A 57671-nucleotide genomic window follows, 5' to 3' on the forward strand; every position below is an offset into this window, starting at 1 on the left:
GTATTTCGGAGGAAAAATCATCAATATCGGACATAGGTAAGTCCTCCTCCCCATGCCCTCTTTTTTTTATTTTGATATGCCTTAATTTAATAATTATCCCTCGAGCCATGGTCTGTGCTTTTTTTACTATCATTTTTGCGTTATCACGATCCAAAGGCATCACACCGTAGATAACAACGGATAAAAATAGCATAACAAAACCTAGCAAGAAAGCCCCTAAGGTCCCTACCGTACCCACCATCCCCTTAGATAAAGCCTCTCCTAGCCATCCGGGATCAGCCAGTCGGTATGAAGAACCGGCCATATCCATAAAGCAGGTCAGGATAAAAAAAGACACAGTCAAAAAAACTGAACCGAGTATCTGAGATTTTAAGTTCACGATAGCTCTTCCGGTGCTTACACCAAAAAGGAGATAGGAGATAAACATCGTTGGGACGACCACAGCTCCCCCTACAGGGAAAAGTATAGCGTTCCCTAACGATCTACCCCATAACCCAGTCCAAGAAGTGCATATGGCTCCCAAAAGATACAGGGAAAAAATAAAAAAAATCAGACAGCACAATCTAAAGACAAAGGTTCTTTTGTACCGCTTATCCTGTTGTGTCAGACGCCTTTTTCTCCTTCTTATAACAAGGTCAACGTCGTTTTCATTGGTCATATCGCCGTCGAACTCCCTCCTACCGTCATAGCTTCCACCAGAATAGCCGGCTGACCGTCGGTCACAGGCACGTTTTGGCCTCCCTTTCCGCACATTCCAGGTAAAAAACTTAAATCCCTTCCCACTCCGACTATTTTTTTCAATATATCGGGACCGTTGCCGGAGAGAATCGCTCCCCTGACAGGGGAGAGAGACCCCTTTCTGATGAGATAACCTTCTGTCACATGAAATACAAAATCTCCGGATGTAGGGTTTACCTCTCCACCTCCCATCTGTCGTACCAACAAACCGTAGTCTACCGACGATATAAGATCATCTATAGACCCATTTCCAGGTTCGATAAAAGTATTTGACATACGAGGCTGAGGTGGAACTCTGTAAGACGATCTTCTACCGTTTCCCGTTAGAGGTATACCCAGCTTTAAGGCCATTTCCCTATCGGTGAGATATCCCTTTAGTATACCTTTATCGACCAGCACCGTTCTGCCTGATGGAGTTCCCTCATCGTCAAAACCATAGCTGCCATAAAGTCCCTGGATCGATCCGTCGTCTACGATAGTCACTATAGGGGAGGCTACCGTTTTTCCTATCATGTCTCTGTATACCGAGAACTCTCTCTCCACTATATCCGCTTCCATTCCATGTCCGCAGGCCTCGTGTACGACCGTTCCACCGGCCTCCCCTGCCATTATCACAGGCATAGTTGTCGCAGGACACGGAGATGCTTTCAACATCATTTCGGCGGTCTCAGATGCCTGGTCGGCCAGTACCTCTAGGTTTGTTAGGGACAAAAGATCCTCCATAGAACCCCTGCAAGCGGAAACCTTTAGAGCTGTTTGGAACTCCCCTCTTCCTTCTGCCACCACGTTGACGCTGTACATGGAATATTTCCTTGACTCTCTCGATATATTCCCTTTTTCCTGCACGATCATTATTTCTTTCTCCGAAGTAGAGAGGGATATCTCCACCTGTACGATCGAGGATCTTGACCTGAGCCTGCTATCTATAGCCTTCAGTCTATCACCGATACGGGGAACCTGCACCTGAGGGGATACTATGAGGTCTGGCCCTTCCTGTATATCTCTAGAGCTCCAACCGCCTATATTTGATAGATCTCCTATCACTCCGCCTAAGGCTAGACCATTCGTGCCGTTCCTGCTGGAGTAAAAGGTTTTATCGCCGACGATAAGTCGTCCACCGACTCCAGAGGCCGATGAAGAACCAGCTTCCTCTATTTTCCCGTCATCGAGGACTAAATGATGCCCCGACGCGTTTTGAAAGTAAAGATCCCCTAGACTTGCCTTGGATAGTTCTACTTCCGAGATCCATCTCTCCCTGAGATACTCTAAAAAGGCCATATCGCCCTACCTTAGGCCTTTTTTCTGACCGCTTCAGAGGGTATCAGACTGGGACGAACTACCGGATCGACCCCTTCCGGCAACGATAAGGTGCCAGAGAAGTTACCGCTCCTAAGGGCAATCCAACCACATCCAGGAATAACGAGATCCTGATTTACGTGGATAGAAACGGGATGAGATGTATAAGATGGACCATCCAGAGAACTCCAACAGCTCGGACAGGGAGGGGACATAATATCTTCTCTGAAAGGATCGCATAGAGACTTAAATTTATCGGAATTTGTCGCGTGAACGGTGACACCTTCTGGCACAAAGACCTCTACCTTGACCCACCCTCTGTCGCCACAGCTGTCCAATCTAAGCCACCCAAGGCCGCCTAAAGCGATAACCTGACCTGTCTTTAAAGTAAAAACAAAGTTAGAAAAACCCTTTTGGGGAATAAGAGCTACCAAGCATTCAGGACACATCCTAGATAGCCATGGATTAGATTCTTTAAGACCAGGGGCATCGACATAAAGAACACGACCGCTTTTTCCCTTTCCCTCTACTACGCCTAAGGTGGTTCCAGGAAGCCGAGAGACCGTTGGAGTATCGCTGCATATCAGGCCGGAGAGCAGAGTGCTTTTCCCTACGTTTGTGGTACCTAAGAGCAGGATAGCCTCACCGGGAGAAAAGGTGTCCTCTATGCGGTGTCTTAGATCCGCCATAGCTCTCCTATCTTTGGCGGATATAGGGATAATTCTTTTAGGGTCAAGCTTTAGCCTATCGGAAACCCAACGTGATATTTGGTCTGGAGTAACCCATTTTTTTAGCACGTCGCACTTGTTAACTAAAACAAAAACCGGTTTATCCATTTCTACCGCCCAGTTTAAAGCTTCACAGGATATCTCAAATTGACCGATATCGACCACCAGAAAGACCGCAGAACATCTCTTTACCTGGCTCAGTATATCCTCTTTTATTACTTTGTCCTTTATGGATGCCTTTTTTAGCACACCATAATGTCTCATTTGAAAACATCTACGACAGACAAGTTTTCCATCTGGGGTCTTGTTAGAGGGAATATAACCCCCACCATCGGGGTTATCCGTTTGAAACTCAGCTCCACATCCAGGGCAGCGATTTATAGCGTCAACCATAGTAGGTATCCTCCTTCGATTCTCGAGAAAAAAGTTAATTTCCTCTGATCGATTTAATAGCTTTAAGATGTTCTTTATAGCTTTTAGTAAAAACATGTCCACCGGTGCCATCGGCAACGTAGTAGAGATAGGAATGGCTATCAGGAGAGAGAGCGGCTTTCCAGGACGTAAGAGAAGGGATACATATGGGAGCAGGGGGAAGTCCTTTAAACCTGTAGGTATTATATGGACTATCTACTTTTAGGTCATCGTGCATAACCCTTCGGAGGTCCCGCCCTTTGAGTTTCCAGGAATAAACCACCGTTGCATCTATCTGCAAAAGCATTCCCTTATCAAGCCTATTATAAATAACTCCAGCTATTTTAGGTTTTTCGTCATCCTTAAAAGACTCCATTTCAACTAAAGAAGCCACGATAGCCTTTTTAAAAGCGTCTTCGGAGGAAATAAAACTACTACCTAAAGATTTCCACCATTCGTTAGAGGCCTGTACTACTAGATCTTTAGGGTTATTTCTAGGAAGATGGTAGGTCTCAGGCAGCAAAAAAACCGATCTTACGGAACTTTCCTCTGGAAGGATAGATAGCATATCCCTAGGCCATAGATTATCTTCCGCCAAGGCAGTTGTGCTACTATCCTGTGAAAGAGCATTGACAGGGAAATATCGGTTTAGGTCCGTCCCTGGTATGATCGTCACCACAAAACTGTCGGGGTTTTTCCCCATCATCTGACGAACGACTTTCCAGCTGGGCCCCGGAGATAGCCGATATATTCCAGGCTTCAGCTTTCTGTCCAGCCCACTTTGAACCATAAACATTATCAGGTTGTCCCTGTCGACCGCTAGACCTAGGTCAACCATATAATCGGCGACCGATCTTACGCTTTGGCCGGGAAGGACGGTTAATTTTACAGGCTCGCCTTCAGGGTAAAAAGGCATTATAAAAATATCCTTCCATGTGCTTGAGGGAAAATATATCGCTAGTCCTATCACAAGGATAGAAGTCAGGATAAAAAATACTTTTTTCATGATTATCCACCCTTAAAGTATGAGCATAGCGTCTCCAAAGGAGAAAAACCTGTACTCCTCCGAGACCGCCTCTTTGTAAGCGGACATGGTAAATTCGTATCCAGCGAAAGCGGATACAAGCATAAGCAAAGTGCTCTGAGGAAGATGGAAATTGGTTACCATTCCATCGATAACTTGAAACGAATAACCAGGGTAGATGAATAAAGAGGTATCTGTATCACCGTGTTTCAATATACCCTCTCTATACATACTCTCTAAAGTCCTGACGGAGGTTGTCCCTACAGCTATAACTCTCCTGCCTTCTTTTTTGGCTTTATTGATCGCCGCTGCGGTGGCCTCCGGTACTCTACAACGTTCTAGATGCATAGGGTGCTCTCTCAGGTCCTCCTCTTTAACTGGCCTAAAAGTCCCAAGTCCTACGTCCAGAGTTACGTCTACGATCTCTACACCTTTGAGCCTTATACTCTCTATCAGAGAGTCGGTAAAATGAAGCCCTGCGGTAGGAGCAGCTGCAGATGTGGCCTCTTTGGCAAACACTGTCTGATAGGATTCATCTGGGGCAGTAGATGAGTTAATATAGGGCGGCAGAGGGATGGAACCAAGCCTATCCATAAGATCCATTACGTCGGTTCCTGGAGGGAAAGAGAGGGCTCTGAGACCATCGTCCCTGACGCTTTCGACCTTGATCTTCGTTCCGTCGGAGAGCGACACCGATGTACCGGGCTTTAAACGCCTTCCCGGTCTAACCATGGCTTCCCAGGTGTCCGTCGACAGAGGGGACAAGAGCAGTATTTCAACCTCCGAAGCCATACCAGGTTTAAAGCCTATCAACCTCGAGGGCATGACCTTTGTGTTATTTCTAACTAACAGATCCCCAGGGACGAGGTAATCTAGTAGATTACAAAATCGCCTATGTTCGATAGCCCCATCTTTTTTAGATAGAAAAAGCAATCTAGAGCAATCTCTAGGTACTACAGGATTCTGGGCTATAAGTTTTTCAGGAAGACTGTAGTTATAGGTCGAAACCCTGTAAAATTTTTCATCCATAAAAAAGAGCCTCCAGATTTATTTACGAATAGCGATAGATGTTCCAGGGTAATAGTGAGCTAAGATCCTCTCCGCAGACCACCCAGAAGAAGCCAATGCCATAGCTCCCCATTGGGATAGCCCTACCCCATGCCCCCAGCCCTTCCCCTCGAGGATAAATCCGCCACCAGAAGCGGGCTTCCTTTCGGCTATAACCGGCGTTTGAGGCTGTAAAGGTGCCTTTCCCTGGGCCTTTTGAATAAAATATCTTTTTTTAGATGGGTCCATCAACATAGCTATTAATTCATCGGAGGAAAAAGCTCCCTGTTTTGTAAGCATCATCAGGAGCCTCTCTTCCGCCGGTGAAAGGATGTCACTTAAGTTAGGACGATTGGGAGCGGGCTTTAGAGGCTCTGAAGTCGGCAAAGACGCCGACCCTCTAAGCGTAAAGCTCGTGCTTTTCACCAAAGAACCTCCTAGAGCTTCTCTAAATTTATGGGCTCTGATCTTTATTCTTCCGCTGGTCCCAAGTACCTCCATATCGAGAACCCTGCCAGAGCCATCCCTGGAGAGAACGGAGATAGACGTCGCAGTTCCGATATTTTGACCAATACGTGCTAATGCTGTGCCTATCTGACTGCCGGTAAGGGAAGCCGTCCATTTTGAGTGAGGAGAGGATGAAGAGACGGGATCGGAAACGGAGACGAGATAAGGTAGGTCTCCTCCCCAGACGTCTTTAGCCGCGGCGGTAATGCCTCCGCTATCGGAGTGAAACAGGGTTTTCGCTAAACTACCTTTATAGGTCAACACCTTGCCTTTAGTTTCGGAGATAGCCTTATCGATCGCCCTATCGTGGGCGTTGATACCTCTGTAAACCTGACAGTGCTGTGTGGCACAGACGTCAAAGCCGTCCGACCCATGCCGCCCCATTTGATTCAGTGCGTATGTTCTCGATATTATGGCCTGAGCCTTGAGGGACTCTTTCGGCCACCCAGGGTTTACCTCCATCTTTAGCACGCCTCTAAGGTAACTCTCGACATCTATGACATTTACGACAAAAAGCCTGCCTCTTGAAAGAGTTACCTTAAAAAAACCAAGATAGGGCCTCTTGTTATACACGATTGGAGATGAGGATCGAATCTGCAAAGGAGGTGTAAACGCTTTACCGGAGACGATAACCGATTTTCCCGATACTGAGAATTTAAGATTCTTTCCTGATATTCTAGCCCCTTTTTTGTCGGTCATGGTCATAGTAGATGAGGAGGAAAGCTCTCCAAAGGAGAGGTTTACACCGATCCCTACGTTTATCTCCGAGGCCTCCAGACCGGATCCGAGAAAGGCTATTAGAAAGGACATCGCTATAAATTTTAGGATAACAGTCTTCATGTGTTTATGGCCATCGATTACCTGTAACTATAGGTCAAGGTAGAAGACAGCCTTCCTCCCGTCCGTAATCGTTTTGTCGAAACTGAGCTGGTCGCTCCGACTTATTCTTTAGATTATTGTCCGCACGTCCCTTTATCTATAGGGATCGATATCTGTTCGCCATGGTTGTCGCATTTTCGTCCTAGATAAGAGTAGGTTCGAGACGTCGCCTTTCTGCCTCTAGGAGTCCTCTCCAGCAGTCCAAGCTGAAGAAGATAGGGCTCGTATATGTCCTCCACAGTCTGTGGCTCTTCGTTTAAAGCGGCAGCGATAGTGGACAGTCCAACTGGGCCACCGTCAAAAAGGTCAACTATTCCCTCCAGAATTTTACGATCCCCATCGTCGAGTCCCATCTCATCCAGTCCCAGCATATCCATAGCTTCTTGAGCCAGTTTCTCGGTTATCCTTCCGTTGCCAGATACCTCCGCAACGTCTCTGACCCTGCGGAGTATTCTCAAGGCTATTCTAGGAGTGCCTCTGGAACGATCGGCAATTCTAAAGGAAGCCTCCAGGTCTATCTCCACCTTTAACACCGAACAACCTCTGATCACGATGGAGGACAGGTCCTCTCTGCCGTAAAGGGCAAGTTGTTCTACTATGCCAAAACGGTCTCTCAAAGGAGAGGTAAGAAGACCTAGTCTGGTAGTCGCTCCTACAAGGGTAAACCTAGGCAGAGGTAGACAGATATTCCTGGCCAAAGGGCCTTTGCCGACCATTATATGGAGCACAAAGTCCTCCATAGCGGAGTACAGAACCTCTTCGATGCTGCTGTTAAGCCTATGGATCTCGTCTATAAAAAGGACGTCATTGTCCTGTAGATTAGACAGCAACGCCGCAAGATCTCCGGTCTTCTCCAAAGCTGGGCCGGTGGTTATTCTTAAATCTCCCCCCATCTCCCTGGCGATTATCCCCGCTAAAGTGGTTTTGCCCAGGCCAGGAGGACCGTAAAAAAGACAATGATCAAGAGGCTCTGTCCTGTTCTTAGCTGCTTGTATGTAAATTTTAAGTTTGTTTTTTATAGGAGTCTGCCCTGTAAAGTCTTCAAGGGTAGCGGGCCTGAGTGATAGATCGTCATCTCTATTCGATGTATCCACAAGTCTATCTAACTCTTCCACTAAATATCCCTCCTTTAAACCTTACGGTTGAGCCTTTTAAGGGCCAACATAATAAGGTCTTCAACCCCCAGGCCCTCTATAGATCCTCTCTCTCTGGACAAAGAGGAAAGAACCTCAGACCCTTCCTGTCTACTGAACCCCAGAGATTCCAGGGCATCTATAACGGTCGAAGAATTGGGAATCGAGCTTGACGTAGGAAGCTCAACAGGACGAGGAAGATTTAGGGACATCTTCTCCTGAAGCTCAAAACAAATTCTCTCTGCTGTTTTTTTACCTATCCCCGGAGCTTTAGTTAAAGACCCATAGTCGCCTAAAGATATGGCCTGGACTACCTCTTCCGCCGAGATTCCCTGAAGAATTTGGAGAGCCATCTTACCGCCGATTCCCTTGACGGATGTCAATCTCAAAAACACCGCTTTCTCAAGATCATCAGCGAAGCCAAAAAGACTAGCTCCCGCCTCGGAAAACTGAAGATGGGAGAAAAGCCCCAGCTCTTTGCCGATTGAACAATTCGCTGAGGCCTTACGGGTAAGTTGGATCTCAAAACCAAGTCCCCAGACATCTATAATGGCTTTAAAATTATCGATATCTGCCACTACTCCTCTTATTTTCGCCAGCATAAGAGCGTTACCTCCTTTTGGGCATCCCTAATTTAGACGACGTCCTGTCGCCCCATTCGCACTATACGACGGCTCAAAGGGGCTTCGTCGGAGCGATCTCTCCGAGGGTGAGCGTTTTTAGAGGTTCCATTTTGTTAGATAGTCCCAGGGCCCTTGGATATCGCCAAGCCTGCCATAGCGATAGCTAAGGCGTCAGCGGCGTCATCGGGACGAGGAATCTCCTTCAACCCAAGCAGAAGCTGTATCATTCTCTGGACCTGACTTTTTTCAGCCCTGCCGTTTCCACAAACCGTCATCTTAGCCTCTGAGGGTTTGGGCTCTACAACAGGGAGATTATTTTGAGCGGCTATCAGTAGAACTACCCCTCTGGCTTGCCAGACGTTTTCCGCCGTAGTGGTGTTTTTTCCGAAAAAGAGTTTTTCAACGGACATAAAAGCAGGGGAGCAGCTTTCAATCTGCTCCCTCAGTCCGTTATAAAGTAATTCTAGTCTTTTAGGAACAGCCATATTAGGCGGAGTTTCTATACATCCGTAAGAGACGGATATGTAACGGCTTCTCGACTTTTCGATAACGCCATACCCCATCCTTCCTATGCCTGGGTCGATGCCAAGGCATCGTATAGGATCAGTCAATTTCGTCCATTATCTCCTGAGAGATATCAAAGTTAGAGGCTACGCTCTGGACATCATCGTGACTTTCGATCATATCCATCAACTTAAGGATTTTCTTCGCCTTGTCGGGATTTGACACTACGACGGTGGTTTTAGGGACCATCTGACTTTCTGCGTTCTCTATACCGTAACCTCTCGCCTCTAGAGCCTCTTTTACATCGTTAAGGTCGGACGGGTTTGTATAGACCACAAATCCATCGTCTCTTTCAACGTCTTCCGCACCGCACTCGAGGGCAGCCTCCATAAGTTCCTCTTCATCGAGATTATCTCCCGATAGGTTGATAACCCCTCTACGCTCGAACATCCAACTAACGCTGCCGGTTGCGCCTAACGAACCGCCACTACGATCGAGGAGCACCCTTATCTCGGGGGTGGTTCTATTTTTGTTGTCCGTCAGACACTCTATTATAACAGCCACACCGTCAGGACCGTATCCCTCGTAGACCAGCTCCTCATAGACGGCGCCCTCAATCTCACCGGTGCCTCTTTTTATCGCCCTATCTATGTTGTTGGCGGGAACACTGGCGGCCTTAGCTCTATCTAACGCGGCTTTTAATCTCACGTTAGTGGAAGGGTCTCCGCCTCCCTCCTTTGCTGCGATGATAATAGCTTTAACTAGCTTCTGAAAAAGATTTCCCCTTTTCGCATCTTGAGCAGCTTTTCGATGTTTGATATTAGCCCATTTTGAATGTCCAGACATAAAAATCACCTCATATAAAGATTAAAAAAGTTCACAAATAGGAGGTATCTCCCTTTTATGCTTAGTTGAATTGAACCTTGTCTGTATTTCGTTCGTTTTATCCCCATCGGTTTGCCCTATTATGAAGTTATCTATTTGATCGTAAGACAATCCCATTTCGATCTCATCGGTCTGGCCCTCCCAGAGACCAGCGGAAGGAGCTTTTTCTACGATCACCGAAGGTATGTCGAGATATTCTGCTACATCTCGGACCTCCGATTTAGTGAGGTCGCCTAGAGGAAGCAAGTCAACCCCGGAGTCTCCGTGTTTGGTGAAATAACCTACCGTAAGCTCCGCCTTATTGCCTGTACCACAGACCAGATAACCGTGGCTCTGAGCAAAGGCGTAAAGGGTAGTCATCCTGAGCCGAGGTTTTATGTTGGCTACCGCTAAGCTATCAGTCCTTAGTTTTACCGCCTTGACCAGAGAATCGTAGGTCTCCGACAGGTCGACTAGGGCCCAGGGAAGATCAAATTTTTCTATTAGCAGATCGGCGTGGAGGTTATCCTCCTCTATGCTGTGGCAGGGCATCTTTATAGCCAGCATATTCTCACCGAAAACCCTGCGAAGGAGAACAGCCACAACGGCCGAATCGATTCCACCGCTTAAGCCGACCACACCACCGCAGGAGGAAGACTCCAGTGTCTTTTGTCTGATCCAATTCTCTATGAGAAACACTATTTCCTCTGGTGACTTGCGAGATTTAATCATTGCGCTCCCTCCTTACCCTAAAGGCGAGGCTATTGTACCACAAGCTCGAGTCTATCAACGAGCTATGGGAGAGAGGCTAGCCTCTCTCCCATAGGGGATAATTTTTTTATTTTTTTATTTTGACTATTTCCCTAAAGTAGCTACCATAACTGCCTTTATGGTGTGAAGCCTGTTTTCCGCCTCGTCGAAGACAAGGGAACGTGAGGATTCAAAGACGTCCTCCGTAACCTCCTGTCCTTTGTTTGCAGGAAGACAGTGGAGGAAGATGGTCTCGGGATTGCCGGTAGCGTTCATCAGATCTTGATTGACCTGATAGGGCATAAGGAGGTTCTTTCTCTCCTCCACTTTATCCTCTTCGCCCATAGAGACCCACACGTCGGTGTAGATAGCGTCGGCGTCTTTCACTGCTTTCTTTGGATCGCTCTCAAGGACTATCTGGGAACCGGTCTCTGAAGCGATAGCCCTGACCTCATCCATAAGAGATTCTTCGGGGAAGAGGTTCTCAGGAGCACATATGGTGCAGTGCATCCCCATCTTGGCAGAGCCGATCATCAAGGAATTCGCCATGTTGTTTCTGCCGTCGCCGATGTAGACCAATTTGAGCCCTCTAAGCTTGCCAAAAGCCTCCTGGATAGTAAGGAAGTCGGCGAGTATCTGGGTTGGATGATAGTCGTCGGTCAGTCCATTCCACACCGGGACACCGCTGTGTTTAGCCAGATCTTCGACTAACTTCTGGCTAAATCCCCTAAACTGGATTCCGTCAAACATTCTACCTAAAACCCTGGCAGTGTCCTGTACGTCCTCCTTTTTACCCAGGTGGATATCGTTTTTACCGAGGAACTCCGGGTGAGCTCCCTCGTCGATGCAGGCGACTGTAAACGCACATCTGGTCCTGGTGGAGGCTTTTTCAAAGATGAGGGCGACGTTTTTACCTTCAAGAAGGTCTCCCTTTACTCCAGCCCTTTTTTTCCTCTTAAGATCCATGGAAAGATCGAGAAGATAAGCTATTTCTCTGCTGGTGAAGTCCTTCAGTGTCAGAAAACTACGTCCTCTAAGGTTGATTGCCATTACAAGAACACTCCCTTCGATATTTTTGTGTCTGATCGCTGGATAAAAACGGTGCAAACATAGGAAAGCCTAAACACAGCCCTTTATCCTCCTATGATTTTAGACGATATGGCTCAAGAAGTAAACTCATTCCTTTTACAAGTTCAGATAAAGGTCGCCTATCGACAACCTCGCCCTTTTTAAAGAAGATTGCCTCCGAGTAGGAGCCTGCCACACCTACATCAGCGTGACGGGCCTCCTGAGGTCCGTTGACCTCGCACCCCATTATGGCCACCTTGAATCCATCGGGAAGTCCCTCAAGAAGGGGCCTTATTTCAGGTAGAACCGCCACTACGTCGAGCTTTTTTCTACCGCAGGTAGGACAGGATATTATCTCTGCCCCTCTTTGACGCAGCCCCAGGGATTTTAGTATCTCGAAACCAGCGGCTACCTCGATTTCCGGGTTATCGCTGAGGCTCACCCTTATGGTGTCCCCTATCCCCATGGAGAGAAGTATCCCCAAGCCTACGGAGCTTTTTGATACACCTGCGATGCCAGATCCAGATTCGGTGATTCCAATATGAAAGGGATAGATTTTTCCGTATTTATCGAATAAAATTTTATTCGCAGCGACGGTCTCCCTTACGTCGGTGGACTTTGCGGATAAAAGAATATCCTGGAAGCCTCTGTCCTCAAGGGCCCTCAGCTGTTCTTCTACAGCTAGTGCCAACGCAGCTGGACGGTCTCCACCAGCCTCCTTGAGTTGCCGTGGACTTACAGAACCGCTGTTAGCGCCTATCCTTATGACGACCCCCTCGTCTTTGGACATAGCTATCAATCGATCTAGTTTTTCAGGCGATCCCATGTTACCGGGATTGATCCTTATAGCTCGACATCCGGCGGCAATAGCTGCTTCAGCAAGGGATGGGTCGAAGTGGATATCCGCCATTACGGAAACAGGGCTATCTTTAACTAACCTGCTAAAGTTTTCCTGGTCCGAAGCGGAGGGGAAAGCAACTCGAACTAACTCACAGCCCGATCTCGCAAGATCGTCAAGTTGCTTCATACCCTCCTCCAGTCTGCAAAGAGGTACCTTGAGCATGCTTTCGACCCGAACAGGAGAGTTTCCTCCTATGGAAACAGAGCCTACCAATAAAGATCTATTTCTCACGCTACACCCCCCTGTCTAAAAATCACAGCAACTTCATAACGTCTTGCCAGGTTATGAAAAGGATTAACCCTATCAAAAGGACAAATCCAGCGAAATGGATATACCCCTCTATGGCCTGCGACAATCTTTTACCTGTAACTATCTCTCCCAGGATAAAGATAATTCTACCTCCGTCGAGAGCAGGGAAGGGGAATAAGTTTATAATTCCCAGATTAAGACTTATTATAGCGAGAAAGGATATAAAGGGCCAGAGACCTTGTTTAGCGGCATCCCCTGCCATGGAGGCTATCCCGATCGGGCCAGAGACGTCAACCTCGGTTTTCCCAAAAATCCATTCACCTATTCCTTTTATCATAGCAGTAGACATGTGAAACGTATAACTCATAGATTGGTTTATGGCTTTTAGAGGTGAGTATCTTATCCTGCCAGGCTGGATGCCTAAAAGGGGAAATCCTGTTACAGGATCATCGGTGATCTCAACGTTCATATTGATTTCCCGACCTTCTCTCAGGATAATCAAGGCAAGAGGATCGTCTAGAGGGCTATTCCTTATGGCCTGAGCCATAGAGGACCAGTCGGAGACCGACTCCCCGTTAACGGAGATAATTACATCTCCCGGCCGAATTCCAGCTAAATCGGAGGGATATCCCGCCATTATCGATCCTACCGTAGGGGTCTCCATGTTTAAAACTCCCTGTCCCCCAAGTAGTAAGGCGGTCAGCAGAAACGCTAAAAAGACGTTTGAAGCTGGCCCTGCGATAAGGACCGAAAGCCTGGCCCAAGGTGATTTTTCGTTAAATCCCATTCCTGGACAGGAGACTTCCTGAGATTCCTCTTCCTCCATGCCCGCTAGCCTGACAAATCCCCCGATAGGAAAGAGCCTCACAGACCAGATATTTCTTTTGCCCTTTTTACTGAAAATCACAGGCCCCATACCGAAGGCAAATTCATGAACCTGTATTCCCATAGCTATCGCGGTACGGTAGTGGCCGTATTCATGGATGACCACACATACGGCAATTATGAGCACAAACGATAATATCGATACCATAATCTACCCCCTATTAGAACATAAGGAATCGGCGATATCCCTTGACCACTGTAGGATATCCAGTTCTTCCTCGAGACTATGGGCGGAATTTCCGCTAAAAGAGTCGATTACCTCTGAAATTATCCTAGGGATATCCATAAAGCCGATCCTTCCCTTCAAGAAAGCGCTTACTGCGATTTCATCGGCTCCGACAAGCACGGTAGGATAGCTCCCTCCCTCTTTAGCTACCTCCAGGGCGGTGTAATATCCAGGATAACGGTCTTTTTCCGGCACATCAAATGAGAAGACCGCACCGTTCATGTCTATATTATCCAAAGACAGAGAAGCCAAGGGCAGCCTATCGGGATAGGATAAAGCGGTCATAGCGGACATCCTCATATCCGGTGGAGCTATAAGCATCTTTATATTGCCGTCTATAAAACGGACAAAGCCATGGGCGGAGGATCCTGGATGGATATAGGCGGATACCTTTTGGTGGGGAAGGGAGAATAATCTCATCGCCTCAATTATCTCTATTCCTTTGTTTATCATCGTCGCACTATCAACGCTTATTTTCTGTCCCATGCTCCACACGGGATGACTTACGGCCATCTCAGGGGTTACAGAGGGAAGTCGATCCAGAGCCGTTAGCCTAAAGGGGCCTCCTGAGGCGGTTAGAGCGATGTGGTCTATATAGTCTACGTTTTCCCCAATCAGACATTGCCATACAGCGTTATGCTCGCTGTCCAGGGGACGTATCTGTCCAGGTTTACTGTAGGGCAACACCCAGCTTCCTGAGACCACTATGCTCTCTTTATTGGCTAGGGAGACCGTTTTGCCCGCTTTCAGTGCTGCAAGTAGAGCGGGAATAGCCTCGGTGCCCGAGGATACGAAGGCAACGTGGTCCACCTCCTCGGAACATACCATGTCTATTAATCCCTCGTCCCCGTGAAGCCCTACGGTTCCCAAAGGGAGACTGATGGATCTGAGTTTAGAGCGATCTCGCAAAACAACTATAGAGGGCAAAAATTCGTTAGCCAGTCTCTCCAATCCCTCGGCGTTATCTCTGGCCGCCATCCCGGTCAAAGCAAAACGATCTCGATAGATACGGCAAACGTCTACAACCGAACGACCGACACTCCCTGTACATCCTACAACCGCTACCCTTATAGGCGAGGTCATCTCCAAAGCACCTCAAATATAAAGTAAATTATTGTGAGGCTAACTAGGACGCTGTCAAAGCGATCAAGCATACCACCATGGCCGGGCAGGATATTTCCGCTATCCTTTACCCCAACTTCTCTCTTAAAGATGGATTCAGCTAAATCGCCAAGCTGCCCAGCGACGCCACAAACTAACCCTATAACCAGAATGGGAAAAGGGGGAAATTCCCTTACATAGGCGACAACAGCGGCGGCTAAGAAACTGCCAGCTACCCCACTGTAAAAGCCTTCCCAGGTTTTTTTGGGGCTAACTTGATCACAAAGACGATGTTTACCCCAGCGACTTCCGACCAGGTAAGCGAATACATCGCAACTCCAAGTACAGAAGAACACCGAAAGAAGGACTATCTTCCCTATCGGACTGTTTCTGAGGTATATAGAAAAACACCAAGGTAAAATAATGTATACCAACCCTGCGACCACCCCAGCACCGTTTTCGATGGCTGTGCTAAATCCCACGGACTGCCTTCTTATCAACTCGACGAAAAGTGTCACAAAAAAAACAAGGGCAAGACCTGCGAGAATGTTTTTCTCCTGAGCCCCAAGGAATCCCACAAAGGACATGAAAAACATCCCCGCCAGGAGCCCTATCCCTTTGGAGAGCTTTAGCCTTTTACTGGATATCCTGTAAAACTCCAGCAGCGATACCATTCCAAAGATTGTGGCCAATACGGACCATACGAGGCCTCCATAGTCCACCGCCATAACTATAATTGATACCAGTATAATGCCTGAAACCGATCTCTTTAATAGCTCTCTTCCCTTCTTATCGGAGACTGCCATATCGTCTATCCCTCGTCTCAAAGCTTTCAATCGCCCTATCGAGCATTACTGGACTAAAATCGGGCCACAAGGTATCGGTAAAGTAAAACTCGCTGTAGCTGCTCTGCCACAACCAGAAATTACTTAAGCGAAGCTCTCCACTGGTCCTGATTATCAAATCAGGATCGGGGAGATCAGGTAAATACATCTTGCCCCGAAGGGAAACTTCGTCTACTGGTTTTCCGGGATTTTCCCGTATAAAGTCGTTAACCGAATCCAGTATCTCCTGACGCCCTCCGTAGTTAAAGCAAGCGATAAGATCAAGGGATGAACAGTTTCTGGTCTTAGCCTCCGCATTATCCATCGCTTGGACGACAAAATCCGGAAGGCCCTCCCTTCTCCCGGCAAAACGTACCCGGATATCCTCTCGCATTAGATCTTTCAGCTTTTTCCTAGCGTAGTAACCGAAGAGCTTCATCAATCCGGTTACCTCCATAGACGGCCTAGTCCAGTTTTCGCTTGAAAATGCGTACACCGATAGATGTCTTATTCCTCTATCCTTAGCTGCATAGACCAAGTTTTCCAGGGTTTTAACCCCTGCCCTATGGCCTAAAAGCCTTGGAAGGCCCCTCTTTTTCGCCCAGCGGCCGTTGCCATCCATGATAATAGCGATATGACCTATGACTTGTTTTTCCCTATTCATCTCAGACCCCTTGCCTTCGCTATATCTAAACGTCTCTTGACCTCCTGAATATCCAGCCAGGTAAGTGCCTTAGGACCGTCCTTTTGACGGGATTCGTTTCTAAGGAGATAGCTAGGATGAAACATAGGCATCACATCTATACCTCGCCACACAAACCATCGTCCTCTAAGCTTAGTTATCCCCTCAGTTGAACCTAAGATCCATTTTGACGGGGTGTTACCAAGGCAAACGATAATTTCAGGATTTATCACAGCAATCTGGGCTTCCAGAAATTTTTGGCAAAGTACAATTTCCTCTATGCTGGGAGCTCTGTTGCCAGGAGGACGGCACTTTACGATGTTAGAGATATAAACTTCCTCTCTAGATATCCCCGCAGCCTTCATGATTTTATCCAAAAGTTGTCCTGCTTTACCTACAAAAGGTTTGCCCTGGGCATCTTCTTCTGCTCCTGGACCTTCACCAACGAACATAAGGGCCGCATCTAACGGCCCCTCTCCTAGTACTGAATTGGCTCTATCGACGTGAAGGGCGCATCTTTCGCATTTTGCGACCTCCTCGTTTATCTTAGAAACTAAAAAAGATCTGAGGTTCTCTTTTTTATCCGCTAGATTCAAGTTTTATCACCTTTTCAATCGAGACGTCTACCTTACTGACGTCTAGGCCACACAAAAACTCCACCGTTAATTTGACCCTTTTAGATATCTCTTTAGCTGCGACAAGCAAAGACGCCGGTCCTAGATAGAGGACCAATGTCATTGAAACCTCGACCGTACTGCCCATATCTTTGACCTGTAGATCGGAAAGAGAGCTAACCTGACGGTGGTTGGTGATGGCGTGACGACTTATCTCAATTACCGCTTCTGCCTCTATTTTTATATCACCAAAGAAGCTAAATGGGGGCCTTACTATGGTTTTTTCGTAATTATCCTTTAGACGCAATAGGTTACGAAGGCGACCAACTAGCTTGCCGGTATAGTTTTTTCTTATTTGGGCTTGAGATACCGGTATTACGTGCTGTTTTTTATGTTTTCTTTCGTATTGAGCTTTAGCTATTTCCTCAGGAGAAGCTACCTCGGATATATTGACAAAAGATTCTGGTTCAGATAAGCCAAGGGCACGACAAATTTTCTCCGCCATGCCGATGGAGGTCGCTATTACCATTAGAGAGCAAGGAGAATGGTTTTTTAAAAAATCCACCACCTCTGCCCTATGGTCAGGGAACAAAAACATGGCTCTTCGTATTGCCCTAACCATATTTTTTTCGGTTTTAGCGCTTTTCCCCGCTACGATTCTTCCCCTTGCGATAACCAGACCGTCATCGATGATGTAGTCTATATCTCTCTGTCTTGCCACAAACTGAGCACGAAGACTCTTGCCGGTACCAGCAGGCCCGACGAAGGCGATAACCCTTATACCGTCAAGTAAGACAGACATAGCGACCTCCAGATATTAAACTTAATCTTCCCCTTCAAACCTCTTGACCTGTGCTCCTAGGGAGGAAAGAACTCCCTCTATGCACTCGTATCCTCTATCCACGTGACTCATCGAATGAACGACCGTCTCCCCTTCCGTAGCAAGCCCAGCTAGAACCAGGGCTGCTCCAGCCCTCAGATCGGTGGCAACTACGTCGGCACAGTTGAGCTTTGACGCCCCGCTGATTATGGCTGTGTTGCCCTGAAGCTCTATGTTAGCTCCCATCTTCTTCAGTTCGCTAGCATGAAGGAAACGAGATTCAAATATGCTTTCCTTTATGACGCTAGTACCCTCAGCTAGACAGAGGACGGACATCAACTGTGGCTGGACATCGGTAGGGAATCCAGGATATGGAAGGGTTTTCATGGATATCGCCTTAAGTTTATCCCTGGAAGGGAAGACCGTAACCTTTCCATCTTTCGACTCGATATCCACCGAGGCTTCCTCTAGTTTTGCCAACAGAGAGTCAAAGTGTTGAGGAATTACGTCGTTGACGGTGACGTTGCCGTCGGTAATAACACCGGCCAGAAGATACGTACAGGCGGCAATCCTATCTGGAATTATTCTCACCGAAGCGTCGTTTAACTCGGAACGTCCCTTTATCCTGAGGACCCCCGTACCTTCTCCGTCGATCTCCGCTCCCATAGATCTGAGACAATCGACTAAGTTCACGATCTCCGGCTCTCTTGCCGCGTTTTCAAGCACCGTCTCCCCTTTAGCCAAAACCGCCGCCATAAGGAGGTTTTCCGTCGCTCCTACCGAGGGGAAATCCAGGTATATCCTACATCCAGAGAGGCCTTTGGTAGTAGCGTGAACCGCCCCGTGAACCAAGTCTATAGTAGCGCCCATTTTAACTAGACCCTTTAGGTGGAGATCTATAGGTCTACTGCCGATAGAACAACCACCGGGCAACGGTAAAACCGCCCTTCCCTGCCTGGCGAGAAGAGGACCTAAAACCAAAGAAGAGGCCCTCATCTTCTGTACTAAAGCTCCGGGAGTTTCGGAAGAAAGTTGATCTCCGATCTTTATGGAAATCCTGTTTCCCTGGAAATTCACTGTAGCTCCTAAGACTCTAAGCAAATCGGACATCGTAGATATATCTTTGAGATTCGGAACGTTATCCAACTCAAGGGTGGCGTCTCTCAACAGCAAAGATGCGGCCATAACTGGAAGAGCAGCGTTTTTAGAACCTTGAGCTTTTATCTCTCCCCTGAGGGGCTTTCCTCCGACTACTTTTAGCATTTCATCCATGGTACCACTCCTAGATAAATTGTTTATATAGGTAGAGGGCTAGACAAGCCTTCCAGAGGATTATATCAGCTTCAGGTAGAAAGGGAGATGGAAAAGCCACACCATAAAAGGAATCCTTGAGCAAATATAAGGATGACAAGAACTTTCCCCTCGGAAAACCCTCTGTCCAGTAGCCTGTGGTGGACATGTCCCCTATCAGGGGAAAATGGGGATTTACCGGCTATGAGACGCCTAACAATGGTCGTTAGGGTGTCCGCTACAGGAACACCTCCCAGCAAGATCAATGTTACAGCGATTTTAACGACGTTAGGAGACATACTGGGCTCAACAGACCACATCATCATAGTGGAGACGACAAAACCCAGCAGATAAACCCCTCCATCTCCTAAAAAGGTATGGGCCTTCGGAAAATTCCAGGGCAGTATCCCTAGACATAAGGCGATAAGGGGAAGTATAAGATTTAGACTACCGTCAGCACAACCTACGGCAAAAAGGGCTAGCATAGCCATAGAAAGGGAAAGCCCGTTCATCCCATCTATAAGGTTATAGGCATTGGTACATCCAGCTATCCATAACAGGTAGACCAAAGACAACAGAGGAGATAAATGGAGGGGAATCACGACAAGACTGGCTGCCAGAAGGTGAACGAATAACCTTATTTTAGGTTTCAGAGGGGACATGTCGTCAAGATATCCTACAAAAAACACCATTGAGGCTCCTGTGGCTAGGAACGCAAATTCCCGGCCATCAGGCACAAACAACAGGGACCAAAGAAGATATCCCATCCATACAACCAAGCCAGCTCCCCTAGGAACTGGCTGGCTGTGACCCTTTCGGGGCGATGGCTGATCTAAAATGCCAAATCGCCCCGAAAGCTTGATCGATATAGGCGTCAAGAAATATCCCCACATAAGGAGGAAAGACGCCATTAAAAGTGACTTTAGCTCTAACACCTATTTCCGTCCTTACTTTGTCCCGAAAAGCCGATCTCCGGCGTCTCCTAGACCAGGGACTATATAGCCATGATCGTTAAGATGGCTGTCAAGAGCAGCGCAGTATATATTGACATCTGGATGGTCTCGGTGGATCTTTTCAACCCCTTCAGGGGCAGCGACCAGACAAACCAAGGAGATTCTGACAGCCCCTCTTTTCTTAACCATATCTATAGCAGCAGAGGCGGATCCACCGGTGGCCAGCATAGGATCAAGGACGAATATCTCCCTATCCTCTATGTCTCCAGGTAGCTTACAGTAATACTCCACCGGCTCAAGGGTTTCAGGATCCCTGTAAAGACCTACAAAGCCCACCTTGGCGTTTGGAATGAGGTTTATTATCCCATCCACCATCCCTATACCTGCTCTAAGTATAGGCACTATAGCCAGCTTTTTACCGGCAAGAGCGTAGGATTTGGTCTTTGCTACAGGAGTCTCTATGTCGATCATCTCCAGAGGAAGATCTCTGGTTATCTCGTAAACCATGAGGCTTGAGATCTCCTGGACAAGCTCTCTGAATTCCTTTACTGAGGTTTTTGCGTCCCTTATCATGCTTACTTTGTGCTGAACCAGAGGGTGGTCGAATATGACCACCTCGCCTCGCTTTTGACCGAAGTGCTGGGACAGACCGTGCTCGTAAGCCCTTATTTTCTGGGTCCTCTTGAGATGGCGATCTCCTTCAAACTCCGTTGACATCCAGACCCTGACTATCTCAAGAGCCAGATCAGGATCACCGGATCTCTCGCCGAGAGCCAGAAGGTTAGAGTTATTGTGTTTTCTGCTCATCTCGCCATCGGAGACCGATCTACAGAGGGCACAATAGGCACCGGGGACTTTGTTGGCTGCGATAGACATACCGATACCGCTGCCACATACCAATATTCCACGATCCGCCTCTCCCGATGCGACGGTTTTAGCTACCTGTAGAGCGACGTCAGGGTAATCACAGGATACCTCGGATGTATCGGTCCCAAAGTCAACCACATCTATCGAATCGGCCCTTAAAAAGGCCACAATTTTTTCCTTCAGAGCGAAACCGGCGTGATCTGAACCTATAGCTAATCTCAAAGCCATATCACCTCTCTAGACATGGTTAACTCAAAAGGGTCAACATCACAGAAGCGGCCACAGCGGTACCGATAACCCCTGCGACGTTCGGTCCCATAGCGTGCATGAGGAGGAAGTTCCCTGGATTTTCCTTCTGAGAGACGCTCTGAACGACTCTTGCGGCCATAGGAACAGCGGAGACACCGGCAGCACCGATCATAGGGTTGATCTTCCCGCCACTCATGGTCTTCATAAGCTGTCCGAAGAGAACTCCTCCTACGGTGCTGGCTACGAAGGCGACAAGACCTAAGCCTATGATCTTTATGGTGGCTGGGGTCAGAAAATCCCCGGCGTTCATAGTAGCTCCGACGGAAAGACCTAGGAAGACCGTAGTAATGTTCAGGATCTCGTTCTGCGCCGCCTGGCTCAGCCTTTCGGTGACACCACACTCCCTGATAAGGTTTCCGAACATAAGGATACCTATAAGAGGAACGGACATAGGAAGAAGCAGTCCCGCTGCAACTGTGCAAACTATGGGGAACAGGATCTTCTCCGTCTTGCTTACAGGTCTGAGACCGTCCATTCTGATGGCTCTATCCGCTTTAGTGGTGAACATCTTTATTATAGGTGGCTGGATAAGGGGAACCAGCGACATATAGCTGTAGGCCGCCACAGCCACAGCTCCCAGTATCTGAGGTGCCATCTTCATGGTCAAGTAGATGCTGGTAGGACCGTCAGCACCACCGATAATGGCGATAGACGCCGCCTCTTTGACCGAGAAACCCATCATCATAGCCCCGAAAAGAGCTATAAAAACCCCAAACTGTGCGGCGGCACCGAGGAGAAATGTGATGGGGTTAGCCATAAGAGGGGCGAAGTCGGTGAGAGCACCGATGCCCATGAAGATTATTACCGGGTATATCTCGTGTTCGGTGCCGAAAAAAACGTACCTTAAAAATCCACCCTGATCCATAATCCCCGAAAGAGGGAGGTTGACCAATACACAACCAAAGGCTATCGGCACCAGCAGTAGGGGTTCGAAGTTTTTTACGATGGCCAGATACAGGAAGGTAAAGGCCACCAGGAGCATGACGACATTGCCCCAGGTCAACGCAGCGAATCCGGACTCGCCAAAGACCTTCGCCAGCGACTGAAGATACAGCTCCATGGCCCTCGCCTCTCCGTTAGCCGATCACGGCAAGGACGTCGCCGCTGTTTACCGTCGCGCCCTCTTTCGCTGCCATCTGGGTTATGGTCCCACCGCAGGGGGCTACGATCTCGTTCTCCATTTTCATGGCCTCAAGGATCATTATGACGTCACCAGCGGATACGGACGTACCCTGAGAGGCGATCACCCTGAGAACCTTTCCAGGCATAGGAGCGGTCACCGATTCACCACCACCACCACCAGCGGCGGGGGCAGGGGCAGGAGCAGGAGCGGCCTTAGGGGCGGGGGCAGCAGGCTTCGGTGCAGGGGCGGAAGCAGGAGCGGAAGGCGCTGCCGCTACAGGAGCGGCAACCTGCTCCCCTGCTCCAAGACTCTCAACCTCAACATCATAGGCGGTTCCGTTTACCGTTACTCTGTATTTATCCGACATGATAAAATCCATCCTCCTGTATATTAGCTACGCCCACCGATATTCCACGGTGAGCGGTCCAGACCCTCTAATCCCTCAAAGCGCCCCCAGCTGGTCCAGCTGTCCAAGCTTCCCTCTGTCTGAGGCTTTACGCTTAAAATCCTGAAACCTCCGCCAATTTTAGCGACAAGAGCCCCTGTTATAGCCGCAACTATCTCGTCTGAAACTCCTGAGCTGGACGATATAGGCTGAGTCGCCGGGGTAGCCGGATTTTTTTTAGTCACCGCCGTCGAGGGCTTAGGGGCGGAAGACCCTAATTTAGCCTCGACGACAAACCTGATCCCGTATATTATGGCGGTTAACCCCAGAAGGACCATAAAGACTATGCTGAAAGCGATAAAAGATAGGGAAATCGCTCCCCCTGCTCCCTCAAAAACACCGTTCATATCAAGGCCTCGTTTCCTAGTGAGGCATTACGCCGTGTTTTTTCCGAGGAGGCGATTTACGCTTTGTCCTGTTGGACTGAAGGGCTAAGATAATCTCCTGTCGAGTTTCCTCCGGGAGGATTACTTTATCGACCAATCCTCTGCTGGCGGCCTGGTAGGGGTTGGCGAAGGCCACCTCGTACTCGTCGATTTTCTTCTGCCTCATAGCCTGCTGATCCTCCGCAGCGGCGATCTCTTTGCGGAAGATGATGTTGGCTGCACCCTCTGCACCCATAACGGCTATCTGGGCCTGAGGCCACGCCAAGACGGTGTCTGCACCTAAGGATTTAGCACACATACCCAGGTATGCTCCTCCGTAGGCCTTGCGAAGCACGACGGAGATAAGGGGAACGGTAGCCTCACTGTAGGCGTACAGGAGCTTCGCTCCGTGGCGAATGATTCCGCCCCATTCCTGACTCTTTCCAGGCAGGTAGCCGGGAACGTCGATCAACGTAACTATAGGGATGTTGAAAGCGTCGCAGTGCCGTATAAACCTGCTGGCCTTGTCTGAGTTGTCTATGTCAAGACAACCAGCCATGTTGTTGGCCTGGTTGGCCACGATACCGACGGACTGACCACCGAAAGATGCGTAGCCTATCACTACGTTTCTAGCCCACATAGGCTGAACCTCTACGAACTTGCCGTCGTCGACTATTTTGGAGATAACGTCCCTGACGTCGTAAGCCTTGTTGGGGTTTGTGGGGACGATATTTCTCAGATCCAGCTCCGCCCTGTTGGGGCTGTCGGAGGTCTTTTTTAAAGGAGCGTCACACATGTTATTGCTGGGAAGAAAGCCGAGAACCTCCCTGATCTGGTTGAAGCACTGGGTCTCGTCGTCGGCGAAGAAGTGGGCGTTTCCGGAGCGGCTGTTGTGGGTCATAGCCCCACCGAGCTCCTCACTGGTGACCTCTTCCCCGGTTACGGCCTTTATGACCGCAGGTCCGGTTATATGCATAATTCCGGTCTTGTTCACCATAAAGATGTAGTCCGTAAGAGCAGGGCTATACACAGCTCCACCGGCGGTGGGTCCTACGATAACCGAGATCTGAGGGACAACACCGCTGGCCTGGGTGTTTTTATAAAAAATCTCGCCGTACCCGTTAAGGGAGTCGACGGCCTCCTGAATTCTGGCGCCACCGCTATCGTTTATACCGACCACAGGGGCCCCATTCTGAAGGGCTAGATCCATGACCTTACAGATTTTTTTGGCGTGCATCTCCCCGAGAGAGCCTCCGAGTACGGTGAAGTCCTGGCTGAAAACGTAGACTTTACGTCCCTCGACGGTACCCCATCCAGTAACCACACCGTCTCCGGGGAAAACCGATTTTTCCATCCCGAAGTTGTGGCAACGATGCTCTACGTATTCGTCTATTTCGACAAAAGATCCCTTGTCGAGAAGCAGGTCTATTCTCTCCCTGGCGGTGAGTTTGCCCTTTTCTTTCTGCTTGGCGATAGCCTTCTCTCCGCCGCCCAGACTTACCTGTTTTCTCTTTTCCAGGAGCCCGTTACACAGCTCGTCGATTGACTTGATTGCCATTCCCTTTCCCTCCTAAACTAATTGACCGGACCGAATTTTGGTTAAAGCACCGTTCAAAACATCCTGCGCTACGCTGTAAGGATCGGTCTCCCTGTTATACAGCTCCTCTATGATTCGTCCCTCCCGTCGCTCTTCCCACGCGGACTCGGTGATCTTCGCGATACGGCGACGAACAATCTCCTCCACCTCCCACTGAAGCCTCTTTCTGAGTCGATCAGCCCCCTCCTCAGAGCTTCTCATGTGTTTTAGATGATCCTCTATAATAGACTGAAGCTCATCAAGCCCACTACCGGTGGCTGCGGAAGTCATATGAACAGGCTGAGTCCAGCCTTCTCCGGTATGGAACATCTTTATCATAAGGCGAACCTCTGCGGCAACCTTGTCGGCTCCCTCTCGATCCGCCTTGTTGATGACAAAAAGGTCAGCGATCTCCATTATACCAGCCTTCATTATCTGCATATCGTCGCCCATCCCTGGGACGAGAACCAGACACACAGTATCGGCTATCCTGACTATATCTATCTCCGACTGTCCTACCCCTACGGTCTCTATAATAACCACATCTTTACCGCAGGCGTCTAAGACTAGGGCTCCCTCGTAGGTGGTCTTGCTAAGACCACCTAGAGAGCCTCTGCTGCCCATGCTCCTTATGTAGACACCGGGATCACCGCTATGTTCCTGCATTCTGATTCTATCCGCAAGGATCGCTCCTCCACTGAAAGGACTGGATGGGTCTACAGCTATAACCCCGACGGTCTTGCCCTGTCGGCGGAGGGTCCCGATCATCTTGTTAACCAAGGAGCTCTTTCCCGATCCTGGACTTCCTGTTACCCCTATAATATGAGCTTTGCCTGTATGAGGGTATATAGATCTCATTATCTCTTCGGATCGAGATGTCTCGTTCTCTACCTCCGATATGAGCCTGGCTATGGCTCTGACATCACCGGACAGGGCTTTGTCTATCATAACGGAGTTACTCTGCTTTTCTCTTCTCTGCTACGGCGTTCTCCAGCCAGCTGACGCAGGTGCTAGTAGGAGTACCTGGACCAAAGATCGCCCCTGCTCCCATTTCGACCAGCCCGGGTATCTCTGACTCTGGGATAACCCCTCCGCCAAAGACGATGATATCTCCCGCATCCCTTGAGGCAAGCCCGTCTATTATAGCCTTAAAGTAATGGTGGTGAGCACCGGAAAGGATGCTAATCCCTATTGCGTCCACATCCTCCTGTATTGCGGTGTCCACTATCTGATCCACCGTCTGCCTGAGACCGGTATAGATTACTTCCATACCTGCGTCTCTGAGAGCTCTGGCTATGACCTTAGCCCCTCTATCGTGCCCGTCAAGACCTGGTTTTGCCACTACAACCCTTATTTTACGATCGCTCATGTAACAGTCTCCCCCCAACTGAATAGCGTCCTAAAGGACGATGTTTTCCTTGTACTCGCCGAACTCTTCCCTGAGAACCCCGCAAATCTCTCCCTCGGTGGTGTAGCACCTTACCGCATCCAGTATGGAGGGCATCAAGTTAGCGGTTTCATCCTTAGCGACCTCTCTGATAGAGCTAAGTGCGTTGGTGACGGCGATATTGTCCCTCTTCTCCCTGAGCTCCTTGAGTTTTCTGGCCTGGTTGGTTCCCACCGATTCGTCGACCTTAAGGAGCTGGAGAGAACCAGCCTCCTCCTCCACGGTGAATTTGTTGACCCCTACGACGACTCTGTCGTTATTCTCTATCGACAGCTGATAATCGTAAGCAGCATCCTGGATCTGCTTCTGGACGTAGCCCTTTTCTATCGCGGTCATCATGCCACCCATCTCGTCGATCTTTGAGATGTAGTCCATAGCCTGTGCCTCTATTTCGTTGGTGAGGCTCTCTATTGCGTAGGATCCGGCCATAGGATCGATAGTGTTACATACCCCAGACTCGTGGGCAATTATCTGCTGGGTCTTGAGAGCTATTCTTACGCTCTTCTCGGTAGGAAGGGCCAAGGCCTCGTCCATACTGTTGGTGTGGAGCGATTGGGTTCCTCCTAATACAGCGGCAAGAGCCTGAACCGTCACCCTGGCGATGTTGTTCTCCGGTTGCTGAGCGGTAAGGGTACAGCCTCCGGTCTGGGTGTGGAACCTGAGAGGAAGTGCCTTAGGATCGGTGACACCAAAGCGCTCTTTAAGGATTCTGGCCCAGAGTCTCCTCGCCGCACGGAACTTAGCTATCTCCTCGATAAAATCGTTGTGGGCGTTGAAGAAGAAGGAAAGCCTCTTACCGAAGACGTTAGGATCAAGACCAGCTTTGATAGCAGCCTCAACATAGGCTATACCGTCGGCTAAGGTGAAGGCTACCTCCTGCACAGCCGTGCTACCGGCTTCCCTGATATGGTATCCGGAAATCGAAATAGTATTCCATTTCGGCACATTTTTGCTGCAAAAATCGAAGATATTGGTTATAAGCCTCATCGATGGCTTAGGAGGAAATATGTAGGTTCCTCTAGCGATGTACTCTTTGAGGATATCGTTCTGTATGGTTCCAGAAAGCTGGTCCATAGCGACGCCCTGTTTCTCCGCTACGCCGATATACATAGCCAGCAAAACGGAGGAGGGTGCGTTAATCGTCATAGAGGTGGATACTTTATCGAGAGGAATACCGTCGAAAAGGATCTCCATGTCCGCCATACTGTCTATGGCGACACCGACCTTGCCCACCTCTCCTGCCGCCATGTGATGATCCGAGTCGTAACCGATCTGGGTAGGCAGATCGAAAGCCACCGAAAGCCCCATCGTTCCTTGATCGAGCAACATACGATATCGGCGGTTGGAGTCCTCAGCGGTAGCAAAACCGGCGTACTGACGCATCGTCCAAAAACGACCTCTGTACTGGGTCTCCTGAACGCCTCTGGTGTAGGGGAAAGATCCAGGGACACCTAGATCTTCGTTGTAGTTAACCCCCTCTATGTCCGTAGGCGTATAGAGACGTTTCAGAGGGATCCCTCCACCGGTGGTGAAGTTCTCTCTCCGTTCGGGACGCTTAGGCAGAGATTTCTCCACCGAAGCATCATAACTTTCCTTCAACTTTCTTACCTCTTCCAGAATCGCCTTATCAAACACTGTATTTCCCCCTTAGTGTACGTTATTACCTTAGCATATCGGGCCAGATAGGCAACCAACCTCGATAAGAGATCATACCAAAATCTGCGATGGTTGATAACATGTTTTTGCTGGGATATCCAGACGAAGATATAGTCTCTGGATAAAATATATTGAAAACAAAGCTTTTTGTTTTTAAGCCTTTCAGATCACCATCTGATAGACTTTCAGAATAGTAAACGTTTCCGCCTGTGTTTTCAAGCACCGAAATGAGAAAATCTGAAGGGGTTTTCGTACCCCATACGGACAGACTCACTCCGTTAATTTTACAAAAATTAAATAACCACAAAAAATCATCTTCATTGGCTTGAATCTCACTATCTACTACGATTTGAGAGAATCCAGGGTTTTGTTCCCAGATTTTTCTGACTGATCTTTCTAGTTCTCCAATCTCAGAGACCGAGTCCCAAAGGTCACCGTTAAACTTATACCTGTTTTCCGGTGCGACTATCACAGCGGTTAAATCCCGTCCTTTAGCCTCAAATATACGCCCACCTTTCATGGTGTCCTGCCAGACCGACGATAGCACCCCCCTCTGGGAGTGGATATAGCTGGTAAAGGGAGATGAAAGGCTTACCGATACCTCGACGACCTGCCCGGTATCCTCGTTAATTGTGTCGGTTTTAGGCCCAAAGAGGCCAGTTGCCAGAATGAGACCTTCTTTTTTCCCTGGGACGGCCTCCAGCACGGTAATATCCCTTCCGTCGGAGGAGATCAGGAAGATACGGTCTTGGCTCTTTAAAAGGCATAAAGCCTCAGGAACCGCTATTCTATCCACCTCAAGCCATTCTTTGCTCATGTCCATGGAAAAAACCGATAAAAAACCGTTGTCCGACAGGACCAAAAGATCGCCAGTAGGGCCCCATATTACCGAGCGGGGAGTAGAGACTTCCAAGGATATATAGGGAACTTCCTTTCCCCAGGATAAAAGGTAAACCCTGTCGTTTCGTCTATCGGAAATAGCTAGAGTCCCTCCTCTCGCGGCTATCCCTCTCGGCTCAAATAAGTCACCTTCCTCTGGACTCCAACTGCCCAGTGAGTTTAGATCGGGATAGCTATAAAAATCGATTTTTCTGCCAAGAGGGGATGATACGGCCAGGACAGAGGAGGACAAAAAAGCGACAGAGTCAGAGCCAGATCGAACATCCCCGGACCTTATCGTGACAAACTCCTCCCCTTGATCCTCAAATTCGACAAGGGCTCCATCTTTACCTAAGACGACAAATCGGCTGTAACTGAGAAAGAGGAGATCTGAGGGGCCGCTGAAGGCGATATTTCTCATTCTACCAGGCTCCAGTATTTGAACCTGATCTGCCAAACTATCGGCTAATCCTACTTTAGATCCAAAGCTACTTCCATCGCTTAATCCTATGGTTCCGACAGAGGTTCTGGGAGAAAGCTCAAAAAACAGTTTAAGAGGCTGTTTATATCCAGCGTAATCCGTTGGGTTGTAACGGCTGTCGTTGGAATAAACCTCCTCTATCGCTGATAGGATCTTTTTTGCCGTGTGGTCTCTGGGCCTGACCTCAAGATAGGATCGGAGGTCGGTCATACTTCCGTTGAGATCTCCCTTGTTTTGACGGATCAGGGCTCTGAGAAGATATCCATCGATGTTGTATGGATCTGCACTCAGACTCATATCGGTTAACTCCTCCGCGTCCCAGTACCTCCTGTCCAACAGGGCTTTGTAGGCTTCAAAAAAGAGCTTTTCAGACCCAAGCCTATCGGTTTGAGGAGGCTGAACCAATTCTTGAGAAAAAGCAGGTCTAGATATCAACAGGGAAGCACAAAAAAACAGAACTCCCAGAAACCTCATAGCTCAGAAACCTCCTCCGAGGATCTCTCTTCCTGCGAATGAAGCAAGCCCAAGGGTTATAGCTGCGGCAAAAAGGAAACCGATAAGAATTCTAAGGTACATAATCATTGTATCCCCTCCAGGCAGCACTCCCTCGGAAATCCTTCTTATTACCCTGGCGAAGAACAAAGAAAGACCAAAGCACCCTAACCCCAGCAACGCCTGAAGGTTGACTATAGGTATGTTTTTTAGCAAATTCATAATACCTCCTATTTATCTTAATTAAATATTATAAAATAGCGGAAAGAGGAAATCCTCTTTCCGCTATTTTACGCTACTTTTTATGAGTTCGCACAGGTCTTGTCTCCTATATGACCTTTTTTTCCTGCATAGGCCTATCACCGTGGATCTGCTTCAGTATTTCAACAGCTATCTCTAACGCTCTTTTACCGTCGGATATCCCGACTAACGGCTGCTTTCCTTCCCTAACACATCCCACAAAATGCTGTAATTCCAGTTTGAGGGGCTCACTCTTAGGGAATATAGGGTGCTCTATTATCTCGACTAAGCCCGATCCTGTTTGGTTTACACAGCGGTGGATAGAGACATCCTGGGTCTCATAATTTATGGACAGATATCGCTCCGGTTCCATTATCTCCATCTGTCTTAACCTTCTCTCCGAGACCCTGCTAACCAGTATGTGAGCCATCGCCCCATTTTCAAACGAAAGCTGAGCGGAGGCTATATCCTCGTGGTTTGAGCGTATTTTTTGACCCGTAGCGGAGATGTTAACGATTTTTGATTTCACAAGGGATAGTATTATGTCTATGTCGTGAATCATCAGGTCCATAACTACCCCAACGTCGCTTATCCTCGGTGAGAAGGGACCAAGACGCCGTGACTGTAAGAACATAGGGGTGTTCGATATCTTGGAAACATACTGAATCGCGCTGTTAAACCTCTCTATATGCCCAACCTGTAGGACGAGATCTTTTTTCGCCGCCAGGGATAAAAGCTCTTCAGCCTCGGTAACGGTGGTAGTTACAGGTTTCTCTATAAGGACATTGATACCTCTGGATAAGGCTTTTTTTGCTACTTCAAAATGAGCGGTAGTAGGTACAACTATGCTTATACCATCCGGTCTCGCGCTGTCCAGAAAACTATCTATATCGTCGTAGTAAGGAGCCCCCAAGTGTTGTCCTATGGCAGAGGCCCGTTCTCCGTTGGCATCTACCACTCCAACCAGCTGAGCACCTAGTATTTCGGTATATATTCTAGCGTGATGTTGACCTAGATGCCCAACTCCAACCACACCCATCCTTTTTAATTCCACAGTAGTCACTCCAATCAGACTCGTCTTTTTACGTCCTCTTCCAGGATTATCCCCTAACTGAGGTAAAAGTGGCATCCTCAACACTTTACGACCACTAGAAGTAGGTTAACAATACCATCCTCTCCTTTTGCCATCCTTTCCGGTAGGAAAAAAACTTATCCTCCCGACAGGAGGTGCAGTCAGGGCAGGACACGATATTCTCAGAGGGAATTCCAAGTTCCATCAATTGATGACATATTAGACAAGGGAGGTCGAAAAAGACTACGTTACCGTCAACCGAAAAAAATTTATAACCGATAGTTTTCATGGCTTTTTGAGTCCAGGGATCATCCAGCTTCCTACCGTAGCAACAAGGACCGATACCAGGGCCAATCCAGGCGAAAGAGTTTTTAGTGTCTACATTCAGTTTAACACGAGCGATTTCCAATCCAGAGGCCACTATGTTTTCGATAGTCCCTTTGAAACCTGAATGTAAAGCAAGCCTCCATGGAGTCCCTGCTCCGCTGGAGATGAGGACCGGAAAGCAATCGGCTACCTGAATAGAGGCTACGGTATCGCCTTTTGTTAGCAAAATACCGTCTCCCTCGGGCCTATCGGGCAGGGAGGGACCATCGGTCAATATGACATTACCATGAACTTGAAGAGGGGATATAATCCTATATCGAGGATCTACAACCTTTTCCAGGATATACTTTTGAGGTGACAAAAGGTCGTTTTTCAAAAACAGCCTGCCTTTGACCTCCTCGTCTAAGATCAAGTCCATAGCAGGAAGCCCCGCTATAGACGACTCAACGAAACGGGGAATCATTTTTTTTTAAAAGACCCGAGACCCATGCCACCAAGTAAAGGCTCCCGCAACATAGAACTAAGGGGAAACTCTCTAGAGCCCTTTCAAGGGCTTCAGCGGGATCGTCAAATGCCTCCGGTGGGCTGGACCAATCAAGCCTTCTAGCTTTATCCAGCACCTCCCCAGAGGACGCACATCGAGGGTTGTCCGGTAAGGTGGTACAAAAAATCCGACATGGAATTTTTGATAAAATTTCCAGAACAGAATCGTAATCTTTATCGTTCATAGAGGTATATAAAACCCCGATCTCCAGATCCCCTATCAGTTCCAGTATGGTCTCAACCAGGGCTCTCATTCCGTGGGGATTATGGGCTCCGTCTACCAGCACAGTTCCCTTGGAGGAGGGAAGAACCTCAAGACGACCAGGCCAAACCGTATCGGCGAGGCCTCCAAGAACGGCTTTATCGGTCATTTTAGGAAAGATCTCTTGAAGCTTTTTACAGGAAACGTAGGCAAGCCTGCCGTTACGGGCCTGATATCGCCCGACTAAGGACGTCCTTATACTCTCTACTTTCCCCTGATGTAAAATTTCAAATCCAGTGCCACAAAAATCGGTTTCTATCGACGTTATAGGATAATCTCGGTCCGCTACGACATAACTAGCCCCTAGTTTATCGCAGAGGGCGATAAATTGATCGCTTAGCTTTCCTCCATCGTCTCCTGCGAAAACCGCCCTGTTTCCTGGCCTGATAACCGCAAACTTCTCCGAGGCCACCGCCTCTAAGGTGTTGCCTAAATATTCACAGTGGTCCATAGCTATTGGGGTAACAACCGATAAAACGACGTTAGCCAGTCTGTTGGTCGCGTCCAGCCTTCCCCCCATACCGGCCTCTACTATCGCGACGTCAAGGTCGCTTTCCGACATAATGAGAATAGCTGCTACCGTCAATAGCTCAAAATAGGTGGGTCTATCATCGTCAAAGAAAACATTGGAATCGACGATAGATTCCAATCTCTTAAGTGCATCCATCCATTTATCCGAGGAAACAGGGACTCCGTTAACGGTGAGCCTCTCCCCAAAGTGAACTAAGTGAGGGCTAGTGTACAGTGCCGATCTATAGCCGGCCTCTCGAAAGCAACGGTCTATCATCGCCGACGTCGATCCCTTGCCGTTGGTCCCGACGACGTGGACAGCGGGGAAACGTACCTCTGGATTATCTAAAAGATCCAGAAGCATAGAGACCCTCTCTAACCCTGGGTTTATCCCAGGGTTAGAGAGGGTCGTCAAGTAAGAGTCAACTTCCTCGTAGGATTTTAAGTTCATAGTTCTATCACTCCATAGAGAGACTTGTTATGTTTTCCTCTATCCTCTTGATCTTTTTCTCGAAGGACTCTACTCTTTCCTTCTCCTGTAAAACGATATCCTCCGGAGCTCTTTTTACGAAGTTTTCGTTAGAGAGTTTTCCTAAGCTCTTGGCCAAATCGGATTGGACTTGGGCAAGATCCTTCCTCAATCTCGTCAACTCTCCATCGATATCCAGTACGTCCCCTACAGGGAGGTAGGCGATGCCGGAGCTTAAAACGGAACTCAGAGAAAGGGTGGGCGGAACATCTCCCGTAGGAATCACCTTGATAGACTGGACCTTCGCAAGAAGACAGATCATATCTCCGCTGTTTTCGATTAAGTTTTTCCCCCAGGACGAGTCGGTCCTGATCACCGAAAGAGGGACGACTTTCTGGGGAGGAATACCCGCTTCAGCTCTGAGGTTTCTGATCGAACGAACGATCTCCTGGAGGTTTTTCATCTCTTCCTCTACTCCAGGGAACTCAGCCATCTCGTCTGTTGTAGGCCAGTTATCGACCTCCATAGACTCCCCTTCTAAACCAAAAGCCTGCCAGAGTTCCTCGGTTACAAAGGGCACGAAAGGGTGAAGCAGACACAGAACCCCTCTAAATACCTCTTGGAGAACCCACAGATTGGCGTTCTTCCTGGCCTCTCCTTCATTTCCTCTCAGGGCTGGTTTGCTCATCTCGAGGTACCAGTCACAGAGATCGCCCCATATGAAATCGTACAGAAGCCTTGCGGCGTCCCCTATAAGATATTCATCTAAAAAGGACGTAACCTGAGAGGTCACCGATCGCAGTCGTTCCATTATCCAACGATCCTGGAGATTTAGCTCATCTACAGAGGGTTTTGTAGGGGTAGAACTGTCCAAATTCATCAGAGCAAAACGGCTTGCATTCCATATTTTATTGATAAAATGACGATAGTTCTCTATCTTAGAGGGGCTGAGCAGTATATCCCTGCCGGGCATAGTAAGGGCTGCGACGGTAAACCTCAGGGCATCTGCCCCAAATTGATCGATCATGGTTAAGGGATCTATTACGTTTCCCTTAGACTTACTCATTTTTTGACCTTTTTCGTCCCTGACAAGAGCGTGAATATAGACGTCTTTGAAAGGGATTTCGTCCATAAACTCCATTCCCATCATTATCATTCTGGATACCCAGAAAAATATAATGTCAAAACCGGTAACCATAAGAGACGTAGGGTAAAAATGTCTAAGCTCCTCGGTATTTTCAGGCCATCCTAAGGTCGAGAAAGGCCATAAGGCACTGCTGAACCAGGTGTCCAGAACATCCTCGTCCTGAACGAGGGACTTTGAGCCACAGTCGACGCAGATATCGGGATCGGTCTCGGAAACTATGAGCTTTCCGCAGCTCTCGCAGGTCCAAGCGGGTATCCTGTGGCCCCACCATAGCTGTCTGGATATACACCAGTCCCTTATGTTCTCCATCCACTGATAATAGGTTTTCGTCCAGTGTTCCGGAAGCCACCGAATGTCGCCGTCTTCTACAGCCTTAACCCCTCTATCCGCAAGAGGTTTCGCCTTTACAAACCACTGTTCCGAAAGATAAGGCTCGACTACGGTGTTACAGCGGTAGCAATGTCCTACCTGGTGAGGAAGTTCCTCCACCTTGATCAGTGCTCCTAGTTCTTTGAGGTCCTCTACTGACTTAACCCGAGCCTGTTCCACCGACATCCCGCTGTATTCCAGGGCATTTTCGTTCATAATTCCCTGGGAATCTATCACCTGTAGCTGCTCCAACCCATGTCTCTGTCCAACCAGGAAATCGTTAGGGTCGTGAGCTGGGGTTATTTTGACGAACCCCGTTCCAAACTCCGGATCCACCATGTTGTCCTCTATTATGGGGATCTCTCGCCCTCCTGTCAGTGGGACGACGACTTTTTTGCCGATCAGTTTTTGGTTTTTCTCATCTCTAGGATGTACGGCGATTGCTACGTCTCCTAGGATGGTCTCCGGGCGGGTGGTAGCTACGAGTATCGCCCCTTCCTCTCCGACGAGAGGATAGTTTACGTAATAGAGCTTGCCCGGTTCCTCCGAGTGCTCGACCTCTAGATCGGAAAGAGCGGTCTGACACCTAGGGCACCAGTTTATGATGTATTTTCCTCTGTATATAAGGCCTTTTTCGTAGAGCCTCACGAATACAGCACGGACCGCTTTGGAGAGCCCTTCGTCCATGGTGAACCTGAGCCGTCTCCAATCGCAGGAGTTTCCCAGTTTTTTCTGCTGGGAGATGATCCTATTGCCGTACTCTTCTTTCCACTCCCAGACCTTTTTTACGAAATCCTCTCTGGACATATCGTGTCTAGAGAGGCCCTCTTGAGCTAGCTGTCTTTCAACGACGTTCTGGGTGGCGATGCCTGCGTGATCGGTGCCGGGCAGCCAAAGGACGTTGTATCCCCTCATCCTCTTGTATCGGCAAACTATATCCTGAAAGGTATTGTTAAAGGCGTGTCCCATATGCAGCGATCCCGTAACGTTAGGGGGAGGGATCACCACGCTAAAGGCCTCTCTAGAGTGGTCTACATCCGCGTCGAACAGGCCCTTGTCCAACCAGGTTTGATACCATTTATCCTCTATAGGTTCAGGATCGTAGTTCTTAGGAAGCCCTGTGTTTCTAAAAACCATCCTCATTTCCCCCTTGCATCTCGACTATATCCTTCCATTCCGCTAAATATGACCCAAAGAATCCTCTGAGCTCATCTATGCCTGTTTTATCCTCCGCTGAAGTTAAAATAGGCATATCTATGGATTTCAGACCTGACTTGACGTACTTTACCAGTTCGCCTTTTCTCTTGCCTCTGGCGATTTTATCTATCTTTGTAAAGACCGTCAGCATAGGAATTTCCATAGAGGAAACCCAGTCCTGTAGCTCTCGATCGTTTTTTAAAAGTCCATGTCTAAAGTCGACGAGATGCACTATTAAAGCTAGGGACTCCCTATTCACGAGGTACCTCTCTATAAGCCTCTTCCAGACCTCTTGCTCAGTCTTGCTTCTAGATGCAAAGCCGTAGCCAGGGAGATCTACAAGGTGAAAAGGAATCTCCGTTTCCACCCTGAAAAAGTTTATGCTCCTTGTCTTTCCGGGTTTAGAGCTGACGTGAGCCGTTTTTTGACCTATAAGAGCGTTAAGCAGGCTTGATTTTCCAACGTTTGAACGTCCTGCTATAGCTATTTCAGGAAACCCCTCTGGAGGAAATTGCCGTGGCTCAAAGGCGGTACAGAGTAAACTTGTCTTCCATGAAGACATTATTCGACCTCCAGTGCGTGTTTAAAGACCTCTTTTACCGTTGATGCAAAAACGAAACGAAGACCTTCGGTAACCCAATCCTCAAGCTCCTCTATGTCTGGACGGTTTCCCTCCGGGACGATCAGAGTTTTTATACCGTGCCTTTTTGCAGCGAGTATCTTCTCTCTGACCCCACCGATAGGAAGAACCTGTCCTAACAGGGATATTTCACCGGTCATAGCGACCTCAGGCCGGTATCTCCTTCCTGCTATAACCGATAGGATGACCACCGCCATAGTTATTCCGGCGGAAGGTCCGTCCTTAGGTATCGCACCCTCTGGGACGTGAAGATGGACGTCAAAACTGCTCCAATTTATCCCCTTAAGACCTAACTGAGCCGCATGACCTTTAAGGTACCCCATCGCTGTCTGAGCCGATTCCTGCATGATAGCCCCTAAGTTACCGGTCAAGGTGATCTGTCCCTTACCTTCACTGGATACAGCCTCTATAACCAGGACTTCTCCTCCGGTCTGAGTCCAGGCAAGTCCGAGAGCGATGCCTCTACGAGGTGTCTTAGGAAGACGAAGATCGTATTTTTTAGGAGCACCTAAAAAATCTTTTAGATTTTTCGCGGTGACGGCCACAGGAAGGTTCAACTCTTCATGGCCTTGAGCTCGAACTATCTGCATAGTCGCTTTTCTGCATATAGTGGCGATCTTCCTCTCCAGGTTCCTGACCCCCGCCTCTCTAGTGTATTCCTGGACTATCTTTTTATAAACTCCATCGGATATAGAGATGTCCTTCCTCTTCAATCCGTTCTCCTCTAAAAGTTTTGGGAAGAGGTGCTTTTTGGCTATCCTGACCTTTTCCTCCATTACGTAGCCCGACAGGTCAATTACCTCCATACGGTCCAGGAGGGCCTTAGGAATGCTGTGGGTTATGTTGGCGGTGGTTATGAAGAGAACCTGACTGAGGTCAAAGGGAACCTCTAGATAGTGATCGGTGAAAGCGTAGTTTTGCTTGGGATCAAGAACCTCCAGAAGGGCGGAAGCTGGATCACCTCTGAAATCGTTCCCAAGCTTATCGATCTCGTCCATTAGGACTATAGGATTCTTGGTTCCCGCCTGTTTTATCTTCTGGATAATTCTGCCGGGCATAGAGCCTATATAGGTTCTCCTATGTCCCCTTATCTCCGCTTCATCTCTGACACCGCCAAGCGAGAGGCTGACAAACTTTCTGCCCATAGCGTCTGCAACGGAACGACCTAAGGAGGTTTTTCCAACTCCAGGAGGGCCTACCAAACAAAGTATTCCTCCCCTGGATTTCTCTCCAGCCAGTTTTCTAACGGCGATAAACTCCAGTAGCCTTTCTTTTACCTTTTCAAGACCATGATGGTTGGAGTCGAGGACAGCACCGACACGGGAGAGATCAAGGATATCCTCGGTGGTGCTGTTCCAGGGCATATTGAGGATCCAGTCAATATAGCTTCTAACCACAGTAGCCTCGGCGGACATAGAGGGCATTTTAGAGAGACGTTTAAGCTCTTCCTTCGCCTTTTCCTCGACCTCCTCGGGGAGAGAGGCCTTCTCTATTCGCTCGTAATAGTCGTCCATCTCCGAGTCAGAGTCGTCCTGTCCCAGCTCCGACCTGATAACTTTAAGCTGTTCCTTCAGGTAATACTGCCTCTGACTTTGTTCCAATTCCTGCTGGACCCTTGAGTGTATCTGATGCTCCAGTTTAAGAAGTTCGTTTTCCTCCAGGATTATCCTCAACATCAGTTCAAGCCTGTCCTCTAGCTTGTTACACTCCAGAAGGCCCTGCTTTACCTCTAGGTCTACGGTAAGGTGAGAAGCGAGCAGGTCGGACATTTTATCGAAGTCTTTCACAGATCCAACGGATATAAGGATTTCCGTCGGAAGTTTAGGGTGAAGGTTGACGTACTCTTCGAAGGCCAGGACGACGGTCCTTTTAAGAGCTTCTATCTTTTCGTCTTTTTCCCAGGGACCGGTCTCAAGGGGAACCGCTTCCGCGGTTATAGCCTCCTTGCCCTTGGAATAGGAGTTAACCTTCATCCTCTCCAGGCCCTCAAGCAGTATTTTCGTGGAGCCGTCTGGGACCCTGATCATCTGGAGGATGTTGCACAGAGTCCCGACGGAGTAGATGTCCTCTCCCTCTGGATCATCTACAGATAGATCCTTCTGTGTGGCGACAAAGATCTTTCGGTCCTCCAGCACCGAGAGCTCAATGGCCTTGAGGGACCGCGGGCGTCCTACAAAAAGAGGCGCGATGGCCCCAGGAAACATGACCATATCCCGGACAGGGAGGACGTATAACATATCCTAAGCGACCTCCTCGTCGGTATCGAGCACGAAGGTAGCTTCCTCCGCCCCCTCCACAAAGCCCTTTTTCAGGATAATCCTCACGACCCTGTCCTCTCTGGAAGGAAGGTTATACATCAAATCCAGCATTCTGCCCTCCAGAATAGTACGAAGACCTCTGGCACCGGTGTTCTTCTCGAGTGCCTTTTGAGCCACCAGTCTCAAAGCGTCCTCGGTAAACTCCAGCTCGACGCCTTCCAGCTCAAAGAGTCTCTGGTACTGCCGAATAAGGGCGTTTTTAGGCTCGGTGAGAATTCGGACGAGAGCGTCCTCGTCGAGAGAGTTCATCGGAACCAGTACAGGCAGACGGCCGATAATCTCAGGGATAAAACCGTAAGCCATAAGATCGTCGGGCTCCGCTTGACAAAGGAGCTCAAAATCCTTTCCTTTGGTGGTTTTTCTAAGATCTCCTCCAAAGCCAATGACCTTTTTATTGACCCTCTTGGCAACTACGTCCTCAAGGCCATCAAAAGCACCGGCACAGATAAAAAGGATATTGCTGGTGTCTATCTGTAAAAAATCCTGATAAGGGTGTTTCCTGCCGCCCTTAGGAGGAACGTTGGCGACGGTACCCTCCAATATCTTGAGAAGAGCCTGCTGGACGCCCTCTCCTGATACGTCCCTCGTTATAGAGGTTGACTCCGATTTTCTGGTTATCTTATCTATTTCGTCTATATATATTATCCCTCTTTCAGCAGCGGCTATATCGTAATCCGCAGCCTGAAGCAACCTGACCAGGATGTTCTCCACGTCCTCTCCTACATACCCAGCCTCCGTCAACGTTGTGGCGTCGGCTATGGCGAATGGAACGTTTAACTTCTTGGCGAGGCTCTGAGCGAGCAGGGTTTTACCGGAACCAGTAGGACCGGTCAAAAGCAGGTTGCTCTTTTGTATCTCTACGTCACCGTCTTTGTCTATATTGTTCTGTATCCTTCTGTAATGGTTGTAGACCGCTACGGAGACCGCTTTTTTAGCGTGCTCCTGGGAAATTACGTAACGATCGAGATATGCCTTTATCTCTTTAGGTTTAGGTACTGAGGTAAACTCAAGGCCTGACTCACCCTCGACGGCCATATCACCCGAAATTTGGTCCTCCTGTAGAAGCAGAGAACATAGGTTAATGCACTCGTTGCATATGTAAACTCCCGGTCCAGCTATAAGTTTTAGGACCTCTTCCTGGGTTTTTCCACAGAAAGAGCACCTAATGCCTCTCTCGCCGGTTCTATTTATATCGCTAAAATTTTTCATGGTTTATCCTCCCTTAGGACTCCAAAGGTAAAGATCTTTCAACGATAGCCTAAGAATGCACAAATAAGGGATACCCACAGGGGCTCCCTTATCTGTGCGGCCGTTGAGCCGAGCTCTATCGTCTATCGATAACTTTGTCCACAAGGCCATAGGCCAATGCTTCTTCCCCTGACATATAGTAGTCCTTCTCTGTATCTTTTTCTACTATTTTAACATCTTTTCCCGTATGGCTAGCAAGAATGTCATTCAAGGTTGCCTTTGTGTGGAGAATCTCTCTTATCTGTATCTCCATATCCGAGGCTTTACCTCTAGCGCCTCCCCAGGGCTGGTGAATCATAACCCTGCTGTTAGGGAGGGAGATCCTCTTGCCAGCGGTACCTGCTGCTAATAGGACCGCTGCCATACTGGCGGCGATACCCACTACGATTGTGGATATATCGCACTTTATATATTGCATAGTATCGTAGATAGCCAAACCTGAGGTAGTGGACCCTCCAGGGGAATTTATATAGAAATAGATGTCTTTATCGGGATTATCGCTCTCCAAAAAAAGCATCTGGGCGATGACCGAGTTAGCCAAAGGATCGTTGATCTCATCCCCGATAAAAACGATTCGATCTTTAAGCAATCTGGAGTATATGTCGTAGGAACGCTCACCTCTACCGGTTTGCTCTATGACGTAAGGGACATACATATGGACACCTCCACTCCTCCGTCTAGTTAAGCTTTTTTTCCTCTATTTTGACCTTCTCCATCATAGCCTTAAGGGTTTTTCTGAGACGTATTTTGTTAGCCATTCCGTTAACCCTATCTCTGTCATTCAATAGAGCCTTTCGAACCGTTTCAACGGCTATACCGTACATCTGGGATAATCTGGAGAACTCCTCGTCTAAGTCTTCCTTAGAGATATCGACTCCAAGGCTCTTTCCATAGGCCTCCAATACCAGGTACTCTTTAACATCCGCCTCGGCCTTTTTGATAAGCTCTTCCTCGGAAGGAGCTGTCTCTTTCCTTTCCTCGAATCCCTTTAGGAGGTGGTCCTTCTGTCTACCTACCATGGACACGGGAACCTCAACGGAAGATGCCTCTACTGCCTTGGAGATCATCTCTCCCTCTGCTACACGACGGCCTTCTTCGTCCATTCTGTTCTGAATCTGCTCTTTTATTTTATCCCTGAGAGAGATGATCTCTCCATCATCTCCCATGACCTTTTTAGCGAAATCGTCGTCTAGCTCGGGAAGGACTCGCTCTTGGACTTCCTTAACTGAGAAGTGATACTTAGCGGTCTTTCCTGCAAGTTTTTCGTCCCTGTATCCTTCGTCTATGGTTACCTCAGCGTCTCTTTCCTCGCCGATCTCCACACCGGTCAGAACCTCAAGAATCTCTGGTTTAAGGCCCTCTGCGTTAAGGTCGAAGGAATGGGTCTCCGCTGGATGGGAGACCAACTCCTCTCCCCCTTCGTCGACGACTACGGTGGTGTAATCGGCGATGACCACATCTCCAAGAGAGCTCTTTCTGTAGACGGTGTTCAGACTGGAATGCTCCCGGCGAAGGTCCTCGACGGCGTTATCTATTATTTCATCGGTAACATCCATTTTGTTTAAAGTGACCTCGATGCTCGATAGGTCGGCTAAAGATACCTCCGGCTCTACCTCAAAGACAACGGTAAGCTCGGCATCTTTGCCTTCCTCTAGGAGATCAACCTTGATGTCGGGATCCTCGATGAGATCAAGATCGTAATCGGTGGTAAGCTCCCTCAACAAAGAGGGAATCATCTCTTCCATGGACTCAGCTAGAATAGCATCTTTACCAAAGCGAAGATCAAGGACCTTTCTAGGGGCTCTTCCCTTTCGGAAACCCGGTATAGACGCGTTTTTGGATAGTCTGTCATAGGTTTTAGAAACCTCTTTGGAGAGGTCCTTTTCCTCCACTACCACCTTTATTGTTACAACGTTTTTTTCCTGCGACAAGATCTCTGACCTCACTAGGAGCAACCCCTTTCAAAACATACAGTGTCAAAAATACCACGGTAGTATATCACAAACCGTCATGATGCTAAATCCTCCTCAGGACAACGTGATAAGCATCAATCCAGAGACAGGGCTATCTCCTTCAACATCTCGTTTGACGACAGAATAGCCTTTTCATATTTTAAAAACAGAGGAAGGAAAAGGCTCGTCTCCAGATCCCTTCCAGCCTGGCCTAGCTCCATCAAGGCGGATATCGAATCGAGACTGCCCATCGCTCCCAAACTACCTTCTATTGTGTGAACCATCCTGCGGACCTCTAGGGGATCTCCACCCATTACCGCCGCTTTAAGCTCTTGATGCATCCCTTCATAATGGCTCAAAAATATCCTAGCTAATTCGGCCCCTAGTTCTCGGTCACCGCCAGCCATCGCTATAATCCGCTCTTCCCTATTTAGCCGACTCTCGGACAACACAAAGCACCTCGCTAACGTCTTTTAGGCACGAAAAACATAGCCCGATTCTATCATAAAAACAGGCATCTGGGACAAAAGAATAAAGGTCATTAAAGGGAATAGTTAAGGGATAGAGTAGATGGGGGAAGGGTGTTGCTTTTTAATCTAAACGAAGAATGGTGCGAGAGAGGGGACTTGAACCCCTACGCACAAAAGGCACTGGATCCTAAGTCCAGCGTGTCTACCAATTCCACCACTCTCGCATGAGGCAGGACATAAGAATGGTGGACCGTACAGGAATCGAACCTGTAACCCCCTGATTAAGAGTCAGGTGCTCTGCCTGTTGAGCTAACGATCCAAAAAAAAAAATCCAATAACCATGAAGATAAAGACTATGGGGTGAGTGAGGGGATTCGAACCCCCGACCTCTGGAACCACAATCCAGCGTTCTAACCGACTGAACTACACTCACCATAAAACAAGTTGGCGCGCCGGGCAGGATTCGAACCCGCGACCCACGGCTTAGAAGGCCGTTGCTCTATCCAACTGAGCTACCGGCGCAAAAAATGGAGCGGAAAACGGGACTCGAACCCGCAACCCCCAGCTTGGAAGGCTAGTGCTCTACCAATTGAGCTATTTCCGCATACCGGCGAAGATTATTACTGGTCGGGGCGAAAGGATTCGAACCTTCGGCCCCCTGCTCCCAAAGCAGGTGCGCTAACCAGACTGCGCTACGCCCCGAACGTGGGTCGATTTGGTGGAGCTGGGGGGATTCGAACCCCCGGCCTATTCCTTGCGAAGGAATCGCGCTCCCTCTGCGCCACAGCCCCTGTTCCTTCAAGACGGCGATAATTTTACTCATATCGAGCCATCTTGTCAAGTGCCGAAAAAAAGATTAGTCTATCCCAAGAAAACAACCGCCCTTCCGTCGGCTTACGGGATAAAAAAGGGGGACAAGCACTATGAGATACGGACCGGAAATGGTACGAGTATTGGCAAGGTCTCTTTCCCAAAAACTTGAAAACTTCTCCATCCAGAGGGTGGATGGGGGAAAAGACTGGGCTATACTCAAGGCCGGAAAAGAAGGGATCTTCATCTCCTGGTCACAGGATAATTTTGGAGCGTCCCTAACCGGTGATAATAACGGAGTTGCAAAAACGATGGGAGCTGTAAGAGGAGGGATCTCTTTAGCTCTTTCAAAACATATTACCGGAGCAAAGATAAAAAAGATATATCAAAAAAACGACGATCGAGTCCTCTGCGTAGAATTTTACAGATACGTAGGTGCGGGAATAGGCGCTAAGACGACCTTAGTAGCTGAATTCATGGGAAGGTTAAGCAACTTAATACTTCTAGATGAAAACAATAGGATCATAGAGGCAGCTAGGCACATTCACCCCGAGATAAACAGATATCGCACCATCATACCAGGAGTGGATTATCAGGGACCACCGCCTCTTGAGGGGATATCCGTCGAATCGGTCTCTCCTGAAAACATCGAAGGTTACCTATGCTCCCCTTTAGGAATAGGCAAGGCTTTGGCCTCTAAGCTAAAGGAAGAGATACAGTTAAACCCTTTAAAGAAATTTGCCGTATCCGATGGACTAAAAAAACTACTCGAGTGCGACGGAGATTTATTGATTCAGGACATAGATGGCTATATAACTCTCTGGCCGTGGATACTGGATGGTGGTAAAGAAATCACAGGAAACGTCGAAAATCTAGTCTACGAAAAAATATTGATATCATCAAAACAAAAAAAGAGATCCGATTTAATAAAAAAAGGCTCAAAAGCAACTCAGAAAGAAATAAAAAGCTTAGGACGGCATCTGGATGGACTACGAAAACAGCTGACTATGGCCGATGAAGCAAACTCATTTAGGATCAAAGGAGAGGCTATTCTATCCAATATCGGCAGGATACCACTTAGATCCACTAAAGCCGCTCTTGTATATTGGGATACATCTGGAAGAGAGATAAACTTAGAGGTCGACCTGGATCCCTCTCTCGACGCCTCTCAAAACGCCAAGAGGTATTTTAAAAAATACAAAAAATACAATTGTGATAAAAACGAAGTTCAGGCCAAGCTAAGAGAGGTAGAGGCGGCTCTGGAAGAAGCTAAAAATCAAGCTGAAACTATAGAGAGGATCGAGGATATTAACGTTTTAAGAGATTTGATCTCTGAACTAACCCCATCTACAAAAAGAAAGCCTCAAAAAGAATCCGAGCCGCCTATGTTAAAATACAAATTCAATGAAATGCTTTTCCTGGTTGGCCTCAACGAAAGGTCAAACAGACACGTTACTTTTAAAGAAGCAAACGCAAATGACATCTGGTTTCACGTCCACGAGGCTCCAGGATCACATGTCATAATGAAAAACCCGCCAAACACGTCGGATTTGCTGGAACAGGGGATAAAAATTGGGGCATCCCTGGCTCTGCATCACTCAAAAAACTCGGGTAAGGAAAATCGTCCAGTGGACTATACCTTCAAAAAACACGTCAAACACATACAGGGAGCTGGACCTGCTCAGGTAACCTACAAAGAGAGCAAGTCCATCAGTGTAGACCACCTTTACTGGAAAGAATTTCTCTCAGAGGATAGATAAGATCTTTAGGCAGAACGCTTCGAAAAGAGATATCCACCCCTGTCGATGGATGGGGAATAGTCAACTTCCAAGCGTGGAGAAAAACCCTATTATTTAGCATATCCTCGGGAAGACCCCGTTTTTTTACCTTGAATCCGTAGAGAGAGTCACCGAGGAGAGGAGCCCCTAGGTGTCTCATATGTACCCTTATCTGATGAGTCCTTCCGGTGTGAAGTTTACAGGACACAAAAGAATAAGGAGATCTGTTCCAAAGAGGTTGAATATCGGTACAAGCCTCTTTCCCGTCGAAGATAACCGCCATCCTGTAGCGATTTTTATCGTCTCTCCCTATAGGAGCGTTAACGGTTATTTTTTCGACTATAGGACGACCGTAGGCCATAGCTAGATATATCTTATCCACCTTTCGTCTTTGGAAAGATTCTTGAAGACTGATAAGGGATTTAGAGTTTCGGGCCACAACCATCAGTCCAGATGTAGTGCCATCAAGGCGATGGACGATACCAGGTCTTATAACGTCGTTTATCGACCCTATATCGGGAAAACGATGAAGCAGACCGTGAACTAAGGTACCTCTCCAATGTCCTGGAGAAGGGTGAACCACTACTCCAGCTGGCTTATTCACGACAACTATCTGATCATCTTCGTAGACTACGGAAAAATCGACAGGCTCAGGAACGATGTCCGAGGGTCTGGGAGGAGGAATTTTTACGGCTAAGACCTCGCCTGATCTCACTTTATAAGAGGGCTTCATCGAGGATTTTAGGGTGCAGGAGACCGCCCCCTCCTTGATCAACCTTTGGACAAAGGAACGAGACAAGCCTAGGCGATCGGATAAAACTACATCTGCCCTACTCCCCTCCTCCTCGGCCGAAACCTCTATTGCCTCTTCCACGAAACCGAGAGCCTGTCCTGAATCGGACAGGCTCTCGGTTTCGTGATCATTGCCAGTGTGAACCGTCACATCACGGTATGACATCTGGGACAAAGACCTTGATCGTCAAGGTCCTGGGAAACTCGCCAACATCTAGGACATTTTTCTCCTGATGCGGTAGAAATTTTTATCAAGTAGCCTGTCTCGTCGTCTTTTTGGGCTTCGTCGCATCCATCGACCCATAGGAAAGAGGATACTATAGCTATCCTCTCCCACTCCTCTCTCGACAAAAGCTCTGAGAGGCCATCGCCTTGGTTTACTACGGTGACCGCAGCCTCTAAGGACTTACCTAGCTCTCCTCTTGATCGACAGAGCTCTATAGATCGACTGATAGCCCCCTTCAGGTCAATTATGCGAGCCCACTTCTCCTCGTGCTCTGGATCTATCTCGTCCTCGATCACTTCAGGCCAATCGGTCAGGAAGACGCTTTCTGGCTGACTGGAATCGATTTTTTTAAGCTCCTGCCATATCTCCTCGGACGTAAAGCTAAGCACAGGGGCAAGCATCTTTGCCAGGGCGTTTAAAGTACGCCACATAACGGTCTGTATGGATCTCCTCGACGAGGACTTTCTTTCGTCGGCGTAAAGACAGTCTTTCGCGACATCCAGATAAAGAGACCCTAGTTCGTTCACACAAAACTGATGTATAGAGACCGTAGGTATATGAAACTCGTAAGACTCATAGCCTTTCGTTACCTTTGCGATCAACCTGTTCAGTTTAGACAGGAGCCATCTGTCAAAGGAAGATAGATCACCGTAAGGCACCATGTCTGTCGATGGATTAAAGTCGCTCAGATTGCCTAAAAGGAACCTGGCGGTATTTCGGATTCGCCTGTATTCTTCGCTCAATGTTTTTAATATGGTATCGGATATCCTGATATCGTTTTTATAGTCCGTAGAGGCTACCCAGAGCCTTAAAATATCCGCTCCGTAGGAATCTATAATTTCCTGAGGGGCAACCACGTTGCCTATGGACTTCGACATTTTCTTACCTTCTCCATCCACTATAAAACCGTGGGTAAGAACCGCCTTATAGGGAGCTATACCTTTGGTGCTAACGGAGGTAAGGAGTGAGGTCTGAAACCAGCCTCTGTGCTGGTCACTGCCTTCAAGATAGAGATCAGCAGGCCAGCTAAGATCTGGTCTGGTCCCTAGGACCGCAAAATGGCTGACTCCAGAGTCAAACCAAACGTCCATGATGTCACGGTCCTTCTCTATATCGGTGCAGCCGCATTCGGGACACTGTGCAAGGTCGCCGATAAGATCCTGAGGGGAATCCTGCCACCAAACGTCGCAACCCTTTTCCCGAACCTTTTCCTGGACCATCCTTATCGCTTTAGGATCCAAAATAGCCTTTCCGCATTCCTTGCAGTAAAACGCCGGAATAGGCACACCCCATACCCTTTGGCGACTGATACACCAGTCGGACCTGTCTCTCACCATATTGTAGATCCTGTCTCTTCCCCACTCAGGGATCCACTGGACCTTGTCTATAGTATCCAAGGCTTCCTTACGGAAATTGGATACGTTGACAAACCATTGATCGGTGGACCTGAATATGACAGGCTTCTTGCATCTCCAACAATGGGGATAGGAGTGAACGATCTTTTTCTTTCCAAGGAGCCTTCCGCTCCTCGACAGCACGTCCAGGACGACTTGCTCCCCTTCTTCAAGGGTCATTCCACCTACAAGCTCGGTCTCTGGGACGTATTTTCCCGACGAATCAACAGGATTGTAGGCATCTATTCCGTAGCGTATTCCTGTTTCGTAGTCCTCTACACCGTGGCCAGGAGCGGTGTGAACACAGCCGGTGCCCGTATCCAAGACCACGTAATCCGCCAAAACTATAGGAGTCTCCCTGTCGGAATAAAAGGGATGTATAGCCTTTACTCCCTCCAGCTCCTTTCCCTTGACCCTCGCTAAAGGCTCACCGAAGACCATATCGGTAGCCTCTTCGATCTCCTTTTTGAGCTCTTCCGCTATGAGGTACACAGAGTCTCCGCAGGGGACGAAAGCATACTGGTAGGAGGGGTGGATCGCTACCGCCATACTTGCAGGAAGAGTCCAAGGCGTAGTGGTCCAAACAATAACGTTTACGTCTTTGCCTTTAAGGACATTTATTTTTTCACCAACCTCAGGCATAGAATAAGCGACGTAGATAGACGGTGAGGTCTCATCTCCGTATTCAATTTCCGCCGCCGCGAGAGCTGTCTGACAGTCTATGCACCAATAAACCGGTTTTTTACCCTTATAGACGAGGCCTTTTTCGACTATATCCGCAAAGGCCCCTATCTGTGCCGCTTCGTATTCGGGGTTTAAGGTTATGTAGGGATTATCCCAGTCACCGATCACTCCGAGACGACGGAACTCGGATCTCTGGATATCCAGAAACTCCAGGGCGTATTTAGTGCAACGGCTTCTGAGCTCTACAGGATCGATAGAGTCCTTATCGACCCCCTGATCCTTAAGGACTTTCAGCTCGATAGGCAAACCATGGGTGTCCCAACCAGGCACGTACGGACAGTAATATCCTCTCATGGACTTGAACTTTGGGATAAAATCTTTGAGTATTTTATTAAAAGCAGTCCCTATGTGAATATGGCCGTTGGCATAAGGAGGCCCATCGTGAAGAATAAAGCAGTCTCTTCCTTGCCCTTTATCCCTGATTTTGCTATTGAGGTCCATGTCGTTCCAAAAAGCCAAAAACTGTGGCTCTTTTTTTGCCAGCCCAGCCCTCATAGGAAAATCGGTTTGCGGTAAACACAGCGTTTCTTTAAAATCTTTTGACATAAGCCGTCACCTCTCAATACGGAAATGCCGCCTCGTTTGAGGCGGCCTATCATAGGACATCAAATTGTATCACGTATCACCGGATATGGGCAAAACAAGCCCCTATTTTATGCCAATACCCTCTTTGATCTAACGACCTGTAGAAGATGGAGCCCGACGAGAACCGCAAGTCCGATGAAATCGCTATACAGTCCAGGGATCAACAGGCATATAGCACCGCCTAGAGCAACAGCCCTCAGATAGTAGGGCATAGAAACCTTGTAGAATCCCACAGAGCTCATACCCAGCAAAAAAACTCCGAGCATCGCCGTACCGACGGCGATGGCAAACTTGCCGGCAGTAAAATTAACTAGGACCAAAATAGGATTGAAGGCGTAAATATAGGGAACTATGAATCCAGCCAAGGCCAATTTTATCGCGGTACCACCGGTTTTAAAGGGGTCAGCTCCTGCGATACCTGCTCCTGCGTAGGCAGCCAAGGCAACAGGGGGACTGAGGTCCGCCGCTATACCGAAGTAAAGGACGAACATGTACGCCGCGATAGGAGCGACACCTAACTGAAATAGAGCTGGAGCACACATAGTACTGGTAACTATGAAGTTAGCGGTAGTCGGGAGCCCTGCTCCAAGGAGTATACAGGCTACCATGGTCAACATAAGGGTCGGCAGAAGTTTTCCACCGGCGATAGCTACGACCGCACTGGCTATCCTCAGCCCGAGGCCAGTCAATGTAGCGGTACCGACGATGATACCGACTGTAGCACAGGCACAGGCGACTCCTATAGCTCCTCTTGCACCGTTCTCAAAGGCCATCATCAGCTTCTTAGGGGTTAACCACGTCTCTTTATTGAAATAGGAAACTATTATGCTCATAACTATACCATTAAAAGCGGCCTTCAGGGGGGTGTATCCTGCGATAAGGAAGTAGACTATCCCTATTATCGGAATCAGTAGAAGTCCCTTTTTCTTCAGCAGAGGCATTAATTTAGGTAATTGCTCCTTAGGAAGTCCCTTCAGGCCGAGCCTGGTTGCCTCCAGATGTACCTGAATCATCACCGCAAAATAATACAGAAGGGCGGGAACTATAGCCGCCATGGCTACCTGGATATAGGGGATCCCTAAGAACTGGGCCATTATAAACGCCGCAGCCCCCATAACCGGTGGCATGATCTGTCCGCCTGTGGACGCGACGGCCTCCACCGCTCCTGCGAAGTGATTGGTGTAGCCCACGCTCTTCATCAAAGGTATGGTAAACATACCGGTAGTACAGACGTTAGCGACGGAGGATCCAGAGATAGAGCCCATAAGGCCAGAACTTAAAACCGCTACCTTTGCGGGGCCACCTGTGCTGTGTCCCGCTAAGGCCATAGCCAAGTCTATTATGAATTTACCTAGGCCAGTTTGTTCAAGCACCGACCCAAAAAGTATGAACATAAAAACAAAGGTGGCGGAAACCCCTAGCGGAATCCCGAAAATCCCCTCGGTTCCCAGGTACATATGGTTTATTATCCTCTTGACGGAAAATCCTCTGTGCTGAAAGAGTTGAGGAAAAAACCTACCGTAAAAACAATAGACGATAAAAAAGATAGCGATACATGGTAACACCGGACTGGATACCCTTCTAGTCGCCTCTAGGAGCATGATAATACATATGAAGCCCATCACGATATCCGTCTGCGTTGGCAGCCCCGCCCTGTTGACCAGAGAGTCAAAGTTTATTACCAGATAGAGGGCCGAGTAGGTAGCGACCGCCGCCAGAATATAATCGGTTATAGGTATTTTATTCTTAGGAGAATTCTTTCTCGCAGGATAAAGCAAAAAAACTAATCCCATAACGAAAGCCAGGTGTACCGCTCTTTGCTGTAGAGCCAGTAGTAAACCAAAACCTGAGGTATAAAAGTGGAAGATAGACATAGAGACGGCGATAACGGTTATTAATTTTGCCTGCCAGTCGTCAAACTCCCTGTACCTAGCCTCTGTATCAAACTGTTTTCTTAAATCATCAAGGTCTATAGTCTTATTAACGTCGCTCAAAAAAACCCCTCCTCCTTGATACGATACTAGATCCCCATCAGATAAAGCATCGCAGACCGAGCTTTTAACTCGACAACACATCTACTTTTAGGAACATAGCTAAAGACATCAAACCATCTTCCCGGGGGAAAACGAAGCTGGTTCCTTCCTATGGCATTATCACCTATCCTTAAAACAAGCCTATCGGAGAAAAAACGACCACCGAAGAATCTCATCCATTTCTCGTCTATCGAGAAAAACCCCGTTCGAGACGGCTCGGTGGGCAAACCCGCATTATGAGATTTAACCCTCTCCTCCCATAACCAAATTTTCCCATCGACAAAAACGTATACATCCTCGACCTCGGTCAGCTCTAAGGAGTGGATGTACCTAGTTTCCCACATCTCACCGAGAGCGACTACCCTTTCCCCTCCCATCGATCCTGTGCTGAACTCTATAGATAGCGATGGAAGCGGGACAAACAGGATATAGAAAATAGATAATGTAGAGACAAAAGCCAAAAGAACACCAACTAAACGATTCATCATACCCCCTCCCCAACCCGACTACGATCATTATAGCTCTAGAGACGTTTTTCCACAAGCGAGTTGTCGCAAAAAGCAAATTCTTTCTCCTTATCGTTATATTGAATTTTATTTATTTTGATATTCAATATTTATTTATGTACATAGAAAAACCCCGCAGACTGCCGTTATTACGGCAAACTACGGGGTGGCTGTTTAAAGTTATCTAAAATGGCGGACCTGGGGGGATTCGAACCCTCGACCTACGGCTTAGGAGGCCGTCGCTCTATCCTCTGAGCTACAGGCCCGCATCTCGGACGCAGGGAATCATACCACGATCTGTAAGCAAATTCAAGACCGAAGGACCTTTAAAAAGGGCCATAGAGCCATTTTTTTGGGCGAAGATCTCTTTAGAACGACACACGTCGGTTTTTATCTGTGAGATCAAGGCCTTTGAATCGGGGAAACGGTACATTTGTCTGAGTCGACCTAAAAAGACGACTATCAGATCTCTCCCGTACAGATCACCGGAATAATCTATGAGGTGAACCTCTATTTTATTATCGTCTATATCTCCAAAGGTAGGGTTACGTCCTACTGAGATAGCCACAGGTAGCCATTTATCGTTTACCATAACAGATCCAGCATAAACGCCGGGAGCAGGTATAGCTTTGAAGGATGGAACAGAGATATTAGCGGTCGGAAAACCTAGCTCTCTACCTCGGCATTTTCCGGAGGTAACCACTCCTTCCATGAAAAAAGGATACCCCAAAAGTTTCTCCACCTTTTCAACCTTACCTCTGCTGACGAGGTCCCTTATAGATGTACTGCTTACGATATCACCATCTATCTCAAAAGGAGGTATCACCTGACAGGGGATACCTCTTTCAAGACAAAGATCTTTTATCGTCGACGTATCGCCCTTTCGTTCCTTTCCAAACCTGAAGTCGTACCCTACGACTATCCCAGCAAGAGGTAGTTCGGAGTCTATATACGAAAAAAAGTCAAAAGGCTCCATCGAGGAAAGCTCGGAGGTAAAGGGGAGAGAAAGGACAGAGGGAACATCTAGGATAGCTTCCAGAACCCTTTTTTCATCGGAGGAGAATAGAAGGGAGATCCTCTCGTTGAACAGCACCATTTTAGGATGGGGCGTAAAGGAAACGACGGTCCATCCTGTTCCGTAGAGGTCAGACATAGCTTTAGCTGCGTAAAAAAGCTGTTGATGTCCTCGGTGATAGCCATCGAAAGCGCCTAAAACTATTATCAATGAACTTCACCTCCATCTAGAAAGATGTTTGTCTCTGGGATCAGCATCCCCTTATCTCCGGATATCTCCAGTCTGCAAAAGGAAAATAGGCCGTCTCCGATCGCAATAACGTTTTTACCGCCTCCTATAAAGCCTCTGGATATTACAGCGAGATCAGATATTGGCACCCCTACGCCGTTCTTTACGCCGTCTATCATAGAATTAGGGATACGATAGGAGGGATAAAACTGACACAGAGAATAAACAGAGCTTATACGGTCTAAAAGCTCGTAGGAACTCAGTTTTGAAAGCTCATCGAGAGAAATGCCTCCTGAACGGTTAAAGGGACCTATTGATTCTCTGGTGAGATCTTTAAGGCACCCTCCCCATTCTAACATCTCTCCGATATCCCTGGCTATACTTCTGATATAGGTTCCTTTATGACAGGATACTTTTATATCTATTTCCCCTAAGTCTAGGTCTACCTTTCCTATAGACAGAGAGCTTACGAATATTGGCCTAGAGGGCAGGGTGACCAAACCAGTATTTCTGGACACGAAATGGGCCCTTTTGCCGCCGACCTTTATCGCGGAAATCGATGGAGGCCGTTGCATTCGAATTCCCAAGAAAGACGGAACAACGCTATATACCGTTTCCGTCGAGAGCTGTTGAACCTTCTTCTCCGATAAAATATCTCCTGATTCATCGTCGGTAGAGGTAACTTTACCTAGGACGACCGTCCCTTCGTATTCTTTAGGGAGATCCATAACGTAGGAACATAGCCTGGTTGCTTTTCCTACTAAAATGACCAGCAGACCTTTAGCCGTTGAGTCTAGGGTACCAGCATGACCTACCTTATACCCTCTTCCTAAAGCCCTTTTTACTGCGGACACACAGTCGGTGCTCCTGGCTCCAGCTGGCTTGTCGAGCAATAAAAAACCATTACAGCAAGGGGATGCTTTTGACGACATCGGAAATCACCTCATCGATATTACCTTTTACTCGACAGCCAGAGGCACAGATATGCCCTCCACCTCCCCAAAGGTGGGCTATTTGCTGAACGGACACCTGACCTTTCGATCTCAGACTGACTTTTATCTCCCCTTTGTCTTCGACGAAGAGGAGGGCTACTTCCGTATCCCTTATTCTCATAAAACTGTTTATAAGCGATTCGGTATCGTCTTGATCGGTTCCGGTATCAACAAAATCTTTTTCCAGAAGGTAGGAGTAACAAATGCCTCTGTCCCATTTCAGCCTTTCAAAAGATCTGCCCCAGAGACGAAGCCTCTCTGGAGTATCTCTGTTGTAAAGCTTCTCCAAGATGATGTGGGGCTCGACACCGCAATCGATAAGGCTTGCTATAGCCTTAACGGTATGACTGGTTACGTTAGAGAAAGACAGATTTCCTGTGTCCGTAACTATAGCGACGTAAATAGACTCAGCTATTTCTTTCGTCAAAGTTATTTCCATTAAATGGAAAAGATCATAGATCATTTCCCCGACGGAGGACACGCTACCGTCCACCCAGTTTGCAGATCCAAAGCAGGGATTATCTCCATGGTGATCGATAACAGCTAGCTCCCCTAAATCCATTCCCTTTATTCCTCTTTCAACCGAGCTTACATCGACCGAAATCAGTAGGGGGTCATCGAAAAAATCCTCTTTTACAATAGAGCTTTTCTCGCTATATAGACTAGAAAAGGGTAAGAAAGAGTATCTCTCAGGGAAAGGGTCTCTACCCCACCACAGGACATCTTTACCTAGAGAGATTCCCATCTGAACCAAAGCACTAGCAGAGCCTAAAGTATCTCCATCAGGTTTAACATGACTTATGACGATCCACTTTTTTTTTGACAATAAAAGCTTTTTTAAAGACTCACTAGAGTTCCTCTTCATCCCTGTTCTCAGCCTCGTCTCTGTGCAAACCTATCGCTTTATCGAGTAGAACGTCGATAGACCTTCCGTAATCTCCACTAGCGTCGTAGACAAAGGATAATTTAGGGACCGTCCTCATCCTTAAAGTTTGGGCGATAGAGGTTCTCAGGAAGGTTTTTACCTTTCTAAGGGCCTCCGATACCTCTCTGCGATCCTCGGGTATAAGGGTGGTAAAATAAACCTTGGCAATTTTCAAATCCCTGCTACAGTCCACTCCGGTTATTACCGCTTTTTTAGCGTGTTCAACCTTCACGGTGAACTCAAGAAGCTTTGAAATTTCCCTCTGAAGCTCCTTATTGATCCTCTCCATCCTAAAACCAGCCATAACAAACACCTCTTTTCGTTTTAAGATGACGAGGTCACCAGAGGTACGAATCCCCCGGTGACCTCGTTTTAGCTAAAAGCCTTAAAGATGCCTTTTCTCTTCGACCAAGTCGTAGGCCTCAACAACGTCGCCCTCTTTTATGTCTTGGAATTTAGCGAAGCTCATACCGCATTCGTAACCGGCACTGACTTCAGAAGCGTCATCTTTAAATCTCCTGAGAGCGGAAAGTTCCCCCTCCCAGTAGACTACCCGGTCTCTTATGAGACGGACCTTAGAGCCTCTTTTGATACTGCCTTCCGTAACCATACATCCTGCGACCTTACCGGCTTTAGGGACTTTAAAGATCTCCCGTATCTCCGCCTGTCCTAAGATGTTTTCCCTTACATCTGGGGCTAACATACCCTCCATAGCGGCTTTTATGTCGTCTATAACATCGTATATCACCCTGTAGAGCCTTATCTGGACGTGCTCTTTCTCAGCCATCTTTTTCGCGTTATTGTCAGGTCTTACGTTGAACCCTATAACGATAGCGTCCGATGCGGAAGCTAACATGATGTCCGACTCAGAGAGGCCTCCAACCCCGGTATGAACGACGTTTATACCGACTTCATCGGTAACCATTTTGTTCAAAGAACCGACTAGAGCTTCAACGCTTCCCTGAACATCACACTTTATCAAAAGGTTGACCGTAGGCGTCGCCCCATCCTGCATCTTCGAGTAGAGCTCTTCAAGGGTCATTCTGGGAGACATCTGATTTGCAACTTCCCTGCGCTTCTGGTCTTTGGCGGAAATGGAGTCTCTAGCTTCTTTTTCCGCATCGACTTTGATAAACCGTTCTCCAGGCTGAGGAACATCGCTAAGGCCTAGAATCTCTACAGCTGTGCTTGGTCCTGCTGATTTTAACTGTTTGCCCGAAGCGTTAATCATGGCCCTAATTTTGCCCCATGACGATTCCATTAGGATAATATCGCCTTTTTTAAGGGTTCCTTGCTGAACCAGTACGGTGGCTACAGCACCTTTCCCTTTATCGAGCTCAGCCTCTATGACGACACCTTCAGGGGATACGGTGGGATCCGCCTTGAGTTCCTCCATCTCGGCGACCAGAAGGATCATCTCTAAAAGCTGATCTATGTTTTCCCCAGATTTAGCGGATACATGGACCATAATAGTGTCTCCGCCCCAATCCTCTGGGATGAGACCGTGATCGCTCAGCTGCTGCTTTACCCTGTCCGGGTTTGCCGCTGGTTTATCCATTTTATTAACCGCTACGATAATAGGGACCCCAGCCGCTTTGGCGTGACTGATGGCCTCCATAGTCTGAGGCATCACTCCGTCGTCAGCGGCTACGACCAAAATGGCTATGTCGGTGCACTGTGCGCCTCTTGCTCTCATAGAGGTGAAAGCCGCGTGCCCAGGGGTATCGAGAAAGACGATGTCCTTTCCCTCGTGATGAACCCTGGAGGCCCCTATATGTTGGGTTATTCCCCCAGCTTCTCTTGCGGTAATATTGGTGTTCCTTATGGTGTCGAGAAGGGTTGTTTTGCCGTGGTCGACATGGCCCATAACCGTAACGATAGGGGCTCTTGGCTTTAAGTTCTCCCCTCTGAGGATCGGTTTTTTAAACGTTTTTAACGGAGCATCTTCGACAACTTCAGGACTATCGTCGGACCATTCGAGGTCCAGCTCATAGACCTCCGATAAAACGGATAAGACAGAGTCGTCCACCTGCGCCGAGGCAGGGATCATCATCCCCTTGTTTATCAAAGCCTTTACCGCATCCGATGCAGGCACATCGATGATCTCCGCTAGTTCTTTTACAGACGAGCCTTTAGAAACCTTTATCGACGGTCTGTCGGAGGAAGAATCCTCTTCTGTACTGTTTTTCTTGTCTTTAGCTTTAACAGAATCCTCCACCATTTGGGCTGTATCCACATCCAGAGAACTCATATGGCTCTTTGCCTCTACGCCCAGATCCTCCAAGACCTCCATTAAATCCTTATTGCTCATTTCAAGCATTTTTGCCAGCTCATAGACCCTAATTTTACTCAACGGCCTCTCCCCCTTCTGAAAGTTGACGAACAACCGCTTCGGCCAGCCCTTCTTTCAAGGGAAGGGCCACAATCTGACAGCGGTTAAGGCCAATCGATCTCCCCAATAGGTATCGGTCAATATCGACCATCTGAATAACCCTATCTCTCGAAGACACAACTCGACCGACAGTCGACGCGACAGCGTCGGACCTATCTGAAGCCATAAGAACAACAAAATCTAGCTTATTACCTTTTAAACAGGCAAAGACCCTATCCTGTCCTGCGATCAAAACACCGGATTTTCTAGCCAGTCCCAAAGAAAACAAAGCTGACGAATTAGTGGACGTCATTTTTCCCCCTTATCCAGTCTGCGAGAACAGAATAGATACTCTCTGGGACGGAGATCTTTAAAGCCCTATCAAAAGCCCTAGATTTACGGGCTCCATCTAAGCACACAGAGGAAGGACAGAGATAGGCGCCTCGCCCGTTTAGACGACCGGTCTCATCGAGAGTTACTGTTCCATCAGGAAGCCTTACGATCCTTAAAAAAGCGGAAGGATCTTTCTTTTCCCTACAAAAAACGCACATCCTCGAGTTTTTTGTCCTTTTAGGCATCAGTACCTGCCCTCAGACGAGGTCGTCAAAAAGATCTTGAGAGGTGGGAACTACATCCAAGTCTATCGCCAACGGGTTTATGTCCACCTTCCAACCGGTCAATCTAGCCGCTAGTCTCACGTTCTGACCGGCTTTGCCTATAGCCAGAGAAAGCTGATCGGGACGAGCGAATA

Annotated in this window: 54 protein-coding genes and 8 tRNA genes (2 of these 62 cut by a window edge); 1 reads left to right on the plus strand and 61 read right to left on the minus strand. The window is 48.1% G+C overall.

All coding sequences use genetic code 11. The features are described from left to right. From B9Y55_RS00310 to B9Y55_RS00540, 48 genes are all read right to left on the minus strand, one after another. Nucleotides 1-34, minus strand: partial view of a DNA translocase FtsK gene (locus tag B9Y55_RS00310; protein WP_234986056.1) — the start only. Its footprint begins 1640 nt before the window's first position; 34 of the gene's 1674 nt are visible here — the first part of the coding sequence; its start codon is at nt 32-34; the stop codon falls past the left edge of the window. Nucleotides 35-654: 620 nt separating this feature from the next. Next, nucleotides 655-2016 carry a TldD/PmbA family protein gene (locus B9Y55_RS00315; protein ID WP_085543364.1) on the minus strand — a complete coding sequence of 454 codons (1362 nt, stop codon included), beginning with the start codon at nt 2014-2016 and terminating at the stop codon, nt 655-657. An 11-nt stretch (nt 2017-2027) separates the two neighbouring features. Continuing rightward, nucleotides 2028-3026, minus strand: coding sequence for a GTPase (locus B9Y55_RS00320; protein WP_159448167.1), 999 nt, complete (start codon nt 3024-3026; stop codon nt 2028-2030). A 163-nt stretch (nt 3027-3189) separates the two neighbouring features. Then, nucleotides 3190-4179, minus strand: coding sequence for an endolytic transglycosylase MltG (mltG, locus tag B9Y55_RS00325; protein WP_085543366.1), 990 nt, complete (start codon nt 4177-4179; stop codon nt 3190-3192). 12 nt (nt 4180-4191) lie between these two features. Continuing rightward, complete coding sequence (gene queA, locus B9Y55_RS00330) at nt 4192-5226, minus strand: tRNA preQ1(34) S-adenosylmethionine ribosyltransferase-isomerase QueA (protein WP_085543367.1); 1035 nt, start codon at nt 5224-5226, stop codon at nt 4192-4194. 18 nt (nt 5227-5244) lie between these two features. Next, entirely contained in the window at nt 5245-6591 is a 1347-nt protein-coding gene (locus tag B9Y55_RS00335) for a SpoIID/LytB domain-containing protein (protein ID WP_085543368.1), read from the minus strand. A gap of 113 nt (nt 6592-6704) precedes the next feature. Further along, nucleotides 6705-7745: a Holliday junction branch migration DNA helicase RuvB gene (ruvB, locus tag B9Y55_RS00340; protein ID WP_085543369.1), complete on the minus strand. Its 1041-nt coding sequence runs from the start codon at nt 7743-7745 to the stop codon at nt 6705-6707. A 14-nt stretch (nt 7746-7759) separates the two neighbouring features. Further along, nucleotides 7760-8365: a Holliday junction branch migration protein RuvA gene (gene ruvA, locus B9Y55_RS00345; protein WP_085543370.1), complete on the minus strand. Its 606-nt coding sequence runs from the start codon at nt 8363-8365 to the stop codon at nt 7760-7762. A gap of 134 nt (nt 8366-8499) precedes the next feature. Next, nucleotides 8500-8997, minus strand: coding sequence for a crossover junction endodeoxyribonuclease RuvC (gene ruvC / locus B9Y55_RS00350; protein ID WP_327078423.1), 498 nt, complete (start codon nt 8995-8997; stop codon nt 8500-8502). Next, nucleotides 8990-9736: a YebC/PmpR family DNA-binding transcriptional regulator gene (locus tag B9Y55_RS00355; RefSeq protein WP_085543371.1), complete on the minus strand. Its 747-nt coding sequence runs from the start codon at nt 9734-9736 to the stop codon at nt 8990-8992. The genes ruvC and B9Y55_RS00355 overlap by 8 nt, the downstream gene beginning before the upstream one ends. 21 nt (nt 9737-9757) lie before the next feature. Further along, the gene (nadE, locus tag B9Y55_RS00360; protein ID WP_085543372.1) at nt 9758-10486 is read right to left on the minus strand and encodes an NAD(+) synthase; all 729 of its coding nucleotides are present in this window, start codon (nt 10484-10486) and stop codon (nt 9758-9760) included. A 123-nt stretch (nt 10487-10609) separates the two neighbouring features. Continuing rightward, a complete protein-coding gene (argF, locus tag B9Y55_RS00365; protein ID WP_085543373.1) occupies nt 10610-11554 on the minus strand; it encodes an ornithine carbamoyltransferase in 945 nt (314 codons plus the stop codon). A gap of 91 nt (nt 11555-11645) precedes the next feature. After that, nucleotides 11646-12704: a flavodoxin-dependent (E)-4-hydroxy-3-methylbut-2-enyl-diphosphate synthase gene (ispG, locus tag B9Y55_RS00370; protein WP_085543374.1), complete on the minus strand. Its 1059-nt coding sequence runs from the start codon at nt 12702-12704 to the stop codon at nt 11646-11648. 22 nt (nt 12705-12726) lie between these two features. Then, nucleotides 12727-13755: an RIP metalloprotease RseP gene (gene rseP, locus B9Y55_RS00375; protein WP_234986058.1), complete on the minus strand. Its 1029-nt coding sequence runs from the start codon at nt 13753-13755 to the stop codon at nt 12727-12729. A 3-nt stretch (nt 13756-13758) separates the two neighbouring features. Next, complete coding sequence (locus tag B9Y55_RS00380) at nt 13759-14916, minus strand: 1-deoxy-D-xylulose-5-phosphate reductoisomerase (RefSeq protein ID WP_085543376.1); 1158 nt, start codon at nt 14914-14916, stop codon at nt 13759-13761. Then, the gene (locus tag B9Y55_RS00385; RefSeq protein ID WP_085543377.1) at nt 14913-15740 is read right to left on the minus strand and encodes a phosphatidate cytidylyltransferase; all 828 of its coding nucleotides are present in this window, start codon (nt 15738-15740) and stop codon (nt 14913-14915) included. The genes B9Y55_RS00380 and B9Y55_RS00385 overlap by 4 nt, the downstream gene beginning before the upstream one ends. Further along, the gene (gene uppS, locus B9Y55_RS00390; RefSeq protein WP_085543378.1) at nt 15724-16422 is read right to left on the minus strand and encodes a polyprenyl diphosphate synthase; all 699 of its coding nucleotides are present in this window, start codon (nt 16420-16422) and stop codon (nt 15724-15726) included. Before uppS ends, B9Y55_RS00385 begins: the two co-directional genes overlap by 17 nt. Continuing rightward, the gene (locus tag B9Y55_RS00395) at nt 16419-17036 is read right to left on the minus strand and encodes a uracil-DNA glycosylase (RefSeq protein WP_085543379.1); all 618 of its coding nucleotides are present in this window, start codon (nt 17034-17036) and stop codon (nt 16419-16421) included. The genes uppS and B9Y55_RS00395 overlap by 4 nt, the downstream gene beginning before the upstream one ends. Then, on the minus strand, nt 17020-17856 hold the full coding sequence (locus tag B9Y55_RS00400) for a hypothetical protein (protein WP_085543380.1): 837 nt from the start codon (nt 17854-17856) through the stop codon (nt 17020-17022). Before B9Y55_RS00400 ends, B9Y55_RS00395 begins: the two co-directional genes overlap by 17 nt. A gap of 21 nt (nt 17857-17877) precedes the next feature. Then, nucleotides 17878-19146 (minus strand): UDP-N-acetylglucosamine 1-carboxyvinyltransferase, encoded by a 1269-nt coding sequence (gene murA, locus B9Y55_RS00405; protein WP_085543381.1) that lies wholly within the window; start codon nt 19144-19146, stop codon nt 17878-17880. Nucleotides 19147-19217: 71 nt separating this feature from the next. Further along, a complete protein-coding gene (locus tag B9Y55_RS00410) occupies nt 19218-20099 on the minus strand; it encodes a glycosyltransferase family 4 protein (protein WP_085543382.1) in 882 nt (293 codons plus the stop codon). Between the two features lie 12 nt (nt 20100-20111). Further along, nucleotides 20112-21206: a uracil phosphoribosyltransferase gene (gene upp, locus B9Y55_RS00415; protein ID WP_085543383.1), complete on the minus strand. Its 1095-nt coding sequence runs from the start codon at nt 21204-21206 to the stop codon at nt 20112-20114. Nucleotides 21207-21231: 25 nt separating this feature from the next. Beyond that, nucleotides 21232-22353 carry a sodium ion-translocating decarboxylase subunit beta gene (locus B9Y55_RS00420; protein WP_085543384.1) on the minus strand — a complete coding sequence of 374 codons (1122 nt, stop codon included), beginning with the start codon at nt 22351-22353 and terminating at the stop codon, nt 21232-21234. A gap of 16 nt (nt 22354-22369) precedes the next feature. Further along, nucleotides 22370-22783: a biotin/lipoyl-containing protein gene (locus tag B9Y55_RS00425; RefSeq protein ID WP_085543385.1), complete on the minus strand. Its 414-nt coding sequence runs from the start codon at nt 22781-22783 to the stop codon at nt 22370-22372. 23 nt (nt 22784-22806) lie between these two features. After that, a complete protein-coding gene (locus B9Y55_RS00430; protein ID WP_085543386.1) occupies nt 22807-23208 on the minus strand; it encodes an OadG family protein in 402 nt (133 codons plus the stop codon). 16 nt (nt 23209-23224) lie between these two features. Then, entirely contained in the window at nt 23225-24784 is a 1560-nt protein-coding gene (locus tag B9Y55_RS00435; RefSeq protein ID WP_085543387.1) for an acyl-CoA carboxylase subunit beta, read from the minus strand. Between the two features lie 12 nt (nt 24785-24796). Beyond that, complete coding sequence (gene meaB / locus B9Y55_RS00440; RefSeq protein ID WP_085543388.1) at nt 24797-25750, minus strand: methylmalonyl Co-A mutase-associated GTPase MeaB; 954 nt, start codon at nt 25748-25750, stop codon at nt 24797-24799. A gap of 7 nt (nt 25751-25757) precedes the next feature. Next, complete coding sequence (locus B9Y55_RS00445; RefSeq protein WP_085543389.1) at nt 25758-26171, minus strand: cobalamin B12-binding domain-containing protein; 414 nt, start codon at nt 26169-26171, stop codon at nt 25758-25760. A 30-nt stretch (nt 26172-26201) separates the two neighbouring features. Beyond that, nucleotides 26202-27884 carry an acyl-CoA mutase large subunit family protein gene (locus B9Y55_RS00450; RefSeq protein WP_085543390.1) on the minus strand — a complete coding sequence of 561 codons (1683 nt, stop codon included), beginning with the start codon at nt 27882-27884 and terminating at the stop codon, nt 26202-26204. A 25-nt stretch (nt 27885-27909) separates the two neighbouring features. Further along, nucleotides 27910-29562 carry a hypothetical protein gene (locus tag B9Y55_RS00455; protein WP_143340754.1) on the minus strand — a complete coding sequence of 551 codons (1653 nt, stop codon included), beginning with the start codon at nt 29560-29562 and terminating at the stop codon, nt 27910-27912. Nucleotides 29563-29742: 180 nt separating this feature from the next. Continuing rightward, entirely contained in the window at nt 29743-29979 is a 237-nt protein-coding gene (locus tag B9Y55_RS00460; RefSeq protein ID WP_085543392.1) for a flagellar biosynthesis protein FliR, read from the minus strand. 106 nt (nt 29980-30085) lie between these two features. Beyond that, nucleotides 30086-31051 (minus strand): Gfo/Idh/MocA family oxidoreductase, encoded by a 966-nt coding sequence (locus B9Y55_RS00465; protein ID WP_234986060.1) that lies wholly within the window; start codon nt 31049-31051, stop codon nt 30086-30088. Between the two features lie 94 nt (nt 31052-31145). Further along, nucleotides 31146-31859 carry a purine nucleoside phosphorylase YfiH/LACC1 family protein gene (locus B9Y55_RS00470; protein WP_085543393.1) on the minus strand — a complete coding sequence of 238 codons (714 nt, stop codon included), beginning with the start codon at nt 31857-31859 and terminating at the stop codon, nt 31146-31148. Further along, nucleotides 31840-33162 (minus strand): bifunctional folylpolyglutamate synthase/dihydrofolate synthase, encoded by a 1323-nt coding sequence (locus B9Y55_RS00475; RefSeq protein WP_085543394.1) that lies wholly within the window; start codon nt 33160-33162, stop codon nt 31840-31842. Before B9Y55_RS00475 ends, B9Y55_RS00470 begins: the two co-directional genes overlap by 20 nt. A gap of 7 nt (nt 33163-33169) precedes the next feature. Beyond that, complete coding sequence (locus B9Y55_RS00480; RefSeq protein ID WP_085543395.1) at nt 33170-35833, minus strand: valine--tRNA ligase; 2664 nt, start codon at nt 35831-35833, stop codon at nt 33170-33172. Further along, nucleotides 35823-36455, minus strand: coding sequence for a ribosome biogenesis GTP-binding protein YihA/YsxC (yihA, locus tag B9Y55_RS00485; protein ID WP_085543396.1), 633 nt, complete (start codon nt 36453-36455; stop codon nt 35823-35825). Before yihA ends, B9Y55_RS00480 begins: the two co-directional genes overlap by 11 nt. Beyond that, nucleotides 36455-38770, minus strand: a complete 2316-nt coding sequence (gene lon / locus B9Y55_RS12960) for an endopeptidase La (RefSeq protein WP_143340755.1) — start codon at nt 38768-38770, stop codon at nt 36455-36457. Before lon ends, yihA begins: the two co-directional genes overlap by 1 nt. A gap of 3 nt (nt 38771-38773) precedes the next feature. Beyond that, a complete protein-coding gene (clpX, locus tag B9Y55_RS12965; protein WP_143340756.1) occupies nt 38774-40060 on the minus strand; it encodes an ATP-dependent protease ATP-binding subunit ClpX in 1287 nt (428 codons plus the stop codon). 115 nt (nt 40061-40175) lie between these two features. Beyond that, nucleotides 40176-40754 (minus strand): ATP-dependent Clp endopeptidase proteolytic subunit ClpP, encoded by a 579-nt coding sequence (gene clpP / locus B9Y55_RS00495; protein WP_085543397.1) that lies wholly within the window; start codon nt 40752-40754, stop codon nt 40176-40178. 22 nt (nt 40755-40776) lie between these two features. Continuing rightward, the gene (gene tig, locus B9Y55_RS00500; protein ID WP_159448168.1) at nt 40777-42030 is read right to left on the minus strand and encodes a trigger factor; all 1254 of its coding nucleotides are present in this window, start codon (nt 42028-42030) and stop codon (nt 40777-40779) included. A 116-nt stretch (nt 42031-42146) separates the two neighbouring features. Then, on the minus strand, nt 42147-42392 hold the full coding sequence (locus B9Y55_RS00505; RefSeq protein ID WP_085543399.1) for a hypothetical protein: 246 nt from the start codon (nt 42390-42392) through the stop codon (nt 42147-42149). A gap of 267 nt (nt 42393-42659) precedes the next feature. Beyond that, nucleotides 42660-42745, minus strand: a tRNA-Leu gene (locus B9Y55_RS00510). 19 nt (nt 42746-42764) lie between these two features. Continuing rightward, nucleotides 42765-42840 (minus strand) — tRNA-Lys (locus tag B9Y55_RS00515). 37 nt (nt 42841-42877) lie between these two features. Next, nucleotides 42878-42954: transfer RNA gene (locus tag B9Y55_RS00520), tRNA-His, on the minus strand. A 12-nt stretch (nt 42955-42966) separates the two neighbouring features. Continuing rightward, nucleotides 42967-43043 (minus strand) — tRNA-Arg (locus B9Y55_RS00525). A gap of 6 nt (nt 43044-43049) precedes the next feature. Beyond that, nucleotides 43050-43125 (minus strand) — tRNA-Gly (locus B9Y55_RS00530). A gap of 20 nt (nt 43126-43145) precedes the next feature. Beyond that, nucleotides 43146-43223 (minus strand) — tRNA-Pro (locus B9Y55_RS00535). A gap of 14 nt (nt 43224-43237) precedes the next feature. Beyond that, nucleotides 43238-43312: transfer RNA gene (locus B9Y55_RS00540), tRNA-Ala, on the minus strand. Between the two features lie 132 nt (nt 43313-43444). Here B9Y55_RS00540 and B9Y55_RS00545 point away from each other — a divergent pair. Continuing rightward, a complete protein-coding gene (locus tag B9Y55_RS00545; protein ID WP_085543400.1) occupies nt 43445-45091 on the plus strand; it encodes an NFACT family protein in 1647 nt (548 codons plus the stop codon). Here B9Y55_RS00545 and B9Y55_RS00550 read toward each other — a convergent pair. The 13 genes from B9Y55_RS00550 to nusA all read right to left on the minus strand — a co-directional run. Beyond that, on the minus strand, nt 45042-46052 hold the full coding sequence (locus tag B9Y55_RS00550) for an RluA family pseudouridine synthase (RefSeq protein ID WP_407641435.1): 1011 nt from the start codon (nt 46050-46052) through the stop codon (nt 45042-45044). The genes B9Y55_RS00545 and B9Y55_RS00550 overlap by 50 nt on opposite strands. Then, nucleotides 46049-48811 carry an isoleucine--tRNA ligase gene (gene ileS, locus B9Y55_RS00555; RefSeq protein ID WP_085543402.1) on the minus strand — a complete coding sequence of 921 codons (2763 nt, stop codon included), beginning with the start codon at nt 48809-48811 and terminating at the stop codon, nt 46049-46051. The genes B9Y55_RS00550 and ileS overlap by 4 nt, the downstream gene beginning before the upstream one ends. 107 nt (nt 48812-48918) lie before the next feature. Further along, a complete protein-coding gene (locus tag B9Y55_RS00560; RefSeq protein WP_085543403.1) occupies nt 48919-50925 on the minus strand; it encodes a TRAP transporter permease in 2007 nt (668 codons plus the stop codon). Continuing rightward, nucleotides 50871-51368 carry a DUF1850 domain-containing protein gene (locus B9Y55_RS00565; protein ID WP_159448169.1) on the minus strand — a complete coding sequence of 166 codons (498 nt, stop codon included), beginning with the start codon at nt 51366-51368 and terminating at the stop codon, nt 50871-50873. Before B9Y55_RS00565 ends, B9Y55_RS00560 begins: the two co-directional genes overlap by 55 nt. A 211-nt stretch (nt 51369-51579) precedes the next feature. Continuing rightward, nucleotides 51580-51655: transfer RNA gene (locus tag B9Y55_RS00570), tRNA-Arg, on the minus strand. Then, nucleotides 51646-52614, minus strand: coding sequence for a riboflavin biosynthesis protein RibF (gene ribF, locus B9Y55_RS00575; RefSeq protein WP_085543405.1), 969 nt, complete (start codon nt 52612-52614; stop codon nt 51646-51648). The genes B9Y55_RS00570 and ribF overlap by 10 nt, the downstream gene beginning before the upstream one ends. Next, nucleotides 52611-53564, minus strand: a complete 954-nt coding sequence (gene truB, locus B9Y55_RS00580; protein ID WP_085543406.1) for a tRNA pseudouridine(55) synthase TruB — start codon at nt 53562-53564, stop codon at nt 52611-52613. Before truB ends, ribF begins: the two co-directional genes overlap by 4 nt. Continuing rightward, the gene (locus B9Y55_RS00585) at nt 53536-54489 is read right to left on the minus strand and encodes a DHH family phosphoesterase (RefSeq protein WP_085543407.1); all 954 of its coding nucleotides are present in this window, start codon (nt 54487-54489) and stop codon (nt 53536-53538) included. Before B9Y55_RS00585 ends, truB begins: the two co-directional genes overlap by 29 nt. Further along, nucleotides 54473-54853 carry a 30S ribosome-binding factor RbfA gene (gene rbfA / locus B9Y55_RS00590; protein WP_085543408.1) on the minus strand — a complete coding sequence of 127 codons (381 nt, stop codon included), beginning with the start codon at nt 54851-54853 and terminating at the stop codon, nt 54473-54475. The genes B9Y55_RS00585 and rbfA overlap by 17 nt, the downstream gene beginning before the upstream one ends. Before the next feature lie 81 nt (nt 54854-54934). After that, nucleotides 54935-56902 (minus strand): translation initiation factor IF-2, encoded by a 1968-nt coding sequence (infB, locus tag B9Y55_RS00595; protein WP_085543409.1) that lies wholly within the window; start codon nt 56900-56902, stop codon nt 54935-54937. Next, nucleotides 56895-57209 (minus strand): hypothetical protein, encoded by a 315-nt coding sequence (locus B9Y55_RS00600; RefSeq protein WP_085543410.1) that lies wholly within the window; start codon nt 57207-57209, stop codon nt 56895-56897. Before B9Y55_RS00600 ends, infB begins: the two co-directional genes overlap by 8 nt. Nucleotides 57210-57219: 10 nt before the next feature. Next, on the minus strand, nt 57220-57498 hold the full coding sequence (gene rnpM / locus B9Y55_RS13685; RefSeq protein WP_085543411.1) for an RNase P modulator RnpM: 279 nt from the start codon (nt 57496-57498) through the stop codon (nt 57220-57222). Nucleotides 57499-57510: 12 nt separating this feature from the next. Beyond that, nucleotides 57511-57671, minus strand: partial view of a transcription termination factor NusA gene (gene nusA, locus B9Y55_RS00610; protein WP_085543412.1) — the end only. Its footprint extends 937 nt past the window's final position; 161 of the gene's 1098 nt are visible here — the last part of the coding sequence; the start codon falls outside the window, past its right edge; its stop codon occupies nt 57511-57513.

The organism is Dethiosulfovibrio salsuginis (assembly GCF_900177735.1).
GTDB lineage: Bacteria > Synergistota > Synergistia > Synergistales > Dethiosulfovibrionaceae > Dethiosulfovibrio > Dethiosulfovibrio salsuginis.

Bases quoted from the DNA above. Each gene is read 5' to 3' on its own strand.
- murA (WP_085543381.1), bottom strand. From the start codon at position 19,146: ATGGATGAAATGCTAAAAGTAGTCGGAGGAAAGCCCCTCAGGGGAGAG.
- meaB (WP_085543388.1), bottom strand. From the start codon at position 25,750: ATGATAGACAAAGCCCTGTCCGGTGATGTCAGAGCCATAGCCAGGCTC.
- clpX (WP_143340756.1), bottom strand. From the start codon at position 40,060: ATGAAAAATTTTAGCGATATAAATAGAACCGGCGAGAGAGGCATTAGG.
- B9Y55_RS00355 (WP_085543371.1), bottom strand. From the start codon at position 9,736: ATGTCTGGACATTCAAAATGGGCTAATATCAAACATCGAAAAGCTGCT.
- B9Y55_RS00430 (WP_085543386.1), bottom strand. From the start codon at position 23,208: ATGAACGGTGTTTTTGAGGGAGCAGGGGGAGCGATTTCCCTATCTTTT.
- rnpM (WP_085543411.1), bottom strand. From the start codon at position 57,498: ATGCCTAAAAGGACAAAAAACTCGAGGATGTGCGTTTTTTGTAGGGAA.
- B9Y55_RS00420 (WP_085543384.1), bottom strand. From the start codon at position 22,353: ATGGAGCTGTATCTTCAGTCGCTGGCGAAGGTCTTTGGCGAGTCCGGA.
- B9Y55_RS00460 (WP_085543392.1), bottom strand. From the start codon at position 29,979: ATGAATTTGCTAAAAAACATACCTATAGTCAACCTTCAGGCGTTGCTG.
- B9Y55_RS00545 (WP_085543400.1), top strand. From the start codon at position 43,445: ATGAGATACGGACCGGAAATGGTACGAGTATTGGCAAGGTCTCTTTCC.
- B9Y55_RS00380 (WP_085543376.1), bottom strand. From the start codon at position 14,916: ATGACCTCGCCTATAAGGGTAGCGGTTGTAGGATGTACAGGGAGTGTC.
- B9Y55_RS00445 (WP_085543389.1), bottom strand. From the start codon at position 26,171: ATGAGCGATCGTAAAATAAGGGTTGTAGTGGCAAAACCAGGTCTTGAC.
- truB (WP_085543406.1), bottom strand. From the start codon at position 53,564: ATGTCGTCAAAAGCATCCCCTTGCTGTAATGGTTTTTTATTGCTCGAC.
- B9Y55_RS00335 (WP_085543368.1), bottom strand. From the start codon at position 6,591: ATGAAGACTGTTATCCTAAAATTTATAGCGATGTCCTTTCTAATAGCC.
- rbfA (WP_085543408.1), bottom strand. From the start codon at position 54,853: ATGGCTGGTTTTAGGATGGAGAGGATCAATAAGGAGCTTCAGAGGGAA.
- B9Y55_RS00480 (WP_085543395.1), bottom strand. From the start codon at position 35,833: ATGGTTTTTAGAAACACAGGGCTTCCTAAGAACTACGATCCTGAACCT.
- queA (WP_085543367.1), bottom strand. From the start codon at position 5,226: ATGGATGAAAAATTTTACAGGGTTTCGACCTATAACTACAGTCTTCCT.
- B9Y55_RS00435 (WP_085543387.1), bottom strand. From the start codon at position 24,784: ATGGCAATCAAGTCAATCGACGAGCTGTGTAACGGGCTCCTGGAAAAG.
- clpP (WP_085543397.1), bottom strand. From the start codon at position 40,754: ATGTATGTCCCTTACGTCATAGAGCAAACCGGTAGAGGTGAGCGTTCC.
- uppS (WP_085543378.1), bottom strand. From the start codon at position 16,422: ATGAATAGGGAAAAACAAGTCATAGGTCATATCGCTATTATCATGGAT.
- B9Y55_RS00400 (WP_085543380.1), bottom strand. From the start codon at position 17,856: ATGTCTGTCTTACTTGACGGTATAAGGGTTATCGCCTTCGTCGGGCCT.
- B9Y55_RS00425 (WP_085543385.1), bottom strand. From the start codon at position 22,783: ATGTCGGATAAATACAGAGTAACGGTAAACGGAACCGCCTATGATGTT.
- B9Y55_RS00475 (WP_085543394.1), bottom strand. From the start codon at position 33,162: ATGAACTTAAAATCCTACGAGGAAGTTGACTCTTACTTGACGACCCTC.
- nadE (WP_085543372.1), bottom strand. From the start codon at position 10,486: ATGATTAAATCTCGCAAGTCACCAGAGGAAATAGTGTTTCTCATAGAG.
- B9Y55_RS00470 (WP_085543393.1), bottom strand. From the start codon at position 31,859: ATGATTCCCCGTTTCGTTGAGTCGTCTATAGCGGGGCTTCCTGCTATG.
- B9Y55_RS00560 (WP_085543403.1), bottom strand. From the start codon at position 50,925: ATGTGTTGTCGAGTTAAAAGCTCGGTCTGCGATGCTTTATCTGATGGG.
- lon (WP_143340755.1), bottom strand. From the start codon at position 38,770: ATGTTATACGTCCTCCCTGTCCGGGATATGGTCATGTTTCCTGGGGCC.
- B9Y55_RS00455 (WP_143340754.1), bottom strand. From the start codon at position 29,562: ATGAGTCTGAGTGCAGATCCATACAACATCGATGGATATCTTCTCAGA.
- B9Y55_RS00505 (WP_085543399.1), bottom strand. From the start codon at position 42,392: ATGCATCAAGAGCTTAAAGCGGCGGTAATGGGTGGAGATCCCCTAGAG.
- rseP (WP_234986058.1), bottom strand. From the start codon at position 13,755: ATGGTATCGATATTATCGTTTGTGCTCATAATTGCCGTATGTGTGGTC.
- ruvA (WP_085543370.1), bottom strand. From the start codon at position 8,365: ATGCTGGCGAAAATAAGAGGAGTAGTGGCAGATATCGATAATTTTAAA.
- B9Y55_RS00315 (WP_085543364.1), bottom strand. From the start codon at position 2,016: ATGGCCTTTTTAGAGTATCTCAGGGAGAGATGGATCTCGGAAGTAGAA.
- B9Y55_RS00385 (WP_085543377.1), bottom strand. From the start codon at position 15,740: ATGGCAGTCTCCGATAAGAAGGGAAGAGAGCTATTAAAGAGATCGGTT.
- mltG (WP_085543366.1), bottom strand. From the start codon at position 4,179: ATGAAAAAAGTATTTTTTATCCTGACTTCTATCCTTGTGATAGGACTA.
- B9Y55_RS00320 (WP_159448167.1), bottom strand. From the start codon at position 3,026: ATGAGACATTATGGTGTGCTAAAAAAGGCATCCATAAAGGACAAAGTA.
- B9Y55_RS00565 (WP_159448169.1), bottom strand. From the start codon at position 51,368: ATGAATCGTTTAGTTGGTGTTCTTTTGGCTTTTGTCTCTACATTATCT.
- ileS (WP_085543402.1), bottom strand. From the start codon at position 48,811: ATGTCAAAAGATTTTAAAGAAACGCTGTGTTTACCGCAAACCGATTTT.
- yihA (WP_085543396.1), bottom strand. From the start codon at position 36,455: ATGTCTTCATGGAAGACAAGTTTACTCTGTACCGCCTTTGAGCCACGG.
- argF (WP_085543373.1), bottom strand. From the start codon at position 11,554: ATGGCAATCAACCTTAGAGGACGTAGTTTTCTGACACTGAAGGACTTC.
- B9Y55_RS00585 (WP_085543407.1), bottom strand. From the start codon at position 54,489: ATGAAGAGGAACTCTAGTGAGTCTTTAAAAAAGCTTTTATTGTCAAAA.